Here is a 57,277-nt window from a genome sequence, read left to right on the forward strand (position 1 = left end):
TTGATCTCAGCTATCAATGCGGTTAAAGACACAACAGGAGTTCAAGCTTCTAAGGATGAAAATGGTAAGCTTGTTCTTACTTCAGCTGATGGTAGAGGGATTAAAATCACTGGAGATATAGGAGTTGGTTCTGGAATTTTAGGAACACAAAAAGAAAATTATGGAAGATTATCTTTAGTAAAAAACGATGGTAGAGATATTAACATCAGCGGAACCAATCTTAGTGCTATAGGTATGGGAACAACTGATCTTATTTCTCAATCTTCAGTATCTTTAAGAGAGTCTAAAGGTCAAATCGATGCAAATATAGCGGATGCAATGGGCTTTAATTCCTTTAAAGGCGGAGGAAAACAAATTTTAGTAGGTTATTCTTCTGTTTCAGCTTATATGAGTTCTGAAGGTTCAGGATTTTCTGCTGGTTCAGGATTTTCTGAGGGCAGTGGCAAAAATATGTCAGCTTTATTAACAGATTCTCTTGTTACTATTTCAGCAATGTCTAGTGCTAGCAATGTTTATACCGTTTCTAAAGGTTCAGGTTTTTCAGAAGGTTCAGGAAATTCTCAATTTGCTACTTTAAAAACTTCAGCAGGCAATATGGCTGGAACAGTAGATAAGAGTGCGGGTGTAACTACTCTTAAAGGTGCTATGGCTGTAATGGATATAGCTGAAACTGCTATAACCAATCTTGATCAAATCAGAGCCGACATTGGTTCGGTGCAAAATCAACTTCAAGTTACTATAAACAACATCACCGTAACCCAGGTTAATGTCAAAGCAGCCGAATCAACCATAAGAGATGTAGACTTTGCAAGCGAGAGTGCAAATTTTTCAAAGTATAACATACTTGCACAGTCAGGTTCGTATGCTATGAGTCAGGCAAATGCTGTACAACAAAATGTTTTAAAACTTTTACAATAATCTTTCTAAAGAGCAGAATTTTGCTCTTTAGATTAAATTTCTTTTTTCTAATTCATCTTGTAAAGGCATGATAGCTTTTTTTAAGATGGTATTTTGAGTGTTGGTAAGATCATAAATACTTTCGATTAAAGATTCATGAGCATAAAGCCAAGCAAAAAGTTTGTTTTGTTTTTCGCTTTCATTTTGAATACTTTGCACATACAAAGGTGATAAAATACCTTCTTCATGATGAAGTGTTGGACCTAGAATTTCAAACAAAAAATTATAGCGATTAGAATCTAAACGAGTTTTAAATTTATCTAGATTTTGATTGATTTGATCTAGGGTAAGTTTAGATTTTTCTCTTTTTAAAGAGGCTAATTGGTTTTTGATTTTTTTACATTCTTTTAAAAAAGTATCAGCTAAAAGAATTTGTTTTTTGATTTTTGTATAGGCTTTTAGCATCAAGGCGTTTCTTTGAATTTTAGAAAGTTTAGAAATTTTAACAAAAGGTTTTTTTGGTTCTTTTTTAAGTAAAGTTTCACACATTTCTTTAAATGGTTTTTCTATAGCTCCTTCTATCCTAGCTCCACCTTCAGTGCAATTATAAGTTTTTATTTTGTCTTTGTTTGATGCTATAAAGCTTTCAAAAATTTCTCTAAATATAGTCCAAACTTCAGAGCTTTGAACTGTTCCTTTTCCCCCATAAGCTATAGTTGTATATTTGTTAAAATCTCTTTGATGGTGTCCATCATGGAGTTTTTCATGGATAAAACCTTTTGAATGAGAACTTCCATCTTTTGCGTAAGCTAGATCTTGTCCTATTAAAATAATGTTTTTATAGTTTAGATTGATAGCTAGTTCATAGTTCATATGAGCAACGCTTAAACCACAACTCATATAGCCAAATTCATTAAGTTCTACCGAGCTAGCAAAAGGCAAAGGTCTAGTGACTAAGATATAAGATCTTTTGTTTTTTTCAAGATAAGAAATTGTATTTTTGTGCACTAAAGAAGTTACAAGAAAAGTAATTCCTTGATCAAAATCTTTAAAATCATTATTAAAACATTCTGCTGTGATGTCATCTCTTTCCATCATACAAACATAATCAGGCTTTATGTTATGTTTTGCTAGTATAGCATAAGCACTATCAGCACAAAAAATAGTTGCTTTGTTTGCATATTGTTTAAGTAAGGGAAGCTGTTTTTCAAGACTAGGCCCTGTAGAAACTATAATGGCTGCATTTTCATTTTTGGCATTTCTTCTTTTTTTAAGCAAGGTTTGATAACTTGGATGTGAGATCATTTTTGGGATATTTCTTACAAATTGTTCTATCCCTTGCATAGCATCTTTTGGATCATTGCCTTTTTTTAAGCTAATGTTTTTAATAGCCTTTAAATTTAAAGTATTAATTTTTAAAGTATCTTCTTTGTAGTTTTTATAAAAATCAGAATGTAAATGTAAATTATAAGTTTTAAAAAAGCGTTCAATGGGACTTAAAGAAAAAATAATATCTGCTTTTGCATAAGTCATTTCTGGAGTATGGATTAAGATTAATCTTCCTTTTCTTATATCTTCACTAAAGTCTAATAAATTTAAAACTATAAAAATAATTTCAATTTCTTTTTCAAATATAACTATTCTTTTATGATTTTCATTTTGAAGTAAAGCTTTGTATAAAATTCCATTTCCAAGACCGTAAAAAAATAAAGCTGGATATCTTTTATAATCTTTGAAAAATTCAATTTTTTCCTCTAGCTCTTTTAAAGGATTTTTATAAAGTGTTTTTAAATTTCTTTTTTGAATGATATTAATATCTAAATTATCTTTTCCAAAAGTATAAGAAAATTCTCTAAGTTCTTTTATTTTGACTAATTTTTCTTTAAGTTCATCGTATTCCTTGCCATTCATGGCTTTTAAATTTTTGTTAAAAATTGTATTTTGCATTTATTTTCCTTTTGTATTTTTCTAAATTTCTTTGAGTTAATTCATTTTCTAAAGGAGTGATATTTTTTATCAAAGCTTTTTCTTGTGCTTCTATGTGAGTATAAATCATTTTAAAAAATTCTATATGTTCTTTAACCCACAGTAAAGATTTTTTATAAGAATCTTCTGAAGTTTTTGGGTTTAAGATATAAATTTTAGCTATATTAAGTTCAAATTGAGTTAGAATTGGACCCAAAATTTCATATAAGTCTAGCATTTTTTCATCTTCAAGTTTGAATTTTATTTTGTCTATTTCTTGGATAAGATAGTTTAATATTTCTTTACCTTCATCTAAATTTGAAATCAAATTTAGATTTGAAAAACTTTCTTGTATGTGGTTATAAGATTTTAAAAGTTCTTTTTTAAAAGTTTTGCAGTGATTTATACTTTTTATAATCTTGCAATAACATTTTAATAAAAGTTCATTTTGTTTATGACTGCTTAATGGATCTATTTTAGGAAAATTTTTATTTAAATTGTTTTTAAGCAAAGCTTCACATGTTTTTTTAAAAGGTTTTTCTATAGCTCCTTCTATCCTAGCTCCACCTTCAGTGCAATTATAGGTGTTGCAAAGTTCTAATTGATTGGCCTCATGAATTCTTTTTTCTAAAAAAAATCTAAATAAACTCCAATAAAAAGAGCTTTCCACAAAACCCACTCCTCCATAAGCTATGGTTCTAAAATGCCCAAAGTCTCTTTCATAATGACCTTCATGTTTGTTAAGATTTCTATAATCTTTTGTATGGGAAAACCCATCATTAGAATAAGCTAAATCTTGTCCTATGAAAATAATATTTTTGTGTCTTAAAAATACGGCTAATCCATAAGCTACATTTGCTACACTATGTCCTTCAGATAGTTCTCCAAAATTTTTAATTTTTAAGTATTTTATAAATTCAGAACCTCTATAAGCTAACATAAAATTTCTATTATTTTTTTCTAAATTTTTTATAGTTTGAGGATGGGTTAAATGAGTTGTGATAAATAAAATATCCTTATCAAAATCACCAAAATTATTATTAAAAAATTCTGAGGTTAATAAAATTCTTTCTAAAGATACAACATAATCAGGTTTGATATCATGCTTTGCTAAAATAGGATAAGAAGAATCTGCTGATATGATTGTTGCTTTATTTGCGTATTTTTTCAAAATAGGAAGTTGTTTGGTAAGAGAAGGTCCTGTTGAAACGATAATAGCAGTATCACTAAGATTTTCTCTTTTTTTGAGTAAATCTTGATAAGCAGTATGAGTGATCATTTTAGGAAGATTGTAGATAAGTTGCTCTATACCTTGTAGAATATCTTTGGAATCATTACCTTTTAAAAGTACGGCATTTTTAAATTTATCCATAAGATTATTATTTAAATTTAATATTTTTTCTTTATCTTTTTCATAATAATCGCTACTAAGTTCTAGAAAATAAGTTCTTGAAAATTGAAAGAAAGGATTGCTTGAACATAAGTCATAATAATCTTGAAATTCTAAAGAGTTAATATCAAGTATTATAAGTTTATTTTCTTTTAATTCTTGCGAAAAATCCATAAGATGAAGCATGATCTTGACAATTTCTAATTCTTTTTCAAAAACAACTATATGTTGGTGATTTTTATTTTGAAGCAAGGCTTTAAACAAAATCCCATTTCCAAAACCATAAAAGTATAATACAGGATAAAGTAGATATTTATCATTATAAATATTAAGCATGGAGTTTAATTCATCTATAGCATTTTCATAAAGAAAGGTGTTATCGCTTGTATTTTTTAAATTTATATCAAGATTATCTTTGCCTAAAATAAGTTCAAATTTACTTGATTTAATTTGTTTTAAACTTTCCTTTAAAATAGCATTGTTTAAAGCATTGATATTTCTATTAAAAAGTTTAATTTGATTTTGATTAAATTTCATAATTTTTCCTTTTATTTATGAAATATCGTCATTTTTGTATTTTTTTAAAGCTTCTTTTATGATTTGGTTTTGAGTATTTAAATACTCAAAGCTTTGTAGCCACCATTTTTCTTGACTGGTTAAAAAGTCTTTAATTTTTTCATTTTGTTCTAAATCATTTAAAACTTCATAATGCATAATTTCGCATTCGTTATGATAATATATGGCTTGAGTGAGTTCATTGAAAAGTTTTAATCTTTTAAACTCCTTAAAAAAAATTAAAAGGTTTTGCTTAATTTTTATTAGAGCTTGTAAATTAAGTTGAGATTTACTAAGTTCAAAGTTAAGTTTTTTTAGTTCGTTTTGGCATTTTTTTATAAATTTTTCACTTTGTTCGACATTTTTAATTAGCAATTTTTGAGTTTGTAAAAATTTATTTTTAATTTCATTTTTTTCTAAAATTTTAGGCCTGTCAAAAGGTTTTTTAAGATCTTCTTTAAGCAAAGCTTCACATGTTTCTTTAAAAGGTTTTTCTATAGTTCCTTCTATCCTAGCACCCCCTTGGGTGCAATTATAGGTGTTGATTTTTAATTTTTCTTTCGCCCAGAAAATATCTTTTTCAAAGGCTTGTCGGAACAAGTTCCAAGTGAGTTGAGTTCTTACTTGTTTTTCTCCTCCATAAGCAAGAGTATAAACTTCACCGCGTATTTTCTCTCCTTCATTTCCATAGATATGCTCTCTTGGATGAGAGCTTCCATCTTCTGCGTAAGCTAAGTCTTGTCCTATGAAAATGATATTTTCATGCCTTAGACTTGCGGCTAGTTCATAAGCCATATTAGCAACACTTGCTCCAACTCCAATATAACCAAATTCTTTAAGATTTAATGATACGGCAAAGTGCAAAGGACGATGTACTAGCATATATTCTCTATTATTTCTTTCAAGAAATTCAATAACTTCTTTATGAACCACCGAAGCTAGGATAAACAAAATTCCTTTATCAAATTCTTTAAAATCATTATCAAAACACTTAGAAACTATATCATCTCTTTCTAACATGCAAACATAATCAGGTTTTATATCATGTTTTGCTAAAATAGGATAAGCACTATCAGCACAAAAAATAGTGGCTTTATTTGCATACTTTTTTAGTAAAGACAATTGTTTGGTTAAGCTAGGTCCTGTTGAAACAATGATGGCATTTTTAACTTTTTGTTTTCTTTCTTTTAAAAAATTTTGAAAAATTCCATGGTTTAAAAGTTTAGGAAGATTATTAAGCATGTGTTTGATACCGATGATGGAATCATAAGGATCATTTCCTTTAGCTAAAACGATAAAGCGAATATTTTCAATAAGCTTTTTGTTAAGTTCTTGTATTTGATGAGCATAGAATTTAAGATAAAAATCGCTATGTATAAAAAGATTAAAAATTTTCACACTTTTTTGTATGTATTCATACATAAAAAGTGTTGTAAGTTGTGCAGTGGTAATGCTTGTGGTATGAAAAAGTATTAATTTTTCATTTTTTAATTCTTTGCTAAAATCAAACAAATGAAAAGCAAGGGCTAAAATTTCTAGCTCATCTTCAAAAATGATGATGTGTTTATGGTTTTTATTTTCACATAAGGCTTTGTAAAACATACCATTTCCAAAACCATAGAAAAATAATACAGGATATTTTTTATACTCGCTTTTAAAAAGAGTTAAATTTTCTAAAAGCTCTTGATTAGGATTTTTATAAAGCGTGATATTATCTTTGATAAAATTGATTCCATTTTCATTTTGCAGTATTTTAAAATCATTTTTTTCTAAAGCACGTAATTTATACGCTAAAATTTGATCAATTTCAAACAAAGCTTGAGTGTTTTTTAAAAAAAGATCTTTATTCATCTGAAATCACTTTCTTTTAAAGCATCGCCAAATTCTATATCTTTACTAGCCTTTTTTCCTAAAAGTTCTTGATAAAATTTAGGATGTAGTCCAAAGCAAGGACGCACGGATTTTACATTTTCTTCGCTAAAAATTTCACCTTTTTTGATATCTTTGCTTGCATACAAGCTTCTTGCAAAAACACGGTTTTTAAGCGCCTTTTCATCTAGGTCTAACTTACCATCGCCTAAAGCACTTTCGGCCTGTCTAACCGCATCTACCATAGCTTTAAATTCATCAAAATCAAGGCTAAATTGACTGTCTTCACTTTCTATATTTTTATCTAACATAAAATGCTTTTCTATCACTCTAGCACCTAAGCTTACTGCTACAATGGGAGCTAAAGAGCCAAAACTATGATCGCTTAATCCCACTTCAACATTAAATTTTTCTTTTAAACTTACCATAGCTTTTAAATTCATATCTTCTATGGCGGCAGGATAAGCTGAAGTGCATTTTAAAAAGATTAAATCAGGATTTTTTTCTTCTTTGAAAATTTCACATATTCTAAAAAGCTCTCCTTCTGTGGCAATACCCGTTGAAACGATGGTAGGTTTTTTTTCTTTGGCGATTAAACGCACGAAATTTTCATCATTAGCTTCAAAAGAAGCGATTTTATAAGCTATGGGATCAAAGCGTTTTAGAAATTCTAAATCTTCTTTGGCAAAAGGACTTGAAAAACAAAGTATGCCTTCATTTTGTGCGGTTTCAAAGATTTGAGAATGCCATTCATAAGGAGTTTTTGCACTTTCATAAAGCTCATAAAGTTTTCTTTTATTCCAAAGTCCATCTTGGATGATGAAATCTTCTTTGTCGCTATTTAGTGTAAGGCTATCTGCAGTGTAAGTTTGGATTTTTATCGCATCAGCACCTGCTTTTTTAGCAGCTTTTATACTTTTAAGTGCCATCTCAAGACTTCCTGCGTGATTTGCACTCAGTTCTGCGATGATAAAAACTTTTTTATCGGTGTTAAAATTTCCTATTTGCATGCTTTTCTTTCTTTGGTAAATTTCCTACTAAAAATGATATATAATTATATTATATATTTCTTCAATTTATATATTTATATTATATAAATATTACGACTTTGTTATGATTTTGCTTGAATTTCTTCAAAAAAATGCCATAGGGATTTAAATCATAGAATTCATTCATTTTTTAATTTTTATATAATATAAATATATAAAATCATAAAATAAAATTTAAATATAACGATATATATAAAATAAATTTAAAAAAGGGAAAAAATGAGATTTTGTAAAAAATGTGTAATGCCAGATACAAAGCCTGACTTACATTTTGATGAAAATGGGGTTTGTGATGCATGTCGCTCTCAAGAAAGTAAAAATTATGAAATTGACTGGAAAGCAAGAGAAAAAGAATTTTTAGAACTTATAAAAAAATACAAAAAACATCCTGTTTATGATTGCGTTATAGGAGTAAGCGGCGGCAAGGATTCTCATTTTCAAACTATAAGAATGCTCGATCTTGGACTAAATCCTTTATGTGTATGTTTTGAACCTAGTGTACCTACAAAAATAGGGCGTAAAAATTTAGAAAATTTAAATAAACTCGGTGTGGATTTAATTCATGTTAAAAGAAATCCTAAGGTATATAAAATTTTAGCAAGGGAAGGATTTCAAAGAACAGGAGATACTGAATGGCAAAATCATTTGGGAATTTTTACAACCGTTGTAAGAATGGCTGTAAATTTTAATATACCTTTGATGATTTGGGGTGAAAGTCCGCAGATAGAGTATGGTGGCCCTGCAAGCAGCAAAACAAGAAATACGCTTGATAGAACTTGGCTTGAGGAATTTGGGGGGTTATTGGGAAATAGGGTTTCAGATATGATAGGAGTACAAGGATTAACCGAGAAAGATCTTTATTTTTATACATATCCAAGTGATGAAGAAATACAAAGAGTTGGTTTGACTGGGCTCTTTTTAGGGTATTATTTTAAATGGGATTATAAGGTAAACCTTAAAGTATCTAAAGAGCATGGTTTTTTAACTACAGATCGTCCTGTAGAAACTACTTATGAAAATTTTGAAAATCTAGATTGTTATTCTAATCATGTGCATGATTATTTAAAATACTGCAAATACGGCTTTGGCAGAGCAACAGATAATGCTTGCATTGATATTCGTTTGGGTTATATCAATCGAGAGCAAGGGGTAAAATTAGTCAATAAATACGATGGCAGAGTTCCAACAAAGGCTATTAAAAAATACCTTGAATTTAGCGGTTTTAGCGAAGAAGAATTTCAAAAAATAGTAGATTCTTTTACTAATAAAAAAATCTTTAAACGCGATGAAAAGGGTGAGTTTATAAGAGATTATGATGGTTCTTTGGTAAGAAAAGACGAGTGCATTTTAAAATGATAGCGCTCATTGATTACAAGGCAGGAAATTTAAACTCAGTCGCTAAGGCTTTTGAAAAAATAGGAGTTAAAAATTTCATAGCCCAAGATCCAAAAGATTTGCAAAAAGCCGATAAATTGCTTTTACCTGGAGTGGGATCTTTTAAAGAAGCGATGAAAAATTTAAAAGAGCTTGATTTTATAGAAGCTTTAAAAGAGCAAGTTTTGGTGCAAAAAAAACCTATTTTAGGCATTTGTTTGGGAATGCAACTTTTTTTAGAAAGGGGTTATGAAGGTGGAGTTTGCGAAGGACTTGGTTTTATAGAAGGTGAAGTAGTCAAATTTGAAGAGGATTTAAATTTAAAAATTCCACATATGGGCTGGAATGAACTTGAAATTTTAAAACAAGATCCTTTGTATCAAGGCGTAGAGAATAGAAGTGATTTTTATTTTGTGCATTCTTTTTATGTGAAATGCAAAGATGAGTTTATAAGTGCTAAAGCACAATACGGCCATAAATTTGCGGCATCTTTGCAAAAAGATCATATTTTTGCTACGCAGTTTCATCCTGAAAAAAGTCAAAATTTAGGCTTAAAACTTCTAGAAAATTTTATAAGGCTTTAAATGTTAAAAACTAGAATTATCCCTTGTGTTTTATTAAAAAATGGACAACTTGTTAAAAGTATAGAATTTAAGGATTTTCGTACTATAGGGCACTTAACTTCAACGATGCGAATTTATAATGCACGTAATGTTGATGAGCTTATTATCTTAGATATAGATGCTTCAAAAAGTGATGAAATAGACTTTGAAAGCATAGAAGATCTTGCTAAAGAATGTTTTATGCCTTTAACTATAGGTGGTGGGATAAAAACTCTTGAAGATATACAAAAGATTTTAAATTTAGGCGCGGATAAAATTTCTATCAATTCTAAGGCCTTAGAAGATATGGATTTTATAAGTAAAGCGGCTAATCGTTTTGGTTCTCAATGTATAGTTTGTTCTATAGATGTTAAAAGAAAAGGAGAGCAATTTTGTGTTTATGATAGGGGAAATTTACTTGAAAAAAGTCCTTTAGAACTTGCTTTAGAATATGAAAAAAAAGGTGCTGGGGAGCTTCTTTTAACTTCTGTGGATTTTGAAGGAAAAGCAAAGGGTTATGATTTAGAACTTTTAAAGATCTTTCAAAATAAACTTAAAATTCCTCTTGTTATCAATGGAGGACTTAGTAATCCAAGTGATGGAGTTAAGGCTTTAAATTTGGGCGCTGATGCTTTAGCAGGAGCTTATATTTTTCATTTTTCTAAGTACACCCCTAAAGATGTGAAAGAAGAATTAGCCAAGCAAGGCTTTTATGTTAGAATATAATTTTTAATCAAAAAGGATGGAAAATGCAAGAAAAAATTCAAAAATTAATCATCAATTCGCTTAAAAATTTAGCTGATGAGCTAGAAAATGAAGAGTTGAAAAATCCAACTCAAAATACTAAAATTTATGGTATTGAAGGTCTTTTAGACTCTTTAGCTCTTGTTAGTTTAATTACGGATTTAGAAGAGAGTTTGGCTATAGAACTTGATATAGAAATAACTCTTGCAGATGAAAAAACAATGAGTTTGAGAAATTCTCCTTTTAAAGATGTTCAAACGCTAGCTCAATATATAGCAAGTCAAATTAAGGTATAAAATGCAAAAAGTCATTCTTATAACAGGAACAAGAAAGGGTATAGGCAAACAATTAAGTGAATATTATCTTTCTTTGGGTCATATGGTGTGTGGATGTTCTAGAGGTGCTTCGAGTATAAATCATATAAATTATAGACATTTTGAACTTGATGTGAGCGATGAAGAAAAAGTAGTTTCTATGGTTCGTGCTGTGCGTAAAGAATTTTCTCGTATAGATGTATTGTTAAATAATGCAGGCATAGCTTCTATGAATCATATTTTGACCACGCCTTATAAAAGCGTTAATAATATTTTTAATACCAATGTTTTTGGTACTTTTTTATTTACAAGAGAAGTTGCTAAAGTTATGGGTAATATTTATAAAAAAAATTATAAAAATACAAAAACCATGCCTTTTCGTATAGTCAATTTTGCCACTGTTGCTACTCCTTTAAGACTTGAAGGTGAAGCTATATATGCAGCATCTAAAGCTGCTTTGGCTAATTTAACTCAAGTATGCGCTAAAGAACTGAGCGAATTTGGTATTACCGTAAATGCTGTTGGCCCTACGCCTGTTCCAACGGATTTAATTAAAAATGTTCCCAAGAATAAAATGGACGCTTTATTAAATCAGCAAGCTATTAAACGCTTTGGGGAATTTGAAGATGTGTTAAATGTCATCGAGTTTTTTCTTAATGAAAAAAGCGATTTTATAACCTCGCAAGTAGTTTATCTGGGTGGAGTTAATGGATAAAGATAATCTTTCTTTATTTTTAAAAAAGCTTCAATCATATGATGAACTTGACTGTATGATTTTTGAAAAAAAATATAACTATAAACAGTTTTGTGAAGATATTGTCAAATGCAAAGATGAATTAAAAATTCCTCAATCAACTGTTGTTGCTTTGCTTGGGGATTATAGTTATGATTTTTTTTGTTATTTTTTTGCTTTGGCGTTAAATAAATGTATTATAGCTCCGTTGCTAGTAAAAAATTTAGATTTTAGCTTGTCTGATTTTGGGGTGGAAGTGGCGTTAAACACCTCTTCAAAACAACTAGAAAAATACAATGATATAAAAAATTTTACCTTGTTAGAAAGATTAAAAATTCAGAGCAAAAGTGGTTTAATACTTTTTTCAAGTGGAAGCACTGGAAAACCTAAAGCTGTTGTTCATGATATGGAGAATTTTTTATATAAGTATCTAAATAAAAAGAAAAATTTATTAAAAGTTGCTGCTTTATTTCTACCTGATCATGTTGCTGGAGTTGATGTTTTTTTATCTTCTTTCTCTTGTGGATCATGTTTAGTTATTCCAAAAACAAGAAATCCTAAAGATGTGTTAGAAGCATTAGAGAATCATAAAGTAGAAATTCTACCAAGTTCAGCAACAATGCTCAGGCTTTTAATGTTAAGCGATTTAAATATGTATAACTTAGATTCTTTAAAAATAGTGATTTATGGTAGTGAAACAATGGATTTAAATCTCTTATGTTCTTTAAAAGAATTATTACCTCATGTTGTTTTTAAGCAAAGTTTTGGAACAAGTGAAACTAATGCTGTTTCAATTATAAATCACAAAGATGAACATTTTAAGAAATATTTTAAAATTGTTGATTGTGATTATAAAATTATTAATAATGAGCTTTACTTAAAAAGCAAAACTCAAAGCTTAGGCTATTTAAATGCTGATAATAGTGTATTTGATGAAGAAGGGTATTTTGCAACAGGAGATTTAGTTGAGCTTTATAAAGAAAATGAAGAAGAATATATAAAAATCATAGGAAGAAGTAAAGAGCTTATAAATGTAGGAGGAGAGAAGGTTGTCCCTCAAGAAGTTGAAGGGGTGATTTTAGAGCTTGACTATATACAAGATTGTTTAGTGTATGCAAAAGCTAATGCTATTACAGGGCAAAGTGTTTGTGTAAAGGTGGTTTTAAAAGTAAATGTAGAATTTACAAACCTTGAACTCAAAAAGCAATTAAGAATGTATTGTAAAGATAAATTGGCTAATTATAAAATTCCAACTCAAGTTGAGATTGTAGATAGATTAGAATTAAGTCAGAGGTTTAAGAAGGTGAGGAAGGGTTAAATGTATGATTATTTTTACAAAGTTCTAATTTTATGATTTTATCACTATCATCAATTTTTTTAAAACCAAATTTTTTATGGAGTAGCAATACGCTTTTGTTATCTTTCATAACCTCTACATGAATGTATTTGCAATTCATAATATAAAAACAGTAAAATGTAGCAATAAACTCTAGCGTAAATCCTATTCCTATGTTTGTCGTATAAGGGTTGCCAAAAAAACCAAAAGTAGCAGTATTGTTTGAAATTTTTTCAAAATTTATACTTCCTAAAATTTGACTACCATAACTTACACAAAAATAACTTTTTTTATTCGTTTTTTTGAGTTTTTGGATAAATTTTTTATGTTCTTGTTTCGATATATAATGTGTTGTATAGAGATATTTTTTAACTTGTGGGTGATTGCGATAAAATCTTAGTTTTTCTTTGATTTTTTTAGAAAGATAGATATAATTATGCAATGTTAAGATCGAAGCTTTGCTGTTTATGTTGTTTGAGTAAATTTTTAGGATAAATTTTTTGCTATCTTTATAAAAAAATGCTGGAAATTCTTCATTGCTAACTATGCGTAAAAGATTAAATTGTTCTTTTAAACTTTTATTGATATCAAGTTCACTATCTTTTGGGTTTCTTTTAGGATAAAAATTTTTTTGTTCTTTTTGCTTTTTAGCTTTTATATTAGGATAAAGTTTTAAAAATTCTAAGCACATATCAAGGATAAATGTGGCTTGTTTTTCTCTTAGCTCTTCGTATAATTCCAAGCCATTTAATTTTAGATTTTTTTGTAGATAAATATCACCATTATCAGCTTTTTCATTAGCATCAAAAAGGGAAAAAGAAATTTCATTTTTACCTTCTATAGTTTGATGAAAAAGTGGAGCCCAACCTTTTCCTTGCGGTAAATTTGAAGCATGGATGACAATGTTATGTTTATTTTGTTTAAGAAATTTTTTATCTATGATTTGATGATAAGAAAATATGAAAACTATATCAAAATTCAAAATTTCTTTATGATTTAAAAAAAGTTCAGAATTTTTTATAAGCTGATTGAGTTTCTTAGCGTAAGGGATGAACCATTGATCAGGTGAAGTGAGTATGGCTATTTTCATGCTAGAAGCCTTTTGAAAATAAGAACCTTAGCGTAAAGATTAAGCTCTACCCCCCCCTAAGTTCTAAATAAAACATCTCTTCATCCTCATCATAAATATAAAAATTATTTTTTAAATATAAGTTTAAAGCCCTTTGATTTTGCTTAAAAACGCAAGCTTTTAGACTTTTTATCTTTAAAATTTCAAAAGCGTATTTTATGATTTCATTCATTAAAATTTGTCCTATGCCTTTTAAATCAGGTTTTGCATAAAGTCCGAATTCGCAAGATTTAGCTGCGATATTGATAAAATCAATCACACCGATAATTTGCTCATCTTGAAAAACTAAAAAATATTTTTTACTAGAATCTTGATGTAAATTTTTTAAAAATCTTAAATGTTCTTCAAAATCAATGTATTTTGTTTTCATAAATTGACTGATATCGGGGTAATTACGCCATTTAAAAATCAGCTTTATTTCTTGAGGGTTAAGTTCTGTGAAATTTTTAAGTTTTATCAATACTTATACTCCACTTCATAGCCTTTTTGAGCTAGCCAAGATGCTGTAAGCTCTTGATTTTTAACATAACAAATAGCTTTAAAATTTGCCTTTAAAAGTAAGGCTTCATTGACCAAAGAACTTGCACTGATGATGAGTTTATTGCTTTCATTCATCAATTTTGCAATATTTTCATGATCGATAAATAATCTAATATTACTATGTAATTTTGCAAATTTTTGCAATTTTTTAAGATTGGGATTAGAAGAGCTGGTTGCAATGCTTATGATTTTTGTTTTAGGTAATTCGCTAGCGATTTGCAAAGAAAGATTTTTTATATCAGTTCCGCCCATGCAAATGAAAAAATCATATTTTTTTTCTCTATTTTCTTTGGCTTCTTGATAAAATTCTTCTCTGATTAGGGCATAAGAAAAACCACATCTTACTTCACATTTAAAAGGTACTAAACCTTCATAATCACTTGCTTTTGAGTAAGCATTGACATTAAGTAAAATGTCACAATGATGAGGCTTTATTTCATCATCAAAGCTTAGAATTTTCGCCCCTGTTTCAAGCTTGATTAGTTTTTCATCATCTACGCTGATGCTATAGTGATCAATGATAAGAAGTTCAAATTTTTCTTCTTTGATGAGATTAATAAGCTCGTAGATACTTTCACTGCTAAGCTCATAAACAGGATAAGGAATTTCATCAATCAAAGAGCCTTTTAAAGGCAAACAAGCAAAACTTACATCATCGTATTGTTTAGCTAAGACTAGATCGCGTTTAATGTGTCCAAAGCCTATTTGACTCGAGCTATCGCTTCTAAAAAGTACTTTCATGATTTGCCTTATAAAGTATTTTTGCAAATTCCAAATCTTGCATGGTGTCTATATCGCAAACTAAATTTCTTGGCAATACAAATACGCCAGAATGAGGTTTAAACATAAAATCTTCCTCAAGCCAAGCTTTACTTGTACCAAAATAAAAAGCCCCTGCATCATGATAAGCTTTTGTTAAGTCTTGTGAGCGGCTTTTATAATGTTTTTCATCAAACATATAAACTTGATTGTTTTCATTTAGATAAAAAGCCCTTTGTATAGGATACTCAAACTCAGTGGCAGCAAATAAAAACTTGCTTTGATTTTGGATAAATTTTTCATAGGCTTGTTTTAAAATATCTTTGTTTAACAAAGGAGCAGTAGCATAAAGGCAGCAGACATTATCATAAATTTGATTTTGGCTTTGTAAAATTTCTATAGCATTTTGCACTACAGCAGTGCTTGAAGCATAATCATCGCTTAAATTTTTATCACGCACAAAAGGAGCTTTTGCACCATATTTTAAGGCTACTTCTATGATTTCTTCATCATCGCTTGAAAGTATTACTTCATCAAAAATACCTGAATTTAAAGCATTTTCTATGCTATAAGCGATTAAAGGTTTACCTAGAAAATCAATGATATTTTTTCTAGGAATTCTTTTTGATCCACCACGAGCAGGGATGATGCAAAGATTTTTCATAGCTAAGCCTTGTTTTTTGTGTTGTATTTTACTAAAATTTAAGTATAATTGTCTTTAAAATACAATAAAATAATGCAAAGAGGGTGGAATAGTGCTTATAAATCAAACCTTTGAAATCGATTCTTGTGATGATGTAGAACTAGGTATTAAAAGAACCAGTAAGCTTGAATACCGTATAAGTTATGATGATGAAAAAGATATCAAAGCTATAGTTTTTATAGTGGGTGGTTTTGGAGCTAATGCAAATATTTCTTTTTTAGACTTTGATAGAGAATATATTGCTAAAAAATTTGATGTTGTAGCGGTGCATGTTTTTTATCATTGTTTTTGTCACAGAAGATCAAATGTTGAGAAATATAGTGCAATTACAATGTTTACAAAAGAGGATGTGTCAAATTTATCTCAAGCTTTATTAGATATAGGTATTAAGATAGATGTTGATATTCAAAATGCACATCAATGTTATGAATTGCTCAATCAGAATATTACTACTTTAAAATCACAAGGAAGATTGGTACAAAATTATCAAGCGAAATTGAGTTCAACTTTTATCCCACCTAACGGGGATTATCAAAATTTTGGCATTATGCCTGCTATCGATCATATCAATGCTTTAAAAGATTTAGTGAAACGCTTTCCAAAATTTGCAGATTTACCAAAAATTTATGGGGGGGGGTCTTATGGAGGATACCTATCTTTACTCATAGCAAAAATAGCTCCTTGGTATGTGGATGGCGTGATTGATAATTCAGGAACTGTTTTGCCATTACTAGAGTGTATCATAGGAAGAAAATTAAATAAACCTGAATTTATTTACAATGATCCTAATACGCTAATAGAAATGTTTGTCAAAACTTATTGGATTAGAGAGGATGAAAATTCGTCTTATTTTATTGCTAATGAAAATTATATGATTCGTTCTTTGCTAAATTCTTCTCATTTAACCATACAGGCTAATATTAACAAAAATATCATTTTTATATCTTATCATAGTTTAAAAGATGAGTTTAATACAGCCAAAGATAAACAAACTCTTTTTTTAGCATACAAAGAATTAGGCTATGATGCGACTTTGTATTTGATAAAAGATGAAAGTGAGATAGATGGTAGATTTATAAAAAGTTTAGAACATGGGCTTAGAATGACTGATAGAGCTTTATTTAGAAAAGAACTTCCTTTAATGCTTGAAAAATTACAAGGAAGAAAATCTTTCATGCAAGAAAATTCCATCTCTTATCCTTGTGGAAATAAAGTGTTTATATTTAAAGATGTGGGTGACAAATTTGAATTAGTGATAATAAACTAAAATAAAGACAAAGGATATATAAAATGACAGCATATTTACATATAGGAACTACCAATACAGGAAATCAAGAAAAACAAGGTTTTTTGATGCAAAATGAAGAAAAGCTTTTGCAAAAAGGTTATATTTACCCAAAAAGTCTTAGAGTGGCAAATAGACACTGGGCTTTGGTGGATATGGTTTTAGAATTGGTTCAAAAAGAAGATATTTTAAAAAAAGAGAGTGTTTTAAGTCATATCGCAAATGAAAGACTTCTTAGAACTATAGAAAATTTTAAAAGTGAAAGTGCTTTACATAAAGATAAAAAATTTATTTTTTCAGCTGAGGGTATAGTTTGGGATTTTTCTACTAAAAAACATGTAGAAATTTTAGAAAAGATTATGAGAGAGTTAGGTTTTACTCAAATTTATATTATTGTGTATTTTAGAGATACTTTGGGTTATTTAAATTCTCATTGTTCTCAAGATCATAAAAACAATATGGGGTATTATTCTGCTGATTTTGCTCCGCAAGATCATCCTAGAAAATATATTTTTGACTATGAATGGATTTGCAAAACTCATGCTGAGGTATTTGGAGAAGAAAATTTGATAGTAAGACTTCTAAGAGAGGATTATGTAGGAGGGACTTTGCTTAAAGATTTTGTTTATCATTTAGGACTTGAATGGGATGAGAGTTTTGTTTTAAAACAAACCAAAAATGAAAGTTTTAATCTTTTAGGAATGGAGCTTATGTCAAGATTAAATCAAAAAGATTTAAAGCAGGATAATCTTAATTCTTTGCTTTTTATGGCAAGAAGAAAATTTGAAGGCAGTAAAGAAAAAAGATTAAAATTTGCAGTGCAAAAAGATATTGCCAAAGCTTATGTGGATTATTTTGCTTCTTCGCTTGAATGGGTAAAAAACAAATATTTCCCGCATAAAAATTCTCTTTTTACTCCTGTAAGTTGGGAAGAATATGAACAAAATTATACTTTAACTCATACACTAAGCAAAGACTGGGATGATGTGGCGGATTTTATAGCGCAAATTATTGTTTCTAAAAATGAAATCATCAGTTCTTTAAAAGAACAACTCGAACTTGCAAGGAAAGATTAGTCTTTCATTGCAATTTCAAGCATTTTTTTGATATTTTCAAAGCTTTCAAAATTTTCAGGTGTGATAAATTCTGCTTTTAAGGGTTTTTTATAAAATTTTTCTATTTCAGCAACCAAAGCCATGATATCGATACTATCGATAAAATCTTCACTTACTAGATTTTCCATACTTTCATTGATATCTGTTCTTTCTATATTGATAAAAAATTGTTTGATTTCTTGCATATTTTCTCCTTTGGTTTTTTGAAATTATAAAATATTTATTTAAACAAGTTCTTTTAAAGCTTTCCTATCAATTTTACCATTTTGATTGAGTTTAAATTTGTCAATTTTAATAAAATTTTTTGGGATCATATAAGAAGGTAATTTATCTTTTAAAAAAGCTTTAAAATTAATCTCTTTTTCGCTTTCATAAAAACAAATAATATCTTCTTTAAAAATACAAGCACTATTTTTTACACTTGCATGAGAGTTAATCACGCTTTCTATTTCTCCAAGTTCTATCCTATGCCCCATATATTTTATCTGATTATCCACTCTTCCATAGCATAAAAGTTCGCCAAATTCATTATAAGAAACTATATCTCCTGTTTTATAGAGTAAATCTAAATAATTATCATGTAAAGGACTTTGAGTAAAAGCTTGTTTGGTTTTTTCTTTGTCATTATAATACCCTAAAGACAAAGAAGTTCCACGCACGTAAAGCTCCCCTTTAATGTCTATTTGTTTAGGACTTATGAAATTCATATTTTCATCAAAAACTAAAAGTTCTGTGTTCTTACATGCTTTGCCTATGGGTAAAAGCTCTTCATCTTTAAAAGTGCGATTTATGATATAAAAAGAACACACATCAGTGATTTCTGTTGGGCCATAAAGGTTGGCAAATAAAGTATTGGGTAAGTGTTTACGCCAAATATTTAGCTGTTTATTAGGCATGATTTCACCACAAAAAAGTATCTTTTTTAAGGCGTTTAAACTAAAATTATTCAAAGCTTCAGTATTTGCAAAATAAATCAGCACCGAAGGTACCCAAAATATAGTGCTTACTTTTTCTTTTTCAAGGCATTCTAAAATTTTATTTGGAAAGGCGAAAAGATGATTAGGTAAAAGATGTAAAGTCGCTCCTGATTTTATACTTGAAAAAATATCTAAAATGCTATTGTCAAAATAAAATGGCGCTTGATTGGCTAAAATTTCATTCTCATCAAATTTAAAAGTCTCACACACCCAAAAAGTATAATCAATCACACTCTTGTGTGTTATGCTTACTCCCTTAGGAATACCTGTACTTCCACTTGTAAAAAGAACATAGAGTAAATTAGTATCTATGTGTTTTTCTTTTGCAGTTTTTAGCAAACTCTCATCTATATTAAAACTTTCAAAGTCTTGTGTATAAAGTGTAGGCAAATCTAAGTTAAAATTTAAGTCCTTTGAAGTGATAAAAAGTTTAGGTTTTAAAACTTCTATAACTTTTTCTATTCTTTCTTTAGGACTTTTTTCATCTAAAAGGGTATAAAAATTTCCACTTAATGCCACTCCAAAAAATGAAATCAAACAATCAATCCCTTTAGGCAAGATGATTAAAACAGGAGCTTGAGTAGGGTTATCATTTTTTAAAGTTTTTAAAATTTCACTAGCTAGTTTTTTAGAAAAAAGATCAAAGTTTTTATAAGTGATTTCTTTTCTTTCCTTGGCAAAAGGTTCTACAAAAGCAGTTTTTTTGCTAAATTTGATTAAGCTTTTTTCTAAAAAATCGTAGATATGAGTTGTCATGATTTGCCTTTTTGGTTTTCAATTTATAAATAAATGGTTTTAATTTTAAATATGTTTTTGTAAAATTTTGATTCTCTCATTATTTACCTTTCGTATATATGGCTAATTTATCATTAGTTAAAGCTTTGCATATCGCTTGAACATATTCTTTGGTATTATAAATTTCTATAAAATTTTTAGCAAAATTGATTTTTTTGTAATTTTGTGTTTTTTGAATTATAGGATTAATTTTATTAATATCGCATAAATAAGACTGTTGTAAATTTCTAACATAATAGTCAATGGTTATGTTTTTTTCTTTGCCTTCTTCATTTATTAAAATACCTTTAAAATTTTTAAAATATCTACAAAAAGTTGTATTTTTTTCTTCTGCGTAATGAACTAGAGCGTGCCCTTCATTTAAACCAAAAAATATATATTTTCCATTCTCTTTAGTTAGAATCTCATAAACACAATTTTCCCCAAAACAACTTGTTGTATCTTTTAAAAATAATTCTTCTTTTGCTCCTTTTATAGCAAAAGAAAATATAGGATCGTTTGTGCGTTTTACTCCTGTTTGTTTGCGAAAATATTCATTTAATGCTCCCATTTTTGTTTTGGAATTTATTTTGTCATAAACTTCATTTTTGCAAAAACTATAAGTAAAGGTTGGCATGATCAAAGTGCCTTCCTGACCTATAACTTCAAAAAAACAATTGAGTATAGTCTGTAAAAATTCATTTCTAGAAAGCAAAGGCACGCCAAAGTTAAAAAGTTCTGTATGTACGCATAAAATATCGCCTCTTTTTATACCTAGTTGATAAAAAGCATCTATTAAATCTTTATCGGAGTATTTTTTGTCGTTGTGTTCTAAAAAATATTTCATTTTACCAGTCCATAAAATTTTATTTTTTCCAAAAGTTCTTTAAATTCATAAGCTTGCATATTTAAGATATTGGCTATATCGATGATATCATTCTCTCCATCGCAATAAGCCAAAAAATTACAAGCCAAAGGAATGTCATTGGTAGTGCTAAGGGTGTGATATAATCCTCTTTTGCCAAGATTGGGTTCGCATACTATGGTGTTTTCATATACGGCGTTGATTTCTAGATTTAAAATCATTTCTTGCATGCTTTGAAGTCCACCCATTAAACCTTTTTCAGAGATAAAATTGAGATCATCTTTTGAGTTATGATATCCATCATAGTCACCATACCTTGTGCGACATACCCCTACTATGCCAAGATTTACAAGTGGGGCATTGTATTGTCTTTCATCACTTCCACGATCTAAAAAACTAAAAGCTTTGAAATTTTCTTTATTTTTGAGCGTATGCAGGGCGACTTTATCGCTTAGAGTGTTCTCTTTAACTGTGTGTATGAGTGAGTAAGTATGATCATCGCCTAAGCAAGAAAGCACAAAGCCTGCTTTAACATGTTTTTTTAAACACTCTAAATGTTTGCTAAGATAGACTATAGAGCCTATGGTTTCAGGGATGATGACAAAGCGGTAATTATATCTTCTTTCTTTTAAACCCAAAAGCCATTTTGCTAAGAAAATACTCACTACAGGGCCACTAAGCTCATTATTTGCCATGGAAGGGTGGCAAAGATAGGTTGAAATTAAAATTTCATCTTTTGAGTTTTGCGTACTAGGTAGGATAAAATCAGCATAATCTAAAACTCCATTTTCATCGTGTTTTGCATCGATATAGACTTTGTATTTGCCTTTTTTGAGTTTTTTTCTTTCGTTGTGCGTGAGACAAAATCCCCAACGCCTTTTATAATAACTCGTTACATAAGGAATAGCATCGGGCATTTCTTCTATGGAGTAAAGATGATCTTGAAGTTCTTCTAGTTCGATTTCTTGATCGATGGCTTCGCTATAGTTTAGAAGGTGCAAGTTATGCTTTTTAAAATCACAAATTTTTTCTCCTTTTGGAGTGATGATATAGGCTTCTTTAACATTCCATTCATCAGGGACTATCCAGTCAAAAACCTTTGTGCCACTTTTTATAGAGTGAAATTTGAGTATACCCCCCCCCAGAGTTTTATTTAAAATTTCTAAGCTATCTCTAAAACCTTGCCCTGTGATACTCCTAGGGATAGGAAAAAGTTCACAAGCTAGTTCATACATAGCCTTTCCAGTTTGGCTAAAATCTTGGCTTCTAAAGTCTAGCTTATCCACAATATCCCTTTTTAACTTTTTCAAGAATGCTAAATAAAGTATCTTTGACAAATTTTGCATCTTTTAGATTCATTTCTTGATGACAAGGTATGCTAAGCTCGGCTTTGTAAAAATTATCCGCATTTTGGAGTTTGATTTCCCCCAAGAGTTTTTTATAAAAACTAAACTCATAAGTTGGTTTATAATGTACCTGTACGCCAATTCCTGCATGAAGTAAGCTTTCAAAAAGTTCTTCTTTTTGACAATAAAATTCAGGAAAAAGCAAAATAGGATATAAATGTCTTGAACTTTTTTTATAGTCTTTGATTTTTATCGTGGAAAAATAAGGATTTTTTTCAAATTCTTTATCGTAAAAATTTGCGATTTCTTCGCGTTTTTCAAGATTGTGATCGAGTTTTTTAAGCTGGTTTATCCCTAAAGCACAAGCAACATCACTTAAGCGGTAATTATAGCCAAGTTCTACCATATCGCTATCCCAAAGCCTTTTTTTAACAATACCATGGCTTCTTAAAAGCTTGATTTTATCGATAAGCTCTTCATTATCACTCACCACAGCCCCACCTTCAAAAGTAGTGATAGGCTTAACAGGGTGAAAAGAAAATATAGAAAGATCGGCTTTTTTTCCTACTTTTTCACTTTTATACAAAGCACCTAAAGCATGGCTTGCATCATCGATTAAAGGGATATTGTATTTTTTAGTAAGGTTTGAAATTTCATCCATTTCAACGCTATTGCCCGCAAAATCTACCACGCTAATAGCTCCTATATTTTCACTCTCTTTTAAAAGTCTTGCTTCTAGTTTTTTTTCATCAATATTGCCATCGTTTTTAATGTCGATAAACTCTACCTTAGCTCCAGCCATTAAGGCCGCATTAGCTGTAGCGGCAAAGGTTAAAGGGGTAGTTAAAACGATTTTTTCTTGGACACCTAGTGCTGTGTAGGCAAGATGAAGGGCTGAAGTGGCTGAGTTTAATACACAAGCGTGTTTTACGCCCATATATTCACAAAGGGCTTCTTCAAATTCATTTACCTTTTTACCCCCTGTTAAAATTTCATCTTTTAAAGCTTTTGTAAGCGCATCTATATCGCTTTGATCGATGTTTTGATGAGAATAAGTAAGCATTTTAAAAACCTTCGGTGTGATTGATGATTTCTAAAAGTTCTTTTTCGCTTGCCCATAAAGGATTATTATCCGAACTATAAGAAAAACCATCTTTTACCTTTTGTCCTTTTTCGCCTAGGGCATTGATACTAAAGTCATTATCTTTATCTACAAGTTTAATGCTAGGGCTTATGGCATAGTAGTTTTCAAATTCATAGGTTAAATGACTATCATCGCTTGAAATCATGATTTCATGTAGCTTTTCTCCTGCTCTGATACCTATGATTTTATGACTTAAATGAGGAGCTAAAGCATGAGCTAGATCGGTGATTTTCATCGAAGGAATTTTAGGGATGAAAATTTCTCCTCCGTGCATTCTTTCAAAATTGCTCAGTACAAATTTCACTCCATCTTCAAGGCTGATCCAAAAACGAGTCATTCTTGTATCGGTGATAGGAAGTTCTTTAGCTCCTTCGCTGATGAGTTTTTTAAAGAAAGGTACTACCGATCCTCTTGAACCTACAACATTGCCATATCTTGTAACACCAAAGCGTGTTTGTTTGTTGCCTGCTATATTGTTTGCAGCGACAAAAAGCTTGTCGCTTGCAAGTTTGGTTGCGCCGTATAAATTTACAGGATTGCAAGCCTTGTCTGTGCTAAGAGCGATACATTTTTTAACCCCATTTTCAAAACAAGCGTCGATGACATTTTGCGCACCGTGTATGTTTGTTTTTATACATTCCATAGGGTTATATTCAGCAATAGGCACATGCTTCATTGCAGCAGCATGTATAACAAAATCCACATCACGCATAGCAGCACTTAAACGCTCTTTATCTCTTACATCTCCTATGAAATAACGCATACAAGGAGCATTAAAAACGCTTGCCATTTCAAATTGTTTGAGCTCATCACGAGAATAAATGATAATCTTATTAGGTTTATAGTTTTCTAGCAAAACCTTAGTATAAGTTTTTCCAAACGAGCCTGTTCCGCCCGTGATTAAGATATTTTTTTTGTTAAACATTTTGCCTTCCTTTGCTTAAGTTTTTTTTAAAATTAAAGCAATAAGTGTTCCTATTTTAAAATTCTTGGCAAGGTTATGCCAGTTTGGGCTTGATACTTGCCTTTTTTATCTTTATAAGTGGTGTCACATTTTTCATCGCCTTGCAAAAACAACACTTGCGCTATACCTTCATTGGCATAAATTTTTGCAGGTAAAGGTGTAGTATTTGAAATTTCTATAGTGATATGTCCTTCAAAACCTGGTTCAAAAGGGGTAACATTGACGATGATGCCACATCTTGCATAAGTGCTTTTGCCAAGACAAATAGCTAAGACATTATCAGGCATTTTAAAATACTCTATAGTTCTAGCTAGGGCAAAAGAATTTGCAGGAACTATACATACATCGCCTTCAAAATCTACTACATTTTCTTCTACGAAATTTTTTGGATCCACTACAGTTGAATTAACATTGGTAAAAATTTTAAACTCACGCCCTACACGTATATCATAACCATAGCTTGAAAGTCCATAGCTTACCACACCTTTTCCTATATTTGCTTCGCAAAATGGTTCGATCATCTTGTGTTCTAATGCCATTTTTCTTATCCAATTATCCGCTTTTAAGCCCATTTTTAACCTTTTTAATATTTGTAATTTTTTGTAAGGATTATAACCTAAAAAATCTATATTTTTTATGATTTTTTTCTTTTTTAAAGTTAAATTTCAAGTTTTTTTATATAATACAAGGTTAAGTTCTTAAATTTTTGTAGGAGAATTTTATGACAAAAGAAGAAATTAAAGAGTTAGTCAACCTTTTTGCTGAAGCAAATATTAGTAAAATTAAGATCAAAGAACAAGATGGTTTTGAAATAGAACTTGAAAGAGATATGTGCTGCGATGTTCCAGCTCCTGTTTGTCCTCCAGTTCCAGCTCCACAACCTATCAATGTAAGCGTTGTAAACGAAGCTCAACCTAGTCAAAGTGTAAAATCAAACAAACCAAGTATAAACAGCCCTATGGTAGGAACTTTCTATCAAGCTCCAAGTCCAGGTGCAGCACCTTTTGTAAAAGTAGGTAGTACGGTTAAAAAAGGCGATACTATAGCTATTATCGAAGCGATGAAAATCATGAATGAAATTGAAGCGGAATTTGATTGTAGGATCGCTGAAATTTTAGTTGCTGATGGTCAGCCTGTAGAATTTGGAATGCCTTTATTTGCGGTGGAGAAATTATAAAATGGAAATTAAAAGCATATTAATTGCTAATCGTGGAGAAATAGCACTGCGTGCTTTAAGAACGATTAAAGAAATGGGTAAAAAAGCAATTTGTGTGTATTCTGAAGCAGATAAAGATGCTTTGTATTTAAAATACGCTGATGCAAGCATTTGTATAGGCAAAGCAAGAAGTTCTGAAAGCTATTTAAATATCCCAGCTATTATTACAGCAGCTGAAATTGCTGAAGCAGATGCGATTTTTCCAGGATACGGATTTTTAAGTGAAAATCAAAATTTTGTTGAAATTTGTGCTAAACATAACATCAAATTTATAGGTCCTTCTGTGGAAGCTATGAATTTAATGAGTGATAAATCAAAAGCAAAACAAGTCATGCAAAGAGCAGGCGTACCTGTGATCCCAGGAAGCGATGGGGCTTTGGCAGGAGCTGAAGCAGCTAAAAAACTTGCCAAAGAAATAGGTTATCCTGTGATTTTAAAAGCAGCTGCAGGTGGTGGTGGTCGTGGTATGCGTGTGGTTGAAAATGAAAAAGATCTTGAAAAAGCGTACTGGTCAGCTGAAAGCGAGGCTATGACAGCATTTGGCGATGGAACTATGTATATGGAAAAATACATACAAAATCCACGCCATATAGAAGTGCAGGTTATAGGAGATAGTTTTGGCAATGTGATTCATGTGGGCGAAAGAGATTGTTCTATGCAAAGACGCCATCAAAAACTTATAGAAGAATCCCCTGCGATTTTGCTTGATGAAAAAACACGCACTAGACTTCATGAAACTGCTATTAAGGCAGCTAAAGCTATAGGATATGAAGGTGCGGGAACTTTTGAGTTTTTGGTAGATAAAAATTTGGATTTTTATTTTATAGAAATGAATACGCGTTTGCAAGTTGAACACTGTGTAAGTGAAATGGTAAGTGAGATTGATATCATAGAACAAATGATTAAAGTAGCAGAAGGTTATGCTTTACCATCTCAAGAAAGTATTAAATTAAATGGGCATTCTATAGAATGTAGAATCACAGCTGAAGATTCCAAAACTTTCTTGCCAAGTCCAGGTAAGATTACTAAATACATTCCACCCGCAGGACGCAATGTCAGAATGGAAAGTCATTGTTATCAAGACTATAGCGTGCCTCCTTATTATGATTCTATGATAGGCAAACTTGTAGTTTGGGCAGAAGATCGTAATAAAGCTATTGCAAAAATGAAAGTAGCTTTAGATGAGTTGCTTATAAGTGGGATAAAAACAACCAAAGATTTTCATCTTTCTATGATGGAAAATCCTGATTTTATTAATAATAACTACGATACAAATTATCTTGCAAGACATTAAAATTTCCCTATTAAAGGGAAATTTTAATTGTAATTTTTATCTTAAATATTCTATATTGATTTTAGAGCGGAGTTTATCAAAATAATCCTGTATGAAATTTTGTCTTTGTTCGCTTACATAAGCGTTTAAAACTTCATTTTTAACTTGTTCATATTCAGGAGTTTGTGCCCCATCTTTGCTTTTAACTTCATAGAGTTCATAGCCATTTTTTCCATTTAAAATAGGGGAAAAGCCTCCAACAGGAATTTGTGATAAAAGCCCTAAAAGTCTTGGATCGGCATTACTTGTGTTTAAAGATGCATTTTGTGGTTTAAGGATTGTTTTTTTTGTATTTTTGATATTTTCTAAAGTTTGAGGATTGTTTGATAGATAAATATTTGCATTAATTTGTGTATAAAAAGTGAATTTATCTTTATTTTGTTCGAAAAATTTTTTTGCTCCATCATCACTAAAATCAGTTTTTGCCATACTTGCGATTTTTTCATAAAGCTTTCTTTTTTCTAAATCTTTTTTAAAATTTGCACGAAATTGTTCATAGCTTTGATTTTTGGATTTTAAATTTGCTTTGAAAGCATTTAAAGTCGTTTTGTTTTGAGCAAGCATTTTATTTATAGCATCATCAAGCTCTAGATCATTGACTACAATACCTAGTTGTTTCATTTGTGAAATTTCCATTTTTTCATTGATGAGTACGCCTAAAGCTTTATTTCTATCAATTTTAAGTGCTTTCATAGTTTGATCTATATCATAAGTTGTGATAGGCTCTTTATCTACAACTACAGCTATAGCATTAATGGTATTTGCACTAGCTAAACTTGCAAAAAATGCAAAACTTAATAAAATTTTTTTCATTTCAAACCTTTGTTTAAGTATAAATATCGCATTATATCAATAAAAATTTAAGAAAAGGCAAAAAATGCACGAAAAACTTACAACGCGTTTTGCTCCAAGCCCAACAGGGTATTTGCACATAGGTGGACTTAGAACAGCTCTTTATAATTATTTATACGCTAGAAAAAATGGTGGAAATTTTTTACTTCGTATCGAAGATACGGATTTAAAAAGAAATTCCAAAGAAGCTACTAAAGCAATTATCGAAGCTTTTAAATGGTGCGGTTTAGAACATGATGGAGAAGTAACTTACCAATCAGAGCGTTTTGATCTTTATAAAGAATATGTTAAAAAGCTTTTAGATGAAGGTAAAGCGTATTATTGTTATATGAGTAAAGAAGAATTAGAAGAATTGCGCGCCAAGCAAGAAGCTGCCAAAGAGCGCCCAAGATATGATGGAAGATATAGAGAATTTACAGGCACGCCACCTCAGGGTATAGAGCCTGTTGTGCGTATTAAAGCACCTCAAAGCGGTGAGATTGTTTTTGAAGATGGGGTTAAAGGCGAGGTGAGATTTAAAGCAGAGGATATAATGGATGATTTTATCATTGCAAGAAGTGATGGAACTCCAACTTATAATTTTACTGTTGTTATTGATGATGCTTTAATGGGGGTAAGTGATGTGATTCGCGGAGATGATCATCTTTCAAATACTCCTAAACAAATTGTGCTTTATGAGGCATTGGGTTTTAAAATTCCTAAATTTTTTCATGTGGCTATGATACATGGAGAAGATGGTAAAAAGCTTTCAAAAAGACATGGGGCAACTGATGTTATGGAATACAAAGAAATGGGAATTTTACCTCAAGCTTTGCTTAATTTTCTTGTGCGTTTAGGTTGGAGCCATGGTGATGATGAGGTTTTTTCATTAGAAGATTTGAAAAAACTTTTTGACCCTTATCATATTAATAAAAGCGCATCTTGTTATAATGCTAAAAAGCTTGAATGGCTTAACGCTCATTATATTAAAACTTTGCCTTTTGAAGAGATTAACCGTCAGCTTAAGGATCTTGGCTTTGATTTATCTGTTTGTGAAAAGGCAGGATTTTTACTTGATTTATTAAGAGAGCGTGCAAAAACCTTGCATGATATTATCAATGGTGCAAAAAGTATAGTTAATGCGCCGCAAAATTATGATGAAAATGCAGTACAAAAATTTATTAACAAAAATAATTTAGAATTGCTCCAAGCATTTGCTAATACACTTAAAGATCAAAAAACAGGTAAAGATTTTGAAGATTTTACAAATGATTTTTTAGAAAAAAAAGAAGCAAAGTTAAAAGATTTGGCTCAGCCTATACGCATAGCTTTAACAGGGAGTGCGGTAAGTCCTAGTATTTTTGAAGTATTAGAATTTTTAGAGGTTGATGAGTGCAAAAAAAGAATAGAAAATTTTTTAAAAGTTAGAGGAAAATAAAATGAATTTAAAAGAAGAAGCTTTAAAATACCATTTAGGTGGGAAAATTGATATTGTACCAAGTAAGCCAATGGCTACAAGCCATGATCTATCTTTGGCGTATAGCCCAGGAGTTGCAGAACCTTGCCTTGAAATCGCTAAAGATAATGAGCTTGCTTATACTTATACAAATAAGGCTAATTTAGTAGCTATAGTTAGTGATGGTTCTGCTGTTTTAGGACTTGGAAACATAGGAGCGCAGGCTTCAAAACCTGTTATGGAAGGTAAGGCTTGTTTGTTTAAAAAATTTGCAAATGTCAATGCTTATGATATAGAAATTGATGTTCATAGTGTGGAAGAGATTGTAAATTTTTGCAAAGCTTTGGCTCCAACTGTGGGCGGGATAAATTTAGAAGATATAGCTGCTCCAAAATGTTTTGAAATCGAAGCGGCTTTACAAGATTTAGGAATTCCTGTAATGCACGATGATCAGCACGGAACAGCTATTATTTCAACTGCAGGGCTTATGAATGCAATGGAGATAAGCGGTAAAAAATTTAAAGACATTAAGGTGGTTGTAAGTGGCGCAGGTGCCGCAGGTATAGCAAGTGCTAAGATGTATAGAAATTTAGGGGTTGAAAATATTATTTTAGTAGATAGCAAAGGAGTGATTTCTAAAGATAGAAATGATTTAACTCCTCAAAAGCTTGAATTTGCTGTTGATTCTAAGGAAAAGACTTTAAAAGAAGTTTTAAAAGGAGCTGATGTTTTCCTAGGACTTAGTGCGCCAAAAATTCTTGATGATGAAATGGTTTTAAGCATGGCAAAAGATCCTGTGATTTTTGCTTTGGCAAATCCTATTCCTGAAGTGATGCCTGAAGATGTAGCTAGACTTAGAAAAGATACGATTGTAGGAACAGGAAGAAGTGATTATCCAAATCAAATCAATAATGTTTTAGGTTTTCCTTTTATTTTCCGTGGGGCTTTAGATGTGCGTGCAAGTAAAATCACTGAAAATATGAAAGTAGCGGCTGCTAAAGCATTAGCAGATCTTGCAAAACTTCCTGTAAGTGATGCAGTTAAAAAGGCTTATAATTTAAGTACCTTAGAATTTGGAAGAGATTATGTCATACCAAAACCTTTTGATGAAAGAGTAAAAGCTGCAGTAAGTACAGCTGTAGCAGCAGCTGCGGTAAAAGATGGTGTGGCTAAGGTAAAAAATTTTAACGAGAAAGCTTATTTTGAAAGCTTAAAATGAAAAATATTCATTGTATCAATCATCCATTGATCGAACATAAGTTAGGAATTTTAAGGGCTAAAGAGACAAAGCCCTTTCAATTTCGTATGTTAATCGATGAAATTTCATCTTTTTTGCTTTTTGAAGTGAGTAAAGATTTTTCTTTAAAAGAAATTGAAATTTCAACACCTATACAAAAAACTATAGTAAAAAAACTTGATGAAAAGATTATGATTTGTCCTATTTTAAGAGCTGCATTAGGAATGCTTGAAAGTGTTTTTAAGATGATTCCTGATGCAAGTGTTGGGTTTTTGGGGTTTGTGAGAAATGAAGAAACTTTAAAGGCGGATTTTTATTTTCAAAAACTTCCCAAAGATGCAAAAAAACGCACTGCTATTGTTATAGATCCTATGTTTGCTACAGGTGGGACTGCTATAGATGCTTGTAATTTTTTAAAAAGCCAAGGAGTTAAAAAAATAAAATTTATATCCATACTTGCTGCTCCACAAGGTTTGAAAAAATTTAGCCAAATGCATGATGATGTAGAAGTTTTTGTGGCTTGTATTGATGAAGGTTTAAATGAAAAAGGTTATATTATCCCAGGGCTTGGAGATGCAGGAGATAGAGTGTTTAACACTCTATAAAAGAGATGATTTTTGGAAAAATTGATTATATTAATCTTTTACCTTTACATATATATCTTAAGAAATATCCCCTACCTAATGGTTATAAAGCAAGTATGGAGTATAAAAAAGGAGTTCCAAGTAAGCTAAATAAAGATTTATTTTATAGAAGAATTGATGCAGCTATCATTTCAAGCATAGAAAGTGCTAGAAAAAAATATAAAAATTTAGATTTGGGTATTTGTGCCAATAAAAGAGTTTTAAGTGTATTAGTAGAAAAAAATACATCAAATGCCAAAGATCCAAGTTCAGCAACTTCAAACGCTCTGGCTAAAGTATTAAAACAAGATGGAAAAGTAATTATAGGTGATAAGGCTTTAAAGCTTTATCTAAAAGATCCTTCTAAATATATCGATTTATGTGTAAAATGGCACGAAAAAACAGGATTGCCTTTTGTTTTTGCTAGATTTTCTTGTGTGCAAAAAAAAGCTTTATATAAACAAATTTTGAAAAAATTTCCAAAAACAAAGATTAAAATTCCTTATTATATACTGCAAAATTATGCCAAAACAAGGGATTTAGATATAAAAGATGTTAGATATTATTTAGATGAAGTTATATATCATAAAATTTCTACCAAAGAAAAAACAGCCTTAAAGCGTTTTGTAAAGGCTTGTAAGGCTTTAAATCTTGCTTAGTGTTCAAATTCTCTAAGTTCTTTAACTGTTCCAAGGAGTATTACAACATCTCCACTATAAACTGTCGTGGTTTCTAAATCAGGTAGTATTTCCCAGTCACTATTTAATTTTTTATAAGAAATCACTTTCATATTTTGTGCTACATGTTTTAAAGAATTTCCTGCTAATTTTTCATCTATATTGATCTTAATAGCTCGTATAGTATTTGCTGAAAGATCAAAAACTTCATAATCAGCATCTTTAGTTAAAAATTCTTTTACTAGTCTTTTAGCACTTTCTTTTTCAGGATAAATAACCTTTGTTGCACCTAACTTAGAAAGAATTTGACCATGGATATTAGAGGTTGCTTTAGCAATGATATTTTTAACACCTATATCTTTAAGCGCCATAAGAGTAAGGATTGATTTTTCAACATTTTCTCCTATGCTAACAATAACAACTTCAACATCATGAAAGCCTGCTTCTTTTAGGGCTGAAATATTTGTAGAATCTAAAATATAAGCATAGCTTGGAGGATTTTGTATACTTTTTAAAGCTTCCTCATCTTTATCCGCAACGATAACAGTATGACCTCCAGCAATGAGTTCATCTGCTACAACTGAGCCAAATTTTCCAAGTCCTATGATTCCATAATTAAGATTTTTCACGATTTTACCTTTATAAATTAACCTTTCCTTCAGGGAATTTTAAATGAATAGCTTTGTCTTGTTTGAATACCGAGAGTAAAAAAGCAAAAACACCTATCCTGCCACTTAGCATCATAATGATGATAATCACCTTACTAGGATCACTAAATAAAGCACATAAAGATAAAGTTCCACCATTTCCCACTGAAATTCCTACGGTTGCAAAAGCCGAAGAAGTTTCAAAAAGCAAGGCTATAAAATCAAATTTTGACTCTAGCAAGGAAAGCAAAATAACAGCTATTACTATATAAACAGCTGAACCTACAGCTATAATAAAAGCTTTAGATATAGTTTCTCTTGGAATTTCATGTCCAAAAATTCTAACTCTTCCATCGCGGATACTCCAATAAGCATAGAGCAATAAAACCATTACAGTTGTTACTTTCATACCCCCAGCTGTTCCACCTGGTGCACCACCAATAACCATAAACAATGATCCAAAAAATAAGCTTGCATCATGCAAATGTCCCATATCTAAGGTATTAAATCCTGCTGTGCGGTAATTAATAGCGATAAAATATGAGCTTAAAATTTTATCAAAAAATGAAAAATGTCCTATAGTTTGAGGATTTGAGTATTCAAAAGCAAAAATAATAAGCGTTGAAGAGAAAATAAGAAAAATACTTGCAACAACAACCATTTTTGTATGTAGGCTTAAATTTTGCAATTTTTTTCTTTGAAAAAAGTATAATTCAACCAAAACAAAATATCCAAGCCCTCCAATAATAATCAAAGAAGTGATAATAAGATTAATTGCTATATCATGTTTATAAGCTATAAATCCATGTTCAAATATAGTAAATCCAGAATTATTAAAAGCGCTAATAGAATGAAAAATTCCAAACCATAAAGCTTTCTTAAAATTCATTTCAAGGGCAAAACGCATGGTGAGAAGTATAGCACCTATCAATTCTATAGTAAAAATGAACAGCAAAACCTTTTTAAAAAATTTAAATAAACCATCCATTGATGGATAAAATAAAGACTCTTTTAGTAAATTTCTTGCACTAAAACCAACTTTTTTGCGTATGAGTATATAAACAAATAAACCTATACCCATATATCCCAAGCCTCCAATTTGCACCAAAGCTAAGATAATAATTTGTCCTGCTAAGGTAAAATCAACCGCAGTGTTCTTAACTACTAATCCTGTCATACTAACAGCAGATGTGCTTGTAAAAAAGGCATCTAAAAAATCAATAGGAGTTGTATGTGCCCAGCTTGAATGTAGCAATAAAGCCCCAAACAATGCAATAATAATATAACCAGCTAGTAAAATTTTAAAAGTTCGTCTATCTAGTCCAAATTGTTTCAAAAAATTTCCATTTGATAATGATCTAAAGCGGGTATTCTATCTTATTAAAACTTTAAGGGAAATAAAATTTTATTTTTGTATTTAAACTTAAATTAAAGAAAAAAAGATACAATTACATTTTTACTTTATCAAACATTGTGGTTGGATAGCTCAGTCGGTAGAGCAGCAGACTGAAAATCTGCGTGTCGGCAGTTCGATTCTGCCTCTAACCACCACTTTATCTTTCAAAAAATCACATCACATACTTTTTTTATATAAGATTGAAATATTTAAAGAACTAAAAGTTATTTTTTAAAGAAAGAGTCTATAGCTTATATGTAGAATGGTGGATTTAGCAGAATATTAAAAAAAGTATCTAAATACCTATAAAATAGATATTTTATATTTTATAGTAACCCATTAAATAACCCAGTTTTCTAATATGATTTTTTAATATTAAAATCCGATTAAAATGCCTATAAACATATTTCTTAAAATCCGATTAAAAATGATATGTGCTTTTATTAAAATCCGATTAAAAACAATACGATAATCTTTGCCAGTGCTTTTTAATATAATAGTGTTTGTATAAAAATATAAAAAATGGTTTTTGTTTTTTTGCTTTCTTAGTAAAGAGCAATAAGTATTCCATAATTGCTAATTTAATCTTTGATTAATAGTTTTATTATTTTTTATATATTATAATTTTTAAATAAAAATATCATTCCTTAAAGCTTCGTTTGTTAATTACTTAAAGACTTCTTATGTTTAATAAAAAAGATATTATTGTTAATGCAGTTCCCGTTAAGCTTTTTGCAAGTAATTTAGGTTTGTATGATAATTTTTATAGAAATGTAAATGAGCTTAAAAGTGGTTTTAAAATCAAACAAGTAGGAAATAATTTTTTTGTTTTACTTCCTGATTGGTTTATAAAATTGCTAGAGATAGGATATGATTGTTATGTGATTAAGCCTTATGATGATTTTAAATATGAATTTAAAGTTGAACTTTCTAAAAAAACTGAAATAGGATTTTACAAAAATGACAATTTATAAACTTTGCAAGTGTGGTAAGAAAATACAAACTCATTTAAGAACTTGTGAAGAATGTGATAAAACTTTTAAGAAAATAGCAAACAAAAGATATGATTGTTTTAAAAGGGATAAGCAAAGTTCAGATTTTTATAATAGTGTAGCTTGGAGAAAATTAAGAAATGCTTTTATAAATAAAAATCCATTTTGTATAAGGTGTGGAAAGTTTGCAAAAATTGTAGATCACATTATACCTATTAAGCAAGGTGGCAAGAAATTAAGTGAAGAAAATTTGCAAAGTTTATGCTTGGCTTGCCATAATGAAAAGACTAAAAACGAGCTTAAGGGGTAGGGTATGTAATCTCTATGAAAGCCAATCCTATACACCGAAGCGGTAGACACGAAAAAATGCGAGCCAGTTTTTTACATAATGTTATACTTAACCTACTAACTAACCAACCAAAACACAAGCAAAGCAAGGTAAAATCTTTATTTGAAATTTTTATTTTTATCAAAAGCGTTCTAAAAAAGCCAAATTTTGCTTTAAATTAACTAACACGCATTTTAACGCCTTAAAATATCATTAAAATACAAATAAAAAAGGCGTTTAATGCAAAAAGAATTTTTAAACATTGATGAGGTTTTGCAAATTTTAAACATTAATTCTAAAATCTATTTGAGTAGATATTTAAAGAAAAATGGTATAAAAGTATTAAAAGGAAAAGCTAAACCCTATCCAAAAGATGAAATTTTAAGACTTGCTAAAAAAAGACAAGATGAAAATCATTACAATTCTAAACAAAACGAAGTTATTTTGTATATTGATGAAAATTCGATAAAAGAAAAGCCAAAGGCAAATAAAACAGAACAAATACAAACGCAAGATGATTTTAAGCCTTTAAATTTAGAAACTATAGAGCAAGAACTCACACAAAAAACTATCAAAGATTTAGAAAATTTAGGCATTTATAATCCTTTAGAAAATGATATTATTAAAACTTATGTTAAAAATCTCATTTTTTTAGAATGCACAAGCAAGGAAATGGAGAAAAAAGGTTTTACAACAAGCACAGATAAAGGAACGCCTATTGTAACGCCTGAACTTATAGCTTTTAATTCTTTGACTAAAAATGTTATAGGCTTAGCAAAAGTTTTAGGCATAGGCTCTCCAAATCGTGCAAGGCTAAATTTAAAAGATAAAAAAGAAAAATCAGCTTTTGATGTGCTTTTAGAAGATGAAAGTTAAATTATGGATAAATTAAGAGCAAGAGAAGATATATTAAATTACGCTTTAGCTTATATTAAACAAAAAAACAAAGAATTTGAAAACTCGCCCTTTTATATTGATGAGAAAATAGCTAAAAAAGCGGTTTTATTTATTTCTCTTTTAAAGCACACCGATGGCGAATTAGCCGGTAAGCCCTTTCAGCTTTTAAATTTTCAAATCGAGTTTATCATCGATATCATCGCCACTTATTCTAAGGAAAAAAACGCCAGAAGATACTCTTACGCTTTGCTTTTTATCCCAAGAAAAAATGGTAAAACCGAGTTAATCGGAGCTATTTTGCTTTATTTTTTATTTATTGATAAAGAAAAGGGTAAAAAAATATATTGTGCCGCAAATGAAACCGAACAAGCAAAATTAGTTTTTAATGCTGCTTCATCTATGGTAAGCCAAGAAGAAGAATTAAATAAAATGTGCTATCAATATAAAACCTATAGAGAAATACGCAAAAAAAACGCTAAATTTGAAGATTTTATAAAGGTTCTAACAGCTACAAGCGAGACAAAAGACGGCTTAAGACCTTATGTTTTTATTTACGATGAGCTTCACGCTGCTAAAAATGGGGATTTATATAAGGTTTTAGAAGAAGGAACGGCAAGTCGTGTAAATTCTTTATGTATAGTCATTTCAACAGCAGGATATAATCATTTTGGAGAGATGAAAAAGCAATATGATTATTGCAAACAAGTTAAAAATGGCATTATAAACGACCCATCAACTTATGCAAAGATTTATGAGCCTGATGCTGATGATGATTGGAACGATGAAAAAACTTGGATCAAAGTTAATCCTGCTTTGGGTTATGGCGTAAAGCTTGAAAAATTAAGAGAATATTATCAAAAAGCTTTAGCAAACGCAAATGATGAGGTGAGTTTTAAAACAAAACATTTAAATATATGGACTTCAAATGCTACTTCTTTTATAAAAGATGATGATTTTTTAAAATGCAGTTTTAAAGAACTTGATTTAAAAGGCGATGTTTATGTTGGACTTGATCTATCTGCTACTACTGATTTAACTGCTTTGGCTTTAATTTGCGAAGTGGATAAAATCTTACATGTGGATTTTAAATTTTATGCACCAGAACTTAGTGCAAGAGAGAGAAGTAAAAGAGATAAAGTGCCTTATTTAGAATGGGCAAAACTTGGCTTTTTAACTCTAACACCAGGTAATAGTGTTGATTATGACTATTTAATTAACGATATCTTAGCTCTAAATAAAAAATTAAATATCAAAATGATAGGTTATGATCCATGGAATAGTTTAGAAGTAGCCAAAAAGTTAAGCGATGAAAATATAGAGTGCGTTCAGATTAGACAAGGTTTTGCAAGTATTAGCGAACCTTTAAAAGAATACCAAATCAGAGTTTTAAAACAAACTTTAAATCACAATAACAATCCTATTTTTAGATGGTGTAATTCAAATTTAGTTATTGATCAAGATGCAAGAGAAAACATAAAGCCTGATAAGAAAAAATCAAGTGAAAGGATAGATGCAATTTCGGCTTTAGTCACTGCAATCGCCACTAAAAACAGCATAGAAAAACCAAAAATCAATGTTTATGAAAAAAGAGGTATAAGGTTTTTGTAGCTTAATAAATTTAGAAGTAAAAATGAGTAAAATTATATTTTTCAAGGAGTTTTTTTGATAAATTGTAATGATAAATTTGATAAATGGAATAATGAAAAGAAAAAACTACAAATAAAAGAAAATAAAATAATAAGCATAGGTAAGATTTATTGGGTTAGCATAGGACAAAATATAGGCAGTGAAGTTTATGGAAAACATAATGACTTCAAAAGACCGGTTTTAGTTTTAAACAAAATATACATTGAGGATTATGTTAATCTTTTTGTTGGCGTTCCATTAACAAGCAAAATAGAAAATAAAACAGGTTTTCTTTATCATCACTTCACAGATAGTAAAAACAGAAAGCAAGTAGCTCTATTATCACAAGTAAGAACCTTTGATACTAAAAGAATAATAAGTTATTATAATGGAAAAATCAAAAAAGAAGATTTAGAAACAATTAGAGAAAAAATAACAAAGAAAATAATATCCCCGCACAGGGCGGGGTAACTCGTAAATGAGCCAACTCTCCTTATCAGAAGAAGTCTAAAACCTACTTTTAAAGTTTTACAATTCTTATGATCACTGAGAAATTATATCATTTTTTTTATAAAACGCACTTTAACGCCTCAAACTTTTTTTAAAATAAGTAAAAAATAAAGGTTTTGCATGTTCAATAAAATAAGATCATTATTTACAAAAAAAGCACGAAATAATGAATTTGTTAATAGCTTAGAAATTTTATTAGAAGATAAAATAAAAGCTGAGGAGCTTTCAGCAGTAATTGCCGCAATCTCAAATATTAGCGAGACCATAGCATCTTTGCCATTAAATTTATATCAAAGAACAACTGATGGATCAAAACTAGCCTCTAATCACCCCTTATATGAACTCATCAAAATCGCACCAAATGAAACAATGACACCTTTTACACTCTTTGAGGCTTTTATGGTACAAATGCTAATTTATGGCAATGGTTTTTTATATCCTGTTAAAAAAAGAAACGGGGTGATTAATTCTATAGAACTCATAGAAAATAAAGACATTAATATCTTTAAAATGAATGGAAAGTATTTTTATCAAGCTTACTCAAAAAATGGCAGTATTGTTTTAAATTATGATGAGGTTTTAAATGTGCCTTATCATACTAAAGATGGAGTAAAAGGTATCGCACCGCTTAGAAAAAGCAAAAATACCACAGAACTTGCAACAGCTATAGAACAGCACGGACTTAGCTTTTTTAAAAATGGAAGTTTTACAAGTGGCGTTATATCTGTGCCAAATGAATTAAGCGAAGAGGCATATTCGAGATTAAAACAATCCTTTAAAGAAAATTATAGCCAAAAAAAAGCTTATAATATTTCTATTTTAGAGGGTGGAGCAAGTTATGCACAAACTACAAGTGCGAATAAAAATAGCCAGTTTTTAGAAAGCAAACAATTTCAAGTGATAGAAATCGCAAGACTTTTTAATATCCCACCGCACAAACTTGGAGATTTAAGTCGTGCGACTTTTTCAAATATCGAACAACAAGAGACAAATTATATGGTGCAAACCATAACACCTCTAACAACTAAAATCGAACAAGCCCTAAATCGCTTTTTATTAAACCAAAATGAAAGAAAAGAATTTTATTTTAAATTCAATATCAACGCTATTTTAAGAGCTGATAGTTCTTCAAGGTGGGAAAGCTATGTAAAAGCTTTAAGTAATGGCGTGATGAGTATAAACGAAGTAAGAGCCTTGGAAGAAATGAACCCAATTGATAATGGAAACGATCATTTAATACCGCTTAATCTCGCCAAAATAGATGAAAAAGACACACAAAAAGGCAATCAATGATAGAAGTAAAAGGCTTGAACGAATTAATGAAAGATTTGCAAAGCATAAGTAAAAAAGCTTTGCCAAATGCGGCTAAAAAAGGAGCTTTAGAAGTAGCAAAAGAAATCACAAATGATTATAAAAAGAATATTCCTAAACAAAGCGGACTTTTAAAGCAAAGTGTTAAGGCAGTTTCTAGTTATACTTTAGAAAAAGGTGTTTATCGTGCTGCTTCGGTTGTTTTTAGAATGAAAAAAGTAGGTATAAAAAGATTTGAAAAATTAAAAAATGCTAAAAAATGGACACAAGCAAAGAAAAATGAGAGAAAACAAAGAATGGATTATTTTGCGAGTGCGTATTATGCTCATTTTATAGAGTATGGATTTTTTCATAAAGGCGGAGTGAAAAAAAGTGCAAAAGGAAAACCAAATATAAGCGGAAAAAACACTTTTGTAAAAGGCACTTATACCATGCAAAAAGCAAAAGAGAAAATAGACCCAAAAATGCAAAGCTTGGTTACAACAAAACTAAATGCTGAGTTAGACAAATTAGGATTTTAAATGAAGGAATTTTTAAGCGATTTTTTAATGGGACTAAGCAAGGAATTAAATATAGAAATTTACCCACTTTCAAGGCAAAAAACAAAGCTAGAAAAAGCATTTTTAATTTATGAAATCACAAGCGAAGAATTAAATTTAAGTATAGATGATAAAATCTTAAGCAAAGAATTAGAAATTAATTTGAGCCTTTATACTCCAAAATACAAAGATTTAAGAGAGTTAAAAAGCAAAATTGAAAGTTTTATTTTAAAATTTTATAAAAAACCTATTGAAATTTTAATACATGGAGAAGATAAAGATGAAGAGAGTGGATTTTTTACGAGTGAGATTTTTATCACTTATCGTTTATAAATTTCTTTTCTATGTCCTACTTCAAGACAAAGAATAGTTAATTTTTCATCATTATTTAAACAGATTAAGCGATAATCATTTATCCTATAACGCCACAAGCCTTTTAAATTTCCTTTTAATGCTTTGCCTTTTTGATTTGGACTTTCTAGGCTTTGTATTTCTTCTTTCCATTTTTTGATTTGTTTTTGAACTTCTTTATCTAGTTTTTTAATTTGCTTTACTGCTTTTTGGCTAAAATCAATTTGTATCATAAACCAAGCTCTTTAAAAAGCTCATCAGCACTAATGCTTTTTTTACCGCTTGCTAAATATTCTTTATAAGCAACTTCTCCTATTTTTGCATCTTCTAAGTCTTCTAAAAATTCCATAATTAAAGCTTGAATAATTTCTTCTTTGCTTGTATTTCTTTCTTTGGCTATGTTTAAAAAAGCTTGTTCTTTTTCGCTTGATAATTCTATATTTAGACTAAGCATTAAAATTCCTTTTTTTGAAAATTATAACAAAAAATTAGAAAATAAAATACAAAAATATAGTTTTATGAAAAATATCTCTTAATACGCATTTTAACGCCTTAAACTTTTTATAAAATCTCCTTACATTACTTATATAAGGAGAAAAGATGTCAAAAGACAAAATAATTACAGATGCCCCTGATGTGCAAGGGCTTAGAGTTTTAGTTTTATCTCGTGCTATGGAAAGTTTAGGAAAAGAAGCTATTCAAGCAGGATTTTTAACAAGTATTTCAGGTCTTAAAGGTGGAACTAGAGAAAGTCAAAAACTAAGCCCAATCAACGATAGAGATTATGAAGAAATCAACGCAGTGGGTAAAAAAACTTCAGCTACTGTAAATATGAATTTACTTTATAAATTTGTTAAAGATGGTAATTTAGAAAGCTATGAGGGGGTAAATTATTTAGAAAAAGCTTTTGAAGAAAATGAAGAAGTTTTTATCATCGTAGAGATTAATGATGAGAGAAAAACCACGCTTAAAATCAAAATGAAATTAACAGGCTTTGAGCTTCAAAGCGAAGCAAATAATAAATTCAGTGCAAATATCACAGCAGAAAAAATAGGCGAAGCTAAAGACATCACACCTTTTAGATTTGAAGAAAGTCAAAATATAGAACACACTACAAAAGCTTTAAATGTGGGCGATGTGATGAGTGATAAAAAAGGTAAAATTATTTATTTTTACCCAAAAGAAAGCACACTTGAAAAACCAGAATTAAACGATGAAAGAATGGTTTATGTTTTTGATGAGGTGCGAGGTGTTGTACCAAATCCTAGCACACAAACTTTTAATGAAAACAATAAATTTATAACCACAAAAGAAGCTGATAAAGTTTGGGAAAAAGAAAATGATGAAAATATTATTCATGAAAGCAAAACCGAACCAGAACAAGGGCAGACTTATGAGGAATTAAAAGGAAAAACATTATATTTTTATCCAAACGCCTTAACACTTCTTTATCCTGCAAATGAAGATATTCGCAAAAAATACACCATAGATCAAAGCTCAGGCATAGCAAGTGAAGCCACAATGCAAACTTTTTTAAATGGAAAATTTAGCGATGCTTTAAGAAAAGGAGGTAAAAAATGAAATTCAATGACTTTTTAAAACAACATTCTTTAAGAGAAAAAGAAATTTTAATCGAAGGTATTGATGAAAAATTCACAATTCGCCAACTTTCTATGCTCGAACAATTAGAGATTATGGAAAAAAATGGCATAGAAATACAAGAAAATAAAGATGATAAAATCAGCATCGATTTTATTAAGAAGAATTCAAATTTTAGAAAAGAAATCATCTTAAAGTGTTTAGTAACTCCAAAAATCGATGAAAAAACCTTTGATAATATCAATCAAGAGGGTTTAAACATTATCGCAAAAGTCGCAGACGAAATTTTAAAATTCACAAATGAAGTCCCAAAGCAAGAGAGCAAGGGCGATTAATTTATCGCCTTGCCCTTGCATTAGGAAAAACCATAGGCGAGTTAGAACAAAGTATAACACAAAGTGAGTTTAACGAGTGGATGTATTTCTTAAGCACCGAGCCTTTAGCAAGTGATAGAAACGAAATGCAAATGAGTATTTTACTTAATATGTTAGCTTCTTTTATGGGTGTAAAATCGACTAATGAAGACTTTTTATTATGCTCTCATTTAAAACATACTAAGCAAAATACTAACGAAAATCAAAAAATCGATATTAAAAAATTACAAGATGACTTTTTAAGTCTTTTAGGATAGATGATGGTTTATTTCTATATTGAATTCTTTTTCGTTTGGATAATTTTGCAAAATTTGCTTAAATTCTCTCGTATAATCATCGCCAAAAGCATTATTTTTGATAGCAAATTCCAAAGCAAAAGCACTCATAAGCACACTTTTACCTTGCTTTGTTTTTATGAAATTTTCATGAGCTTCTTTAAAGGCGATAAGCTCTTTTTCGCAACTTTTATAATCATTAAGAAATTTTTCATTTTTAAATATTTTTTGGCTTTTGCTCCACATCAGAAAAAAGACAAAACAAATAAAAACAAAAGCAAAAAAATTAAGCTCTATATATGGAAAAAACATAATTTAAAAACTCCATTTTTTATCTTAAATTCTACTCAAAAAAACTAAAAGGAACATAAATGGCTAAAAATGTTAAAATCGGCGTTAGCGTAGATACAAATAGCGGTGTAGCGAGTATTGGAGGTTTAAATAAAAGTTTTAATCAATTAGGAAATGCTACACAAACAACAAATAAATACATAAAAGATATAGAAAAAAGCTTTTTAGGACTTTCAAAAAGCGTAATTGACATGAACGCCCATTTAACACAAGCTTATCAGGGTTATAAAACTTTAGCACTTGATATAAAAAATTTTGGTAGCTCTTTTATAGAAGCAAGTAAAAGTTTTGAGACTGCAAAAACTCAACTTGCTTTTATAACAGCCACCACGCATTCAAATATTGATACCACAGGAAAAGCCATATCACAACTTGAAAAATGGAAAGCCGCTACAAAAAGCAGTGAAAAAACCTTTAAAGATTTTAATGATTTGCATACTAAAACAGGCTATTCTTTGCAGGATTTATCAAGTATGTTTCAATCTTTTGCCTCCACAGCTTTAAATAATATGAGCTTTGATGAAGCTAAAAAAGCTTTTGAAAGTATTATGATAGCAACCTCAAATACTTCCATGAGTGCTAATCAACTTTCAATTACTATGGATAGTTTAGGAGCTGGGGCATTTAGCGCAAGTGGAGATTTAAGAAGATTTGCTGAAAGTTTAGGTATTACAAATGATGCTATGAGCGAAGCAAAGAAAAATGGTAAGCTTTTTGATTTATTTATAGAAAAAACCAAAGAGTTAACAAAATATACAGACTACACAACGCAAACCTATGAAAAGCAAATGCAAAAATTTGAAGCTAATATGCAAATGTTACAAGCTGAAATTTCAAAACCTATTTTTGATACTCTTAAAAGCTCGCTTATAGATATAAACACTTATATTAAAGATAATGAAAAAGAAATTAAAGCGGGCATTAAAGCTATTACCGAATTTGCTACTTCTTTTAAAGATTTGGCTATTGGTGCAGGACTTGCTTATGTAGCTTTTAAAAGTTTTAATTCTTTTAAGAATTCATCTTTTTTTACAAGTCTTAGTAATGGTATTAAGAATGTTAAAAAAGATTATGATGATTTAATAATAAAACAAAAAGAAATGAAAGAACTTGTTATAAATCAAAGGAATTTAAAATTTCAAGCACAAAGCTTTAAAGATGCTATCAAAGATTTAGAAAGATTGCAAAGCCTTATGCCACAAAAAGCAAAAGAGGTTAGCAATTTAGCTCCTTTTTATTCTACAAGCCAAAAAACAATGATAAGTGCTGAAAAAATGCTACTCCAACAAGAAGCCCTTAAAAATATAAGAAATTTAGAAGAAGAGATTAAGAAAAATGAAACTTTAATTAATGAAAGTATCTTAAAAAGAAATCCTTTGTTAAGCACCATAAAAGGCACTATGAGTAATTTAGCAAATTCTGCTTTAAATTTTACAAAGGCTTTAGCTCCAACTGCTGGGCTTATAGCTTTGATGACTTTTATAGAAAAGCTTTATACGAATTGGGATAATTTTGACAAAGCTTTAGAAAAAACATCAAAAAGAAAGCTAGAAAACAAAAGTTCAAAAGAACTAGATGAGTATGTTAAAAATCTTAAAAGTCAAATGGATGCCTTAGAAGCAAATGGAAGTGTTTTGGGAGCTCAAATCACATCAAAATTAGATTTTTGGTATATAAAAGAAGGTGTAGAAAGTGTTTTAAAAGGCACTGATTATATGTTTGAAAGTGTTACCGGAAAACAGCTAAAAATGAATAAAGAAGCTAGAAAAGCTTACGAACAAATACAGGCAAATTTAAAACTAGCCGAAGAAGCCGCCAAAAAAGCAAAGGAGCAAGAATTTAAACTAGAAGCTATTGATAATCTCCCTGCTAGTGTTAGCAAAGCCATGGAAAGTTTGAAAGCTTTAAGGATACCGCAAAGCACAGAAGAACAAGCCGAAAATTTAAGAAAACAATATGAGCTTATCAGCGAAACCATACAACAAATCACGAATAATGCAAATTGGAATAAAGACTTAGCAAAATTAGAGCAATATAACGCTTTAGTAGCTCAAAGAACGCATTATGAAGAATATATAAATAAACAAGAAGAGCAAAGATTAAAAAAAGAAAAAGAAATCGCCAATCAAAAACTGGCAGAACGCATCAAAGAACAAAATGAAGCCTTAAAAGAAATTTCACAAATAGGCATGAGTGAATACGATAAAAAATTAAGCCAAATTAATGAAAAATTAAAAGCATGGAAAAAGTTAGGCATTGATAAAAACAAATTAAAACAAGCAGAAGAAAGCCTTAAAATTAATCTTGATCTAGAAAGTGCAAATAAAGACTTTGAAGATACTAAAAATTTAATGATTGAATTTTATGAAAGTATAGAAAATAAGCAGGAAGCTTGGGCATTAAAAGAAATTGAGCTAAGAGACAAATACAGCAAATTATTAAGTGAAAATCTCATCAAAGAAGAAGATTTTAAAAAGATGATAAAAGCCAATAAAGACGCTTATTTTCAAATGGGCAAAGACAGTAAAAAAGCCATGAGCGAAGTAGAAAAAAACTATAATCAAATGATAGCAAATATGCAAAAAACGATAGAAAGTAGCTTTTTTGATGTTATAAATGGGAAAATAAAAACCTTAAAAGATTTGTTTAAAGATTTAGGAAAAACCATTTTACAAGATTTTTTAAGTCCTTATATTTCATCACTTAGTGGCTTTTTATCTAAGGCAGGAGCTGGAGTATTGAGCGGTTTAATGCCTAATTTTGCTTTTGGTAATGTGAATTCACACTCGCAAACAAATGCTTTTAGCTCAGTTGTTGAATTTGCTAAAAATCAAGGTTTAAATTTAAATAGTGATGGCAAATATCAAGGTGTGGTTAATGGTGTTGAGGTAGTCATGGATAAAACAGGCACCATAGAAAAAGGAAATAATGCTTTTAATAATGTGAGTAATATTATAGAGGGTGCAAGTAAATTAGATGGCATTATGAGTGGCGAATGGATAGATAAAGCGGGCGCCACTTATGATAAAGTTATGAATTGGTTTGGCAGTAGTCAAAATGCAGGAAGTGAAATAAGTTTTAGTGATGCTTTAAATGCGGATGGTTTTAGTGATTTTTTAAGTTCAAGTTCTGATATTAGCACTACTATTGAAAATTCAAGCACAAATATTATAGATAGTATAGGCAATGGCTTTAATTCTTTATTTGATAATTTACAAGGTTATATCAATTCAATAGGCACTTTTGGCAGTAATCTTTTAGCTAATGGTTCAGCTTATTTGGCAAATTTTTTAGGACTTGGTGCAAGCTTTACAAACGGTGCTTCTTTGGCGGGTATGGGATTAAGTGGTGCAAGTAATGCTTTATCTCTTGGTTTTGGTGGGGGCTTGGGCTATATAGGTGGCACTTTAGCTAATGCAGCAATGGGCGGACTTCTAGGTTATGGCATAGGAAGCTTAGGTGATTGGCTTTTTAAGGCTGATACTCACGCAGGAACAGGTGGTGCGATAGGTGGTGCATTAGGTAGTATTATAATGCCTGGCATTGGAACTATAGTAGGTGGGCTTTTAGGATCAGTCATTGGCGGTATTTTTGGAAAAACCAAAGTAACAGGAAGCGGCTTACAACTTTGGGAAAATATAAATTTTAGTGATTTTTTTACAAATTCTAATTTGCAAGGTTATGTAGACTATCAAAAGAAAGGATGGTTTAGTAAAAAAAGCTGGACAGAGTATAATAATTTAAGTGATAAAAAAATCAAAGAAATCAATCGTGTTTTAGAAAACCAATACGCAACACTTGTAAAATTAAATGCCAATTTAGATAAGTTTGAATTAGTAGCTGGAAAATACGCTAATAATTCTTTATTTGATACGGCTTTGCCTACTGCACTTTTAAAAAGCTTTTTAAATATCGATGATAAAAGCGAAATCGATGCACAAATTGTAGCAATACAAGAAAAGGCAAAAGCAAATAATATAAGCTATGCCCAGCAACTTTCTAATCAATTTGGTACTTTTATGCAAATGCAAACTAGCATTTTAAATCAAATTTATAAAAATGATCCAACAAAACAAGCAAAACTAGCTTATGATGATACTATGTATGCTTTAAAAACTGCGATGAGAAATGCCACAGGTGGATTTAGTCTTTTTGGATTAAGTGAAGAAAGCTTTAAAGACTTAGGACAACTTAGCGCCGAAGCACTTAATAAAGCTTTCAATGAGAGCTTAAGACAAGATTTTAGCCCTGAGAATTTAGAAATTTGGCAACAATTAACACAAGCTTATACGCAAGCACAAGAACAAGTTAAAAATCTTTTAAATTCTATCATACAAAAAACACAAGAACTTATGCAAATCAATCAAAGCTTTTTAAGTGCTAATGGTATTTCAAGTAGTATTTTTGAAGTTAATCATCTAATGAATTCTTACGCAACCTTAATGAGCGGTTTAAAAGATGATTTAAATGATAGCGAAAAAGAAATGCTAAAGGATATTTTTAGTGCTAATGATAAGCTTTTAAGTTTAGGTTATGAGGGTTTAAATGAATTTTTAAGCACGGGTAATACTGAACTTAGAAAACAGCTTGTAGATATCATTACACAATTTAAACAAATAAGCGACAAACAAGGTGGTTTAATCTTTTCAAGCGAACATTTAAACAAACTCGCTGAGGTAGAAAAGCTTATTAATGCGTATGAGAATAAAGATGAAAACAAAGAAGCAGAACAAGTAAGGTTAAATGAAAATAATAAACTTTTAAGTAAATTAAATAGCGAACTTGGTATTTTAAGTTCTTTGGGTTCTTTTAGCACTAATTTAATCAATCAAAGCATAGCTACAAGCGAGAGCGTGGCGCTAAACTACGATAAAATTTTAAAACAAGCTAAAAATGATTTTAAAAATGGCAATCTTACAAGTTCAAGCTTTAGTGCCTTACAAAACGCTGCAACGCAAAAAGCAAACGAGATCAAAAATCAAGCTTCAAGCTTTGCAGAGTATCAACTACAAATGCTTAAAATGGCAAATGAAATGAAAGATTTAGGTGGTGAGGCAGATTTAAATTCAATACAAGATAAAATAGAAGCCATTACAGAAGAAAATAAAAAATTACAAGAAAAGTTAGATCAAACTTTAAAAGACACTTCTAATATGACTTTAGAAGAGTTAAAAGAGTATAAAAAAACTCTCATTGCGCAAAGTGAAGCAGAAATTGCAAAAATGATCGAGTATTTAGGCGAAGAAAGCCCTATGGCTAAATATTTACAAGAAACGATTAAATCTATAAAAGATGGCGCCTCTCTTACAGAAACAACGCTTAAAAATTTAGAATATGCACTTTTGCAATATCAAAATAATCAGGCAAATATAGATAAAGATTTAAATAATGAGATTAAAAATCCTTACAAAAAAATGAAAGCTTTTGCAGATGGCGGGATAGTTACACGCCCTACAAATGCTTTAATTGGAGAGAATGGTTATCCTGAGGCTGTAATTCCTTTAAAAAATGGCAAAGGTTTAAAAATCGATGCAAGTGGAGTTTTTGAAAAAATAGGCATCGCTTTTGAAAAAGCTATTAATAAAGGTTTTAATTCTTTTGAAGAAAAACTAGACTTAATCGCTTCAAAAATTGACAATGTAGATAAAAGTGTAAAAAGAGCAAATATGGATTTAAGCATTTTAACTAAACAAACTAGAGAAATTGCAGAAAATATTTAATAAGGAAAGAAGATGACTATAATTAAACCTTTAGAATTTGAAGTTTTACAAAATTTAGCTAAAAAAGATGAAACGCCTTTATGGGATAAGGAAGTAAGTTATAAAAATAATGAAAAAGTGCAATTTAAAGGTTTTGTTTGGGTAAGCGCAAGTGATGAAGATACGCATGAAGAACCTGATGTGTATTTTGATAAATGGGTTAAATTTGCACCCATCAATGAAAATGCTTTTTTTGATGATGAATTAAATACTCAAACAAAATGTGATAAAGCTTGGAGTGTAAAATTGAAAGTAGATGGGGTATTTGATACTTTAGCATTTTTAAATTTAGATGTTTCAAAAATAAAGATAGAAACATTAGATGGCAAAATCATTTATGAAAAATCAATGTATTATAAAAAATCTCGCACTTGGTGGGAATATTTTTTTAGCAAATTTAAAGTCAATAAAGAAGATTTTGTGTTTTTACCTTATCCTATTAACTCAGAAATTTTAATAAGTTTTGAGCCTGCTAAAATAGGGTGTAATGTAGGACATATTTTAATAGGAAAAAAAGAATTTGCAGGTGTTACAATCTATCCTGCAAATAGCACTTATATAAATTACTCAAAAACTTCAACAAATGAATGGGGAGTAACAAATGTAGTAACTGGTAAGAAAGCAAAATACTTAGAATTTATAGTTGCTGTAGAAAAAAAAGACTTTGATTATTATGATGATTTAATAGCAGGACTTTATAATACTAAAGCCTTATTTATAGGAGATGAAAGCGAATTGGGCTTTAAAAAATTAACTACTTTTGGAATTTTAAAAGATTATTCTGCACCTTTAGAGGATCAAGATTATATGCAATATAAACTAAATATTCAAGGTTTGATTTAAAAAATAAAAAATATCTTCTAACACGCACTTTAACGCCTTAAAAATTTTCTAAAATCCTTATAAAACTTCAAAAAAGGATTTTAAAATGAGTTTTAAAAACATAAGAGCAGATACCGCAAGACTTAGAAGCGTTAGCGAAGAAAATATGTCTTTAAGCTTTGTCATGGTTTCAAATTCTAATGCTTGTTTGCGTTTTGATTGGGAGCTTGGGGACTATATAGAAGAGCTTGATGTAAAAGGTGCGAGATTTGAAAATCTTAAAACTCTTTTTAAAGATCATAAACCAAGCGTAGATAATGCTATCGCAAGAATTGAAAATATAAGAATTGAAAATAATGAGTTAGTTTGTGATTGTATCTTTGCCAAAGACGAAAAAAGCTTAGATATCTTTAAAAAATATCAAGATGGAATTTTAAGCGATGTGTCAATTGGTTATAGAGTTTTAAAGCAAGTTGTAGATAAAAAAAGTTCGCCTAAAAGGGTTCTAGTTACAGAGTTTGAAATTTTTGAACTCAGCGCTGTTTGGAAAGGTGCGGATAAAAACGCTAAAAAACGCTTTGAAGAAGATGAAGAAAAAAAGAAAATCAAAGCCTTAAGTGAAGCTAGAGAGCGAGAACTTAAACTTTTAGAAATATCAATTTAAACAAGGAGAAAAAACAATGCAAAAATTAAGACAAGAAATAGGAAATTTACACGAACAAATGGTGGCTTTATCAAATAAGGCTAAAAACGAGCAAAGAAGCTTTAGTGCTGAAGAAAACACAAAATACGAAGCTTTAATGCAAGATTTTGAAAGTAAAAGAAAAGAACTCTCAAGAGCTGAAGCAGAGCTAGAAAGAGAAAAATATTTAAATGAGGTTGTAAGCCCTGTTTTAGGACAAAATCCTAAAGGAGAGGATGAAGATTTAAATGAAGAAAATCATATGCGTTCTTTTGTGAATTATTTAAGAAATGGAAGTATTGACAATATTTTAAAAAGAAATGTTTTAAATGAAAGCACAGCAGAGCAAGGTGGGATTTTAGTCCCTACAACTTTGCAAAGTAAAATAAGAGAAAAATTAAATGATCTTAGTGTTATTAGAAAGATTGCTACAGTGCAAAAAAGCTCTAGCAATCAAATTATACCTGTTTTTGATGAGATGGGGGAATTTTCTTGGCTTGGCGAACAGGAAAGCTTTACTGAAGTTAGTGCTAAATTTAGTTCTTTAAGTATAGGTGCACATAAGCTTGGCGGTATTATTAAAATCAGCGAAGAACTCTTGAGTGACAACATTGCAAATCTTGAAAGTTTTATAGTGCGAAAAGCCGCTGAAAAGATTTCAAAAACAGAAGAATTAAGTTTTATTAATGGAGATGGAAATAAAAAACCAACAGGACTTAAAAATGCTAAAAAAGCGTTTACACTTGCTTCAAATCAAGGTATTACAAGCAATGATATCATAGATGCTTTTTTCAGTTTAGACAGTGCTTATCGTAAAAATGCCACTTGGCTTGTAGGAGATGAGTTTATGAAAGCTATTTATAAACTTACAGATAATGATAATCGCCCATTGTGGCTACCTGCTTTAAGTGCTAATGGCTATGACACAATTTTAGGTAAAAAGGTAGTTTATTGTTCTGGTGTTGATGGTTTTGGTGCAAGCAAAGTCCCTGCATTTTTTGGAGATTTTAGTTTTTATGAAATTTGGGATAGATCAAGTATGAGTTTTACAAGACTTAATGAGCTTTACTCTCAAAATGATTTAATAGGTATTAAAGTGCGTTTAAGACTTGATGCAAAGCTTATGGATAATTCGGCAGTTTGTAAAATTGTATGCCCTGCTTAAAGGATGGAAGATGAAAAAAGTAGTTTTCAAGTGTTGTTTAAGCGGTAATATTTTTTATAAAAAAGGTGATGAGGTTTTACTTAAAGATAGTGAAGCCTTAAGGCTCTTAGAAAAAGGCATTGTGGAAATCGTGGAACAAGAAGAACAAAAACAAAATACTGATGAAAAATCAAATACAGATAAAAAGCCACAAGAAGATCAAGAAATGCAAGAAAAGCCACAAAAACAAAACGAAAAAGAAGATAAAAAAGGTAAAAAATGAGATTAAAGGCATTAAAAGATAGCAAAAAAGAACTCATAGATATTCAAGAATTAAGAGACTTTTTAAGAATTGATAGCGATGTTTTTGATGCAAATTTAAAACAATTTTTAAAAGCTGGAATGAATGAATTTGAAACAAGAACCAATCGCATTTTAGCTTTAAATGATTATGAAGTTGAATTTTTTAATGAAAGGGTGATTTTAGCTCCTTTTAATGCTTTAAAAAATGCAAATTTTAAAGCCGAGTTTAAAACAAATGGTGGTGTGCTTTATGCAATAGGTTGTGGGAATATGATTGTAAATTTAGGTTTTGAAGAATTGCCACAAGACATAAAATTGTGGCTTAAAAATTATGTTTTAATGGCTTTTGATGGTGCGAGTATGCCTAAAATTTCAAGTGCTTTAATCACTCGCTACAAAATAGCTTATTTTTAAAAGGCAATGGCAATGAAAGCAAATGGATTTAAGCATAGAGTTAAAATTTACAAAAAAGAACAAAGCAAAAATGAGTTTTTAGAAAGCGATTTTACGCAAGATTTACTTTTTAAAGAAGTTTATGCAAGTTGTAAAAATCTAAGTGCGGATGTTAAAGAGTTAAATAGTGGCTTATCTTTAGTCGCTACGCATGAATTTGAGCTTAGATTTTTAGAGCTTGATTTTTCTTATTTTCTAGTTTTTAGAGATGAAAAATATGAGATTGTAAGCTTGGAAGATGAAAGCCAAAACAAGAAATTTTTAAAAATAAAAGCAAGGAAATTTCAATGAATAAAATATCTTTCATTAATACTTTACCTAAAGCACCTGATATGGCTAATCCTGTTGATTTTGACAAGGATGCTAATAACTTTGTTAATGCGCTTGTTCCTTTTTCAAAAGAGATTAATGATTTTATTAAAGATATAAATATATTAAGTGCTTCCTTGATAGAGCTAAACTCTAATATGATCTCTTATACTAATTTGGCTTTAGAGCAAATTGACAGTAAAACAAATATAAATATCTTAAAAATAGAAAATTTTTGCAAAGATTTTCAAAATGTTTTAGAGCAAAAAGCTAAAGAAAGATTAAAAGAATTTACCGATGAATGCCTAACCATAGTTGAAAACAAAGGCTATGAGATGATAGAAAGATTAAATGACAATGGCGTTGGAGCTGATTATATCGCCATTTCTCAATCTCTGGCTCATAGCTTAAGCTTAGAACGCTTTATTATGGAAAGAGGTTTTATTAAACTAAGAAAAGAAGAAGCCCTAAATTTAGATGATGTGAATTTGAGTTTAGAAGAACAAAGAAGAGATATAAACCTTGCTCAAAAAGCTTTAGAAAATATTACAAACATACTCTCTTCACAAAACGAAATTAATTTAACTTTAAAAGGAGAAAACAATGCTTGATAACTCAAAAATAAGAAGCACAGAGCTTTATGCTACGCTAAGTCAAGCTACTAAGGATGTTACAGCCATAAGAGAGTGGCTTTATGCTTCAAAAGATAGGATTGATGAGCACATTTTAGAAAATTTAAATGCTTTTGATGAAAAAGTAAAAGAAGCTTTACAAAACTATGAAAACTTAAGCGATGAAAAACTTAATATGCTAAAAGAACTTTATAAAAAAGTGGTTTATCCTTTTGATTATGTAAGTGATGAAGAACCTACAATGCCCAATGTGAATGAAACTTGGTTTAAAACTGATGAGGCTAAAATCTTTAAATTTATTAAAAATCCACAAATCACTTTCTTACAAAAAGAAAGACCTAAAGAAAGAAAAATTAATGATATTTGGTTTAAGCCTATGGATGATGTTAATTTACAAGTAGGCGAATTTTATCTTTGTGAAAAAGTGTTAAAGAATGAAGCTTGGATAAACCCATCCTTGCCTGAGAATTTAGAACCTGCATTTAATCAAGAAGAAGCTCCACAAAATGCAACGCTTGGCGATATTTGGAAAAAAGGGGATGAATATTTTGTTTATATTAAAACCACAAGTGGCAATTCTTGGACTAGCCCTGAAAACCCAAGCGAATATACACCTACTTATGAAAGCGAAGAAGAACCAAGTGAGGCAAAACTTGGCGAAATTTGGAAAAAAGGAAATGAGTATTTAATCTATGCAAGAGTGACTAACGATACAGCTTGGATTTTAAAGTCTGATCTAGGGCTTGATGCTTTTATTTGGTTTAATGATATGAATAATATTTCTTATAAATTAGATTTCATAATGGAATTAATTGATTATACCATTTCTCAAAATAATCAAAGAAAAGAAAGTATTATAAATGCTACTAAAGAAATTGATAAACTTAATGCTGATATTAAAGATTTAAAAGAACAAATTTCACAAAAGCAAGAACAAGAAGAAGACGCAACGCAATTAGAAGAGCTAAAAGAACAAAAACAAAACGAACTTGTGCAAAAACAAAACGAACTTGAAAATTTGACAAAAAACCATCTTTTAGTCAATCGTGGTTTTTTAGATAATATAGTTAAACAATTAGATGTTAGAAATGAAATTAAAAATTACCTTTTAAAAAATGATTTTAATCAAGAAATAGCTAAATATATTACTTTAGCTACTAATCAAACCATTACAGGAGCTAAAGACTTTACCAAACTACCTACAAGCTCGACAAAAGCTACAAAAGATAATGAACTTGTAAATTTAGCGACTTTAAAAGAACAAGTGTCTTTGCTCGATGGTAGTGGGCTTTCTTTGAAAAATGCAGAACTTTTAGCATTGATAGGTTTTGGTGTTTATCTTGATGGAGATCCTTTAACTAAGGCTCATGATATGAGAAGCAGAGTCAATTATACAAATACAACAGGGCTTACAATTCCTGTTACTATACATACTATACTATTGAGGGTGGAAGCAGATGTAGATGTGATTGTAAACAATAAAAAAATTACTACACTTAGACCAAATTCTCAAATTACATTAATATTAAAACCTAATGATATTTACTCAATTTTTACTTTAGCTAACCCAACAAATGTGTTGGTAGAAGCACGTCTTTTAAATCTTAATAGGAGCCATATATGAAATATTTTATAGACAAAAACGATAATAATCAAATTTATGCTTATGAGGATGAAGTGAGCGATGAGCAAATTAAAACAGGTTTAACGCCTATTAGCGAAGAAGAGCTTAATGCTTTAACAAGTCCTCCTAAAAGCGAAGAAGAGCTTTTAAACGAGGCAAAAGAGTTAAAAATCAACGAGATTAATACAAAAAAAGAAAATATTCTAAATGGTGGATTTTCTTTTAAAGGTAAAATCTATCAAAGTTCTAATGAAGATCAGTTAAGAATTAATGGAGCAGTAACCAATGCTCTTGTTAATCCTAATTTAATTCCTTATATTGATTGGATTGCGCTTGATAATTCAACTACAAGATTTAGCGTAGATGAGTTTAAACTCTTTGCAAGTAGCATGGCTTATTTCGTACAAGAAACTATTTTTAAAGCAAGTGCTTTAAAAGAAAAAGCTAGAAATGCACAAAGCAAAGAAGAGCTTGATTTAATTGCATGGGAGAGTGAAAAATGAGTACTGAAAATATAATAAAAGAAGGTGCTATACTCGGTTCTTTAAGTGGATCTGCATTATTAGGATTGATGGTTTTTGTCTTAGCTGGGATTGCATGGCATTTATATAAAACTTTACATAAAGAAGCTGGAGAAAGAACAAAAGAACTTATAAGTGAAACCAAAAATACTAATGTTCTTATTAGAGAACAAATTGCAGTATCCAGAGCAAGTAGCGATAGTTTGGTTAAATTTATAGAAACACATTGCTCAAAAACCAATGACAAGCTAGAAGCTATAGAAACAGATCTTATGAGAATGGATGAAAGACTTGTTAAGCTTACTCAAATAAGAAATGATGAATTAAGAAGTATTTTTAAAAAAAAGGAAAACAATGACTAAAACAGAATTAAAAAGGGTTTGTGTAAAACCTTATGATAAAGATAGATTTGAAGTGATACAAGATTATGAGTTTATTTTACCAAATTACAAAGGAGTTGTACCACAAGGCTTTAAAACTGATGGAGCGAGTATTCCACGCCTTTTTTGGTCTTTGTTTCCACCTTTTAAAAGTGAGTATTTTAGTGCTTGTGTAGTGCATGATTTTTTATGTGAAAAAGCAAAATCAAGAAAAGATTACAAACTTGCTGATCTTGTTTTAAAAGAAGCAATGCAAGCTTTAGAAATAAATAAATTTAAGATTTTTGTTTTTTATTGCTCTTGTAATTTATTTCATGAAATCAAATGTTTAATAAAGGGGATAAGATGAGCGTGGATTTAAGAGAAATTGCCATAAAAACAGAAGAAATCAATAAAGATTTTAGTGAAGCTTTAGAAATTTTAAAAGAACTTTTTAAAAATGGAGTAAAACCAAGCGATGAAAGTATTAAAAATGCTATAAATGAAGTTTTAACAAGTTTTAACTTTATAAAACAAAGTGAATTAAAAGAAAAACTAGAAGCCTTGCTAGAAGAGCTTGACATCAATGCAAATATCAATGAAGAGAGTTTAAAAGAAGTTGTATTAAAAGTTGTTTTAGAAAATCAAGAAAGTTTAAAAGGTGATAAAGGAGATCCTTTTACTTATGAAGATTTTACAGAAGAACAGCTTGAAAATTTAAAAGGGCAAGATGGAGCTAAAGGAGCTGATGGTAAAAGTGCTTATGAACTTTGGCTTGAAAATGAAGAAAACACGGGAAAAAGTCAAGATGAATTTTTAGCAAGTTTAAAAGGTGATAAAGGCGAAGATGGTGATAAAATTAGCGATGAAAAATTAAGGCAAACCTTAGAAGAAGTTTCTAAACCCTTGCTTGAAGAAAGTTTTCATCAAGTAGGAAATACCATAAATAACACTTTAAGTATTGTTTCAAATGCTTTAGAAAAAAATGCTTTGCTTTGCAATATCACAAACACACCTCCACCAGAACAAACACAAACAAATAATGGTTATAAAAAAGGATTTATTTGGATAGACAATTCAAAAACTCCAAACGATATTTATGTAAGTGATTTTACCTCGTGGATTAAAGTAGAGCTTAGCAAAGAACCAGAAGTAAATAGACTTAGATTAACAGTACAAACAGCCTATCGTGGTGGATCTGTTTGCTTAAGTGATGTTAGATTAATAAAGGAAGATAAAACTGCTATTTATGCTAAAAATATTCAAATAGACAAAGAAAATAAATCAGCCACAGGCTTATATGATATAGATGGAAAAGAATATGAAGTAAGAATAAGTTCTACAATCAATGCTGACTATGGCGATTACGATTTAATTACGGGTGGTTATATTTGTGGAACAAACTTAGCGGTTTCAACACCTTATGAATATATTTTAGATTTTGATAAACCTTTACCAAAAAATATCATCGGTATTGCTGCAAGACCAACAGGTTATTCTCAAAATTTTTCAAGTTATTTAAATATTGAAGCCTATGCTTCTTCTATAGGAAAACCTTTATTTAGCTTAAATTTTACAAATTCATATTATAGCGATGCAATAGCAAGAGATTATACTTTAAATATTAGAGATGGAAGTGAGATAACTTTAAATTAAAAAAGGAGAAAAAAT

At 29.9% G+C, this 57,277-nt stretch carries 61 protein-coding genes and 1 tRNA gene (1 of these 62 cut by a window edge); 41 read left to right on the forward strand and 21 right to left on the reverse strand.

What is annotated here, in order from left to right:
- On the forward strand, positions 1-918 hold a 918-nt coding region (locus AJ884_RS07740; RefSeq protein WP_261660588.1), incomplete at its 5' end, for a flagellin.
- Between the two features lie 27 nt (positions 919-945).
- Here the strand turns inward: AJ884_RS07740 and AJ884_RS07745 are convergent.
- The 4 genes from AJ884_RS07745 to pseI are packed head-to-tail and all read right to left on the reverse strand — an operon-like array spanning position 946 to position 7,686.
- Complete coding sequence (locus AJ884_RS07745) at positions 946-2,844, reverse strand: motility associated factor glycosyltransferase family protein (protein ID WP_052825492.1); 1,899 nt, start codon at positions 2,842-2,844, stop codon at positions 946-948.
- A complete protein-coding gene (locus AJ884_RS07750; protein ID WP_070286589.1) occupies positions 2,825-4,789 on the reverse strand; it encodes a motility associated factor glycosyltransferase family protein in 1,965 nt (654 codons plus the stop codon). Before AJ884_RS07750 ends, AJ884_RS07745 begins: the two co-directional genes overlap by 20 nt.
- 15 nt (positions 4,790-4,804) lie before the next feature.
- Positions 4,805-6,658: a motility associated factor glycosyltransferase family protein gene (locus AJ884_RS07755; protein ID WP_070286590.1), complete on the reverse strand. Its 1,854-nt coding sequence runs from the start codon at positions 6,656-6,658 to the stop codon at positions 4,805-4,807.
- Positions 6,655-7,686, reverse strand: a complete 1,032-nt coding sequence (gene pseI, locus AJ884_RS07760) for a pseudaminic acid synthase (protein WP_070286591.1) — start codon at positions 7,684-7,686, stop codon at positions 6,655-6,657. The genes AJ884_RS07755 and pseI overlap by 4 nt, the downstream gene beginning before the upstream one ends.
- A gap of 258 nt (positions 7,687-7,944) precedes the next feature.
- Between pseI and AJ884_RS07765 the strand changes: the two genes are divergently transcribed.
- From AJ884_RS07765 to AJ884_RS07790, 6 genes are read left to right on the forward strand one after another with little or no spacing between them, the layout of a single operon-like run.
- Positions 7,945-9,081, forward strand: a complete 1,137-nt coding sequence (locus AJ884_RS07765; RefSeq protein ID WP_070286592.1) for an N-acetyl sugar amidotransferase — start codon at positions 7,945-7,947, stop codon at positions 9,079-9,081.
- Entirely contained in the window at positions 9,078-9,683 is a 606-nt protein-coding gene (gene hisH / locus AJ884_RS07770) for an imidazole glycerol phosphate synthase subunit HisH (protein WP_083267229.1), read from the forward strand. Before AJ884_RS07765 ends, hisH begins: the two co-directional genes overlap by 4 nt.
- Positions 9,684-10,427, forward strand: coding sequence for a HisA/HisF-related TIM barrel protein (locus AJ884_RS07775; protein ID WP_070286594.1), 744 nt, complete (start codon positions 9,684-9,686; stop codon positions 10,425-10,427). It abuts the gene before it with no gap.
- Positions 10,428-10,450: 23 nt separating this feature from the next.
- Positions 10,451-10,741: a hypothetical protein gene (locus tag AJ884_RS07780; protein WP_070286595.1), complete on the forward strand. Its 291-nt coding sequence runs from the start codon at positions 10,451-10,453 to the stop codon at positions 10,739-10,741.
- Between the two features lies 1 nt (position 10,742).
- Positions 10,743-11,474 (forward strand): SDR family NAD(P)-dependent oxidoreductase, encoded by a 732-nt coding sequence (locus AJ884_RS07785; RefSeq protein ID WP_070286596.1) that lies wholly within the window; start codon positions 10,743-10,745, stop codon positions 11,472-11,474.
- Positions 11,467-12,810, forward strand: a complete 1,344-nt coding sequence (locus tag AJ884_RS07790) for an ANL family adenylate-forming protein (protein ID WP_070286597.1) — start codon at positions 11,467-11,469, stop codon at positions 12,808-12,810. The genes AJ884_RS07785 and AJ884_RS07790 overlap by 8 nt, the downstream gene beginning before the upstream one ends.
- On the opposite strand, the gene pseH (AJ884_RS09825) is transcribed toward AJ884_RS07790, so the two are convergent.
- Genes pseH (AJ884_RS09825) through pseF form a run of 4 tightly spaced genes read right to left on the reverse strand, consistent with a single transcriptional unit; the run spans position 12,788 to position 15,920 of the window.
- Positions 12,788-13,918 (reverse strand): UDP-4-amino-4,6-dideoxy-N-acetyl-beta-L-altrosamine N-acetyltransferase, encoded by a 1,131-nt coding sequence (pseH, locus tag AJ884_RS09825; RefSeq protein WP_070286598.1) that lies wholly within the window; start codon positions 13,916-13,918, stop codon positions 12,788-12,790. The two genes, AJ884_RS07790 and pseH (AJ884_RS09825), sit on opposite strands and share 23 nt — an antisense overlap.
- A 46-nt stretch (positions 13,919-13,964) precedes the next feature.
- Complete coding sequence (gene pseH / locus AJ884_RS07800; RefSeq protein ID WP_070286599.1) at positions 13,965-14,417, reverse strand: UDP-4-amino-4,6-dideoxy-N-acetyl-beta-L-altrosamine N-acetyltransferase; 453 nt, start codon at positions 14,415-14,417, stop codon at positions 13,965-13,967.
- A complete protein-coding gene (pseG, locus tag AJ884_RS07805; protein WP_070286600.1) occupies positions 14,414-15,238 on the reverse strand; it encodes a UDP-2,4-diacetamido-2,4,6-trideoxy-beta-L-altropyranose hydrolase in 825 nt (274 codons plus the stop codon). The genes pseH (AJ884_RS07800) and pseG overlap by 4 nt, the downstream gene beginning before the upstream one ends.
- Positions 15,222-15,920, reverse strand: a complete 699-nt coding sequence (pseF, locus tag AJ884_RS07810; RefSeq protein ID WP_002866280.1) for a pseudaminic acid cytidylyltransferase — start codon at positions 15,918-15,920, stop codon at positions 15,222-15,224. Before pseF ends, pseG begins: the two co-directional genes overlap by 17 nt.
- A 91-nt stretch (positions 15,921-16,011) precedes the next feature.
- Between pseF and AJ884_RS07815 the strand changes: the two genes are divergently transcribed.
- Together AJ884_RS07815 and AJ884_RS07820 are read left to right on the forward strand one after the other, a co-directional pair.
- Complete coding sequence (locus AJ884_RS07815) at positions 16,012-17,226, forward strand: DUF2920 family protein (RefSeq protein WP_070286601.1); 1,215 nt, start codon at positions 16,012-16,014, stop codon at positions 17,224-17,226.
- Between the two features lie 23 nt (positions 17,227-17,249).
- Entirely contained in the window at positions 17,250-18,320 is a 1,071-nt protein-coding gene (locus AJ884_RS07820; RefSeq protein ID WP_070286602.1) for an acyl carrier protein, read from the forward strand.
- Here AJ884_RS07820 and AJ884_RS07825 read toward each other — a convergent pair.
- From AJ884_RS07825 to dcd, 7 genes are all read right to left on the reverse strand, one after another.
- Positions 18,317-18,544, reverse strand: coding sequence for a hypothetical protein (locus tag AJ884_RS07825; RefSeq protein WP_002875378.1), 228 nt, complete (start codon positions 18,542-18,544; stop codon positions 18,317-18,319). The genes AJ884_RS07820 and AJ884_RS07825 overlap by 4 nt on opposite strands.
- A gap of 39 nt (positions 18,545-18,583) precedes the next feature.
- Positions 18,584-20,092, reverse strand: coding sequence for an AMP-binding protein (locus tag AJ884_RS07830; RefSeq protein WP_070286603.1), 1,509 nt, complete (start codon positions 20,090-20,092; stop codon positions 18,584-18,586).
- 79 nt (positions 20,093-20,171) lie between these two features.
- Positions 20,172-20,957, reverse strand: coding sequence for an AAC(3) family N-acetyltransferase (locus AJ884_RS07835; RefSeq protein WP_070286604.1), 786 nt, complete (start codon positions 20,955-20,957; stop codon positions 20,172-20,174).
- Positions 20,954-22,261 carry a DUF4910 domain-containing protein gene (locus AJ884_RS07840; RefSeq protein ID WP_002878575.1) on the reverse strand — a complete coding sequence of 436 codons (1,308 nt, stop codon included), beginning with the start codon at positions 22,259-22,261 and terminating at the stop codon, positions 20,954-20,956. Before AJ884_RS07840 ends, AJ884_RS07835 begins: the two co-directional genes overlap by 4 nt.
- Entirely contained in the window at positions 22,254-23,384 is a 1,131-nt protein-coding gene (gene pseC, locus AJ884_RS07845) for a UDP-4-amino-4,6-dideoxy-N-acetyl-beta-L-altrosamine transaminase (RefSeq protein ID WP_002889769.1), read from the reverse strand. Before pseC ends, AJ884_RS07840 begins: the two co-directional genes overlap by 8 nt.
- Before the next feature lies 1 nt (position 23,385).
- Entirely contained in the window at positions 23,386-24,390 is a 1,005-nt protein-coding gene (gene pseB / locus AJ884_RS07850) for a UDP-N-acetylglucosamine 4,6-dehydratase (inverting) (protein WP_002873131.1), read from the reverse strand.
- 50 nt (positions 24,391-24,440) lie between these two features.
- Entirely contained in the window at positions 24,441-25,001 is a 561-nt protein-coding gene (gene dcd, locus AJ884_RS07855) for a dCTP deaminase (RefSeq protein ID WP_002854086.1), read from the reverse strand.
- A 149-nt stretch (positions 25,002-25,150) separates the two neighbouring features.
- On the opposite strand from dcd, the gene accB reads away from it, so the two are divergent.
- Together accB and AJ884_RS07865 are read left to right on the forward strand one after the other, a co-directional pair.
- The gene (gene accB / locus AJ884_RS07860; protein ID WP_002853623.1) at positions 25,151-25,606 is read left to right on the forward strand and encodes an acetyl-CoA carboxylase biotin carboxyl carrier protein; all 456 of its coding nucleotides are present in this window, start codon (positions 25,151-25,153) and stop codon (positions 25,604-25,606) included.
- A 1-nt stretch (position 25,607) separates the two neighbouring features.
- Positions 25,608-26,939 carry an acetyl-CoA carboxylase biotin carboxylase subunit gene (locus tag AJ884_RS07865; protein WP_002871650.1) on the forward strand — a complete coding sequence of 444 codons (1,332 nt, stop codon included), beginning with the start codon at positions 25,608-25,610 and terminating at the stop codon, positions 26,937-26,939.
- Positions 26,940-26,975: 36 nt separating this feature from the next.
- On the opposite strand, the gene salC is transcribed toward AJ884_RS07865, so the two are convergent.
- Positions 26,976-27,791 (reverse strand): peptidylprolyl isomerase SalC, encoded by an 816-nt coding sequence (salC, locus tag AJ884_RS07870; protein ID WP_002889770.1) that lies wholly within the window; start codon positions 27,789-27,791, stop codon positions 26,976-26,978.
- Between the two features lie 64 nt (positions 27,792-27,855).
- Between salC and gltX the strand changes: the two genes are divergently transcribed.
- The 4 genes from gltX to AJ884_RS07890 are packed head-to-tail and all read left to right on the forward strand — an operon-like array spanning position 27,856 to position 31,784.
- Positions 27,856-29,247, forward strand: a complete 1,392-nt coding sequence (gltX, locus tag AJ884_RS07875; RefSeq protein ID WP_002869091.1) for a glutamate--tRNA ligase — start codon at positions 27,856-27,858, stop codon at positions 29,245-29,247.
- Between the two features lies 1 nt (position 29,248).
- Positions 29,249-30,484, forward strand: a complete 1,236-nt coding sequence (locus AJ884_RS07880) for a malic enzyme-like NAD(P)-binding protein (protein ID WP_002868535.1) — start codon at positions 29,249-29,251, stop codon at positions 30,482-30,484.
- Complete coding sequence (gene upp, locus AJ884_RS07885; protein ID WP_002874417.1) at positions 30,481-31,107, forward strand: uracil phosphoribosyltransferase; 627 nt, start codon at positions 30,481-30,483, stop codon at positions 31,105-31,107. The genes AJ884_RS07880 and upp overlap by 4 nt, the downstream gene beginning before the upstream one ends.
- A 5-nt stretch (positions 31,108-31,112) precedes the next feature.
- Positions 31,113-31,784, forward strand: coding sequence for an MqnA/MqnD/SBP family protein (locus AJ884_RS07890; RefSeq protein ID WP_054829497.1), 672 nt, complete (start codon positions 31,113-31,115; stop codon positions 31,782-31,784).
- Here AJ884_RS07890 and AJ884_RS07895 read toward each other — a convergent pair.
- Both AJ884_RS07895 and AJ884_RS07900 read right to left on the reverse strand, forming a co-directional pair.
- Complete coding sequence (locus AJ884_RS07895; RefSeq protein WP_002853664.1) at positions 31,781-32,431, reverse strand: potassium channel family protein; 651 nt, start codon at positions 32,429-32,431, stop codon at positions 31,781-31,783. The genes AJ884_RS07890 and AJ884_RS07895 overlap by 4 nt on opposite strands.
- A 10-nt stretch (positions 32,432-32,441) precedes the next feature.
- Positions 32,442-33,785 carry a TrkH family potassium uptake protein gene (locus AJ884_RS07900; protein ID WP_002864101.1) on the reverse strand — a complete coding sequence of 448 codons (1,344 nt, stop codon included), beginning with the start codon at positions 33,783-33,785 and terminating at the stop codon, positions 32,442-32,444.
- Between the two features lie 139 nt (positions 33,786-33,924).
- Between AJ884_RS07900 and AJ884_RS07905 the strand changes: the two genes are divergently transcribed.
- From AJ884_RS07905 to AJ884_RS07950, 9 genes are all read left to right on the forward strand, one after another.
- Positions 33,925-34,000: transfer RNA gene (locus AJ884_RS07905), tRNA-Phe, on the forward strand.
- Between the two features lie 528 nt (positions 34,001-34,528).
- Positions 34,529-34,819 carry a hypothetical protein gene (locus AJ884_RS07910; RefSeq protein ID WP_002788257.1) on the forward strand — a complete coding sequence of 97 codons (291 nt, stop codon included), beginning with the start codon at positions 34,529-34,531 and terminating at the stop codon, positions 34,817-34,819.
- Positions 34,806-35,147, forward strand: a complete 342-nt coding sequence (locus AJ884_RS07915; protein WP_002788260.1) for an HNH endonuclease — start codon at positions 34,806-34,808, stop codon at positions 35,145-35,147. Before AJ884_RS07910 ends, AJ884_RS07915 begins: the two co-directional genes overlap by 14 nt.
- A gap of 258 nt (positions 35,148-35,405) precedes the next feature.
- Positions 35,406-36,041, forward strand: coding sequence for a P27 family phage terminase small subunit (locus AJ884_RS07925; RefSeq protein ID WP_052805372.1), 636 nt, complete (start codon positions 35,406-35,408; stop codon positions 36,039-36,041).
- A gap of 3 nt (positions 36,042-36,044) precedes the next feature.
- Positions 36,045-37,670, forward strand: a complete 1,626-nt coding sequence (locus tag AJ884_RS07930; RefSeq protein WP_011049938.1) for a terminase large subunit — start codon at positions 36,045-36,047, stop codon at positions 37,668-37,670.
- Between the two features lie 54 nt (positions 37,671-37,724).
- The gene (locus AJ884_RS07935) at positions 37,725-38,159 is read left to right on the forward strand and encodes a type II toxin-antitoxin system PemK/MazF family toxin (protein WP_002788265.1); all 435 of its coding nucleotides are present in this window, start codon (positions 37,725-37,727) and stop codon (positions 38,157-38,159) included.
- A gap of 159 nt (positions 38,160-38,318) precedes the next feature.
- The gene (locus AJ884_RS07940) at positions 38,319-39,491 is read left to right on the forward strand and encodes a phage portal protein (RefSeq protein ID WP_002788272.1); all 1,173 of its coding nucleotides are present in this window, start codon (positions 38,319-38,321) and stop codon (positions 39,489-39,491) included.
- Positions 39,488-40,030 (forward strand): HK97 gp10 family phage protein, encoded by a 543-nt coding sequence (locus AJ884_RS07945; RefSeq protein ID WP_002800770.1) that lies wholly within the window; start codon positions 39,488-39,490, stop codon positions 40,028-40,030. Before AJ884_RS07940 ends, AJ884_RS07945 begins: the two co-directional genes overlap by 4 nt.
- Entirely contained in the window at positions 40,031-40,381 is a 351-nt protein-coding gene (locus AJ884_RS07950) for a hypothetical protein (RefSeq protein ID WP_002788276.1), read from the forward strand.
- On the opposite strand, the gene AJ884_RS07955 is transcribed toward AJ884_RS07950, so the two are convergent.
- Both AJ884_RS07955 and AJ884_RS07960 read right to left on the reverse strand, forming a co-directional pair.
- Positions 40,369-40,632 (reverse strand): type II toxin-antitoxin system RelE family toxin, encoded by a 264-nt coding sequence (locus tag AJ884_RS07955; RefSeq protein ID WP_002869971.1) that lies wholly within the window; start codon positions 40,630-40,632, stop codon positions 40,369-40,371. The genes AJ884_RS07950 and AJ884_RS07955 overlap by 13 nt on opposite strands.
- Positions 40,629-40,853: a DUF6290 family protein gene (locus AJ884_RS07960; protein WP_002869970.1), complete on the reverse strand. Its 225-nt coding sequence runs from the start codon at positions 40,851-40,853 to the stop codon at positions 40,629-40,631. The genes AJ884_RS07955 and AJ884_RS07960 overlap by 4 nt, the downstream gene beginning before the upstream one ends.
- A gap of 146 nt (positions 40,854-40,999) precedes the next feature.
- On the opposite strand from AJ884_RS07960, the gene AJ884_RS07965 reads away from it, so the two are divergent.
- From AJ884_RS07965 to AJ884_RS07975, 3 genes are all read left to right on the forward strand, one after another.
- Positions 41,000-41,980, forward strand: a complete 981-nt coding sequence (locus AJ884_RS07965) for a hypothetical protein (protein WP_044601086.1) — start codon at positions 41,000-41,002, stop codon at positions 41,978-41,980.
- A complete protein-coding gene (locus AJ884_RS07970; RefSeq protein WP_070286605.1) occupies positions 41,977-42,333 on the forward strand; it encodes a DNA repair protein in 357 nt (118 codons plus the stop codon). Before AJ884_RS07965 ends, AJ884_RS07970 begins: the two co-directional genes overlap by 4 nt.
- Positions 42,334-42,413: 80 nt before the next feature.
- On the forward strand, positions 42,414-42,629 hold the full coding sequence (locus AJ884_RS07975; protein ID WP_002788282.1) for a hypothetical protein: 216 nt from the start codon (positions 42,414-42,416) through the stop codon (positions 42,627-42,629).
- Here AJ884_RS07975 and AJ884_RS07980 read toward each other — a convergent pair.
- On the reverse strand, positions 42,621-42,959 hold the full coding sequence (locus AJ884_RS07980; RefSeq protein ID WP_038851012.1) for a hypothetical protein: 339 nt from the start codon (positions 42,957-42,959) through the stop codon (positions 42,621-42,623). The two genes, AJ884_RS07975 and AJ884_RS07980, sit on opposite strands and share 9 nt — an antisense overlap.
- Before the next feature lie 59 nt (positions 42,960-43,018).
- Here AJ884_RS07980 and AJ884_RS07985 point away from each other — a divergent pair, with 59 nt between their 5' ends.
- The 14 genes from AJ884_RS07985 to AJ884_RS10170 form a co-directional block, all read left to right on the forward strand.
- Positions 43,019-48,718, forward strand: a complete 5,700-nt coding sequence (locus AJ884_RS07985; RefSeq protein ID WP_070210011.1) for a hypothetical protein — start codon at positions 43,019-43,021, stop codon at positions 48,716-48,718.
- Positions 48,719-48,730: 12 nt separating this feature from the next.
- Positions 48,731-49,600: a hypothetical protein gene (locus AJ884_RS07990; protein ID WP_002788286.1), complete on the forward strand. Its 870-nt coding sequence runs from the start codon at positions 48,731-48,733 to the stop codon at positions 49,598-49,600.
- Positions 49,601-49,685: 85 nt separating this feature from the next.
- Positions 49,686-50,243, forward strand: coding sequence for an HK97 family phage prohead protease (locus AJ884_RS07995; RefSeq protein WP_002788287.1), 558 nt, complete (start codon positions 49,686-49,688; stop codon positions 50,241-50,243).
- A 16-nt stretch (positions 50,244-50,259) separates the two neighbouring features.
- Positions 50,260-51,426 (forward strand): phage major capsid protein, encoded by a 1,167-nt coding sequence (locus AJ884_RS08000; RefSeq protein WP_002788288.1) that lies wholly within the window; start codon positions 50,260-50,262, stop codon positions 51,424-51,426.
- A 10-nt stretch (positions 51,427-51,436) separates the two neighbouring features.
- The gene (locus AJ884_RS08005; RefSeq protein ID WP_070286606.1) at positions 51,437-51,688 is read left to right on the forward strand and encodes a hypothetical protein; all 252 of its coding nucleotides are present in this window, start codon (positions 51,437-51,439) and stop codon (positions 51,686-51,688) included.
- Positions 51,685-52,122: a phage gp6-like head-tail connector protein gene (locus tag AJ884_RS08010; RefSeq protein WP_044778997.1), complete on the forward strand. Its 438-nt coding sequence runs from the start codon at positions 51,685-51,687 to the stop codon at positions 52,120-52,122. The genes AJ884_RS08005 and AJ884_RS08010 overlap by 4 nt, the downstream gene beginning before the upstream one ends.
- Positions 52,123-52,134: 12 nt before the next feature.
- On the forward strand, positions 52,135-52,452 hold the full coding sequence (locus AJ884_RS08015; RefSeq protein ID WP_002788295.1) for a head-tail adaptor protein: 318 nt from the start codon (positions 52,135-52,137) through the stop codon (positions 52,450-52,452).
- Positions 52,449-53,081 (forward strand): hypothetical protein, encoded by a 633-nt coding sequence (locus AJ884_RS08020; protein WP_052775429.1) that lies wholly within the window; start codon positions 52,449-52,451, stop codon positions 53,079-53,081. Before AJ884_RS08015 ends, AJ884_RS08020 begins: the two co-directional genes overlap by 4 nt.
- Complete coding sequence (locus AJ884_RS10160; protein WP_261660590.1) at positions 53,074-54,726, forward strand: coiled-coil domain-containing protein; 1,653 nt, start codon at positions 53,074-53,076, stop codon at positions 54,724-54,726. Before AJ884_RS08020 ends, AJ884_RS10160 begins: the two co-directional genes overlap by 8 nt.
- Positions 54,723-55,229 (forward strand): DUF4376 domain-containing protein, encoded by a 507-nt coding sequence (locus tag AJ884_RS08035; protein WP_070286607.1) that lies wholly within the window; start codon positions 54,723-54,725, stop codon positions 55,227-55,229. The genes AJ884_RS10160 and AJ884_RS08035 overlap by 4 nt, the downstream gene beginning before the upstream one ends.
- Positions 55,226-55,609 carry a hypothetical protein gene (locus AJ884_RS08040; RefSeq protein WP_002869963.1) on the forward strand — a complete coding sequence of 128 codons (384 nt, stop codon included), beginning with the start codon at positions 55,226-55,228 and terminating at the stop codon, positions 55,607-55,609. Before AJ884_RS08035 ends, AJ884_RS08040 begins: the two co-directional genes overlap by 4 nt.
- Positions 55,602-55,976: a DUF1353 domain-containing protein gene (locus AJ884_RS08045; protein ID WP_070286608.1), complete on the forward strand. Its 375-nt coding sequence runs from the start codon at positions 55,602-55,604 to the stop codon at positions 55,974-55,976. Before AJ884_RS08040 ends, AJ884_RS08045 begins: the two co-directional genes overlap by 8 nt.
- Entirely contained in the window at positions 55,973-57,262 is a 1,290-nt protein-coding gene (locus tag AJ884_RS10165; RefSeq protein ID WP_251819432.1) for a hypothetical protein, read from the forward strand. The genes AJ884_RS08045 and AJ884_RS10165 overlap by 4 nt, the downstream gene beginning before the upstream one ends.
- Positions 57,263-57,275: 13 nt before the next feature.
- The coding region annotated (locus AJ884_RS10170) for a DUF5675 family protein (RefSeq protein ID WP_261660591.1) crosses the window boundary (this coding region is incomplete at its 3' end): on the forward strand, positions 57,276-57,277 show 2 of its 246 nt. Its footprint extends 244 nt past the window's final position.

Origin of the sequence: Campylobacter sp. BCW_6463 (assembly GCF_001762785.1) — a bacterium.
Lineage (GTDB): Bacteria > Campylobacterota > Campylobacteria > Campylobacterales > Campylobacteraceae > Campylobacter_D > Campylobacter_D jejuni.

Excerpts from the sequence above, each read along its gene's own strand:
- AJ884_RS07745 (WP_052825492.1), bottom strand. The coding sequence starts at position 2,844 with ATGCAAAATACAATTTTTAACAAAAATTTAAAAGCCATGAATGGCAAG.
- AJ884_RS07750 (WP_070286589.1), bottom strand. The coding sequence starts at position 4,789 with ATGAAATTTAATCAAAATCAAATTAAACTTTTTAATAGAAATATCAAT.
- AJ884_RS07755 (WP_070286590.1), bottom strand. The coding sequence starts at position 6,658 with ATGAATAAAGATCTTTTTTTAAAAAACACTCAAGCTTTGTTTGAAATT.
- pseI (WP_070286591.1), bottom strand. The coding sequence starts at position 7,686 with ATGCAAATAGGAAATTTTAACACCGATAAAAAAGTTTTTATCATCGCA.
- AJ884_RS07765 (WP_070286592.1), top strand. The coding sequence starts at position 7,945 with ATGAGATTTTGTAAAAAATGTGTAATGCCAGATACAAAGCCTGACTTA.
- hisH (WP_083267229.1), top strand. The coding sequence starts at position 9,078 with ATGATAGCGCTCATTGATTACAAGGCAGGAAATTTAAACTCAGTCGCT.
- AJ884_RS07775 (WP_070286594.1), top strand. The coding sequence starts at position 9,684 with ATGTTAAAAACTAGAATTATCCCTTGTGTTTTATTAAAAAATGGACAA.
- AJ884_RS07780 (WP_070286595.1), top strand. The coding sequence starts at position 10,451 with ATGCAAGAAAAAATTCAAAAATTAATCATCAATTCGCTTAAAAATTTA.
- AJ884_RS07785 (WP_070286596.1), top strand. The coding sequence starts at position 10,743 with ATGCAAAAAGTCATTCTTATAACAGGAACAAGAAAGGGTATAGGCAAA.
- AJ884_RS07790 (WP_070286597.1), top strand. The coding sequence starts at position 11,467 with ATGGATAAAGATAATCTTTCTTTATTTTTAAAAAAGCTTCAATCATAT.
- pseH (WP_070286598.1), bottom strand. The coding sequence starts at position 13,918 with ATGAAAATAGCCATACTCACTTCACCTGATCAATGGTTCATCCCTTAC.
- pseG (WP_070286600.1), bottom strand. The coding sequence starts at position 15,238 with ATGAAAGTACTTTTTAGAAGCGATAGCTCGAGTCAAATAGGCTTTGGA.
- pseF (WP_002866280.1), bottom strand. The coding sequence starts at position 15,920 with ATGAAAAATCTTTGCATCATCCCTGCTCGTGGTGGATCAAAAAGAATT.
- AJ884_RS07820 (WP_070286602.1), top strand. The coding sequence starts at position 17,250 with ATGACAGCATATTTACATATAGGAACTACCAATACAGGAAATCAAGAA.
- AJ884_RS07825 (WP_002875378.1), bottom strand. The coding sequence starts at position 18,544 with ATGCAAGAAATCAAACAATTTTTTATCAATATAGAAAGAACAGATATC.
- AJ884_RS07830 (WP_070286603.1), bottom strand. The coding sequence starts at position 20,092 with ATGACAACTCATATCTACGATTTTTTAGAAAAAAGCTTAATCAAATTT.
- AJ884_RS07835 (WP_070286604.1), bottom strand. The coding sequence starts at position 20,957 with ATGAAATATTTTTTAGAACACAACGACAAAAAATACTCCGATAAAGAT.
- pseC (WP_002889769.1), bottom strand. The coding sequence starts at position 23,384 with ATGCTTACTTATTCTCATCAAAACATCGATCAAAGCGATATAGATGCG.
- pseB (WP_002873131.1), bottom strand. The coding sequence starts at position 24,390 with ATGTTTAACAAAAAAAATATCTTAATCACGGGCGGAACAGGCTCGTTT.
- dcd (WP_002854086.1), bottom strand. The coding sequence starts at position 25,001 with ATGGGCTTAAAAGCGGATAATTGGATAAGAAAAATGGCATTAGAACAC.
- accB (WP_002853623.1), top strand. The coding sequence starts at position 25,151 with ATGACAAAAGAAGAAATTAAAGAGTTAGTCAACCTTTTTGCTGAAGCA.
- AJ884_RS07865 (WP_002871650.1), top strand. The coding sequence starts at position 25,608 with ATGGAAATTAAAAGCATATTAATTGCTAATCGTGGAGAAATAGCACTG.
- salC (WP_002889770.1), bottom strand. The coding sequence starts at position 27,791 with ATGAAAAAAATTTTATTAAGTTTTGCATTTTTTGCAAGTTTAGCTAGT.
- gltX (WP_002869091.1), top strand. The coding sequence starts at position 27,856 with ATGCACGAAAAACTTACAACGCGTTTTGCTCCAAGCCCAACAGGGTAT.
- AJ884_RS07880 (WP_002868535.1), top strand. The coding sequence starts at position 29,249 with ATGAATTTAAAAGAAGAAGCTTTAAAATACCATTTAGGTGGGAAAATT.
- upp (WP_002874417.1), top strand. The coding sequence starts at position 30,481 with ATGAAAAATATTCATTGTATCAATCATCCATTGATCGAACATAAGTTA.
- AJ884_RS07890 (WP_054829497.1), top strand. The coding sequence starts at position 31,113 with ATGATTTTTGGAAAAATTGATTATATTAATCTTTTACCTTTACATATA.
- AJ884_RS07910 (WP_002788257.1), top strand. The coding sequence starts at position 34,529 with ATGTTTAATAAAAAAGATATTATTGTTAATGCAGTTCCCGTTAAGCTT.
- AJ884_RS07915 (WP_002788260.1), top strand. The coding sequence starts at position 34,806 with ATGACAATTTATAAACTTTGCAAGTGTGGTAAGAAAATACAAACTCAT.
- AJ884_RS07925 (WP_052805372.1), top strand. The coding sequence starts at position 35,406 with ATGCAAAAAGAATTTTTAAACATTGATGAGGTTTTGCAAATTTTAAAC.
- AJ884_RS07930 (WP_011049938.1), top strand. The coding sequence starts at position 36,045 with ATGGATAAATTAAGAGCAAGAGAAGATATATTAAATTACGCTTTAGCT.
- AJ884_RS07940 (WP_002788272.1), top strand. The coding sequence starts at position 38,319 with ATGTTCAATAAAATAAGATCATTATTTACAAAAAAAGCACGAAATAAT.
- AJ884_RS07945 (WP_002800770.1), top strand. The coding sequence starts at position 39,488 with ATGATAGAAGTAAAAGGCTTGAACGAATTAATGAAAGATTTGCAAAGC.
- AJ884_RS07950 (WP_002788276.1), top strand. The coding sequence starts at position 40,031 with ATGAAGGAATTTTTAAGCGATTTTTTAATGGGACTAAGCAAGGAATTA.
- AJ884_RS07955 (WP_002869971.1), bottom strand. The coding sequence starts at position 40,632 with ATGATACAAATTGATTTTAGCCAAAAAGCAGTAAAGCAAATTAAAAAA.
- AJ884_RS07960 (WP_002869970.1), bottom strand. The coding sequence starts at position 40,853 with ATGCTTAGTCTAAATATAGAATTATCAAGCGAAAAAGAACAAGCTTTT.
- AJ884_RS07965 (WP_044601086.1), top strand. The coding sequence starts at position 41,000 with ATGTCAAAAGACAAAATAATTACAGATGCCCCTGATGTGCAAGGGCTT.
- AJ884_RS07970 (WP_070286605.1), top strand. The coding sequence starts at position 41,977 with ATGAAATTCAATGACTTTTTAAAACAACATTCTTTAAGAGAAAAAGAA.
- AJ884_RS07975 (WP_002788282.1), top strand. The coding sequence starts at position 42,414 with ATGTATTTCTTAAGCACCGAGCCTTTAGCAAGTGATAGAAACGAAATG.
- AJ884_RS07980 (WP_038851012.1), bottom strand. The coding sequence starts at position 42,959 with ATGTTTTTTCCATATATAGAGCTTAATTTTTTTGCTTTTGTTTTTATT.
- AJ884_RS07985 (WP_070210011.1), top strand. The coding sequence starts at position 43,019 with ATGGCTAAAAATGTTAAAATCGGCGTTAGCGTAGATACAAATAGCGGT.
- AJ884_RS07990 (WP_002788286.1), top strand. The coding sequence starts at position 48,731 with ATGACTATAATTAAACCTTTAGAATTTGAAGTTTTACAAAATTTAGCT.
- AJ884_RS07995 (WP_002788287.1), top strand. The coding sequence starts at position 49,686 with ATGAGTTTTAAAAACATAAGAGCAGATACCGCAAGACTTAGAAGCGTT.
- AJ884_RS08000 (WP_002788288.1), top strand. The coding sequence starts at position 50,260 with ATGCAAAAATTAAGACAAGAAATAGGAAATTTACACGAACAAATGGTG.
- AJ884_RS08005 (WP_070286606.1), top strand. The coding sequence starts at position 51,437 with ATGAAAAAAGTAGTTTTCAAGTGTTGTTTAAGCGGTAATATTTTTTAT.
- AJ884_RS08010 (WP_044778997.1), top strand. The coding sequence starts at position 51,685 with ATGAGATTAAAGGCATTAAAAGATAGCAAAAAAGAACTCATAGATATT.
- AJ884_RS08015 (WP_002788295.1), top strand. The coding sequence starts at position 52,135 with ATGAAAGCAAATGGATTTAAGCATAGAGTTAAAATTTACAAAAAAGAA.
- AJ884_RS08020 (WP_052775429.1), top strand. The coding sequence starts at position 52,449 with ATGAATAAAATATCTTTCATTAATACTTTACCTAAAGCACCTGATATG.
- AJ884_RS10160 (WP_261660590.1), top strand. The coding sequence starts at position 53,074 with ATGCTTGATAACTCAAAAATAAGAAGCACAGAGCTTTATGCTACGCTA.
- AJ884_RS08035 (WP_070286607.1), top strand. The coding sequence starts at position 54,723 with ATGAAATATTTTATAGACAAAAACGATAATAATCAAATTTATGCTTAT.
- AJ884_RS08040 (WP_002869963.1), top strand. The coding sequence starts at position 55,226 with ATGAGTACTGAAAATATAATAAAAGAAGGTGCTATACTCGGTTCTTTA.
- AJ884_RS08045 (WP_070286608.1), top strand. The coding sequence starts at position 55,602 with ATGACTAAAACAGAATTAAAAAGGGTTTGTGTAAAACCTTATGATAAA.
- AJ884_RS10165 (WP_251819432.1), top strand. The coding sequence starts at position 55,973 with ATGAGCGTGGATTTAAGAGAAATTGCCATAAAAACAGAAGAAATCAAT.